We start from the raw sequence: 55,915 nt of genomic DNA, 5'->3' as shown, positions 1-55,915 counted from the left end.
CGCGCCTCCCGTCCGTCAGCCGGACCCGCCTAGAGCCAGCTCGGCAGCCAGTAGTGGGAACGGACGAAGTCCCACGGCATCTGCAGGCCGGTCCACATGGGGTACCAGTAGGCCGAGGCCAGCACGACGACGCCGAGGTACACGCCGATCCAGACGAGCGCCCGCGTGCGCCGGGGACGCGGGTCGTCGCGGGAGCCGGCCACGAGTCCGATCGCCGCCGCGAGCGCCATCACCATGTAGGGCTCGAAGGCGACCGTGTAGAACTGGAACACCGTCCGGTCCGTGTACATGAGCCAGGGCAGGTACCCGCCGGCGACGCCGATCAGGACGAAGCCGTACTCCCACCGCCGGCGCAGGATCCAGAGCACGAGCAGGGCCACGACCGCGATCACCGACGCGTACCAGACGAACGGGTTCGCGATGCCGGTGATCGCCTCGCCGCAGCGGTCCGCCCAGCAGCCGTCCTGGCCGGCGTCCGTGCCCTGGTAGTACATCGAGGTCGGGCGCTGCATGAGCAGCCAGAGCAGCGGGTTCGCCTGGTACGAGTGCGGGGTGTGCAGGCCGATGTTGAAGCCGTAGATCTCCGACTGGTAGTGCCACCAGTTCTGCAGGGAGTCCGGCACCCACGCGAGCACACCGGTCCACCGCTCGCCGCCGCTCGCGATCCAGTCGCGGTCCCACCCGCCCGACGTGCGGAACCACCCGGTCCACGACGCCAGGTAGGTCGCGGCGGCGATCGGCACCGTGAGGAGGAACGACACCGGTGCCTGCTGCAGGAACGCGCTCGACGACCAGAACGCCACGCCGGCCCGGCGGCGCATCAGCATGTCGCTGAGGACGGAGTACAGCGCGAAGAACGCCAGGAAGTACAGCCCGGACCACTTCGTCGCCGACGCGAGCCCGAGGGCGATCCCCATGGCGACCAACCACGGTCGCCAGACGAGCACCGGCCCCCAGAGCGTGTCCCGTCCGGCGGCGGCCCGGCGTCCGACCCAGGCGTCGAGCCGCCGCTGCGCCCACCGGCGGTCGAGCAGCAGCGCTCCCGCACCGAGCAGGACGAAGAACGTGACGATGCCGTCGAGCAGCGTCACCCGGGAGAGCACGATCGCCTGCCCGTCGACCGCGAGCAGGAAGCCCGCGAGCGTCCCCACCGCGGTCGACCGGAAGAGCGAGCGCGCGATCACCGCGGTCAGGAAGACGGTCGCGATGCCGAGCACGGCGACGGTGATGCGCCAGCCGAACGAGCTGTCGGCGCCGAAGAGCAGCATGCCGAGCCCGATGAGGTACTTGCCGAGCGGCGGGTGCGCGATGAACTCGGCCGCCCGCGAGTAGATGTCGGTCTCACCGTCGGCGAACCGCTGGTCGGTGGTCGGTGCCCCGTCGCCGGACGGGTTCGCCGGCCACGTGCCCTCGTAGCCGAGGTGCACGATCGACCAGCCGTCCTTGACGTAGTACGTCTCGTCGAACACCAGCGAGTGGGGGTGACCGAGGCCGGCCAACCGCAGCACGGCGGCGAGCAGCGTCACCGCGAGCGGGCCCGTCCACCGCCACACGGCCACGCGCCGGGACGTCGACAGGACCCGGCCCCACCAGTCGTCCAGGCGGGAGCCGACCGGCCCGTCGACGAGGGCGGCGCGGTCGTCGGTCAGCTCGCTGGTCATCGGCAGCATCCTACGGATCGCCCTGTGGCGGGACCTGCCACCACAATGGGGAGGTGATCGTCCTCGCAGCAACGCCCATCGGCAACCTCGGCGACGCGTCGCGCCGACTCGTCGAGACCCTGTCCAACGCGACCGTCGTGGCCGCCGAGGACACCCGCACCGCGATCCACCTCATGCGGGCGCTCGGCATCGAGAACCGCCCGCGGCTCATCGCCCTGCACGAGCACAACGAGCGGGCGAAGGCCTCCGAGGTCGTCGAGCTGGCCCGCGACGAGGACGTCGTCGTCCTCACCGACGCGGGCATGCCCGCGATCAGCGACCCGGGCTTCCCCCTCGTCGAGGCCGCCGCCGCCGCCGGCGTCACGGTCACCGCCCTCCCGGGCCCGTCCGCGGTGCTCATGGCGCTCGCCGTCTCCGGTCTGCCGACGGACCGCTTCAGCTTCGAGGGGTTCCCCACCCGCAAGGGCGGCGAGCGGCGCCGCCTCTTCGCGTCGCTCGCGGGGGAGCAGCGCACGATGGTGTTCTTCGAGTCGCCGCACCGGCTGGCGGACACCCTGTCCGACATGGCCGCGGGCTTCGGCGACGACCGCCGAGCGGTGGTCTGCCGGGAGCTCACGAAGCTGCACGAGGAGGTCCGTCGCGACACGCTCGCCGAGCTCGCCGCGTGGGCGGCGGACGGCGTCCGCGGCGAGATCTGCGTCGTCGTCGAGGGTTCGACCGGTGCGCTCGACGTGACGAGCATCGAGGACGGCGTCCGGCTGGTGCTCGAGCGGGTGGCTGCGGGGTCGCGCATGAAGGAGGCCGCTGCGGCGGTCGCCGACGCGACCGGCCTGTCGAAGCGCGACCTCTACGAGGGCGCGCTGGCGGCGCGCTGACGCCACCATCCGTCGGACGGGAGGCACGGGTCGCGTCATGCGCTCGCCGGCCGCCCGTAGGATGGTCCGCATGTCCGACGGGTCCTCGTTCAGCATCACCACGCCGATCTTCTACGTGAACGACGTGCCACACATCGGGCACGCCTACACCGAGGTCGCCGCGGACTTCACGGCGCGCTGGCACCGGCAGCGGGGCGACGACACGTGGCTCCTGACCGGCACCGACGAGCACGGCCAGAAGATCCTGCGCACCGCGAGCGCGAACGACGTCTCGCCGAAGGAGTGGGCGGACCGTCTCGTCACGGACGCCTGGAAGCCGCTGCTCGACACCGTCGACGTGGCGAACGACGACTTCATCCGCACGACCGACGAGCGCCACGAGCGCGGCGTCACGGCCTTCCTGCAGAAGCTGTACGACGACGGCTACATCTACGCCGGCGAGTTCGAGGGCTTCTACTGCGTGGGGTGCGAGGAGTACAAGCAGCCGAGCGACCTCGTGCCCGGCACGGGTGCGTACGAGGGGCAGCAGGTCTGCGCGATCCACTCGATCCCGGTCGAGGTGCTGGCCGAGCGCAACTACTTCTTCCGGATGAGCGACTTCGAGCAGCGCCTGCTCGACCTGTACGAGTCGAACCCGGAGTTCATCCAGCCCGAGAGCGTCCGCAACGAGATCGTCTCCTTCGTGAAGCAGGGCCTCCGCGACCTGTCGATCTCGCGCTCGAGCTTCGACTGGGGCATCCAGATCCCCTGGGACCACGACCACGTGCTCTACGTGTGGTTCGACGCGCTCCTCAACTACGTGACCGCCCTCGGCTACGGCTCCGACGACGACGAGGCGTTCCAGCGCCTCTGGCCGAGCGTCCACATCGTGGGCAAGGACATCGCCCGCTTCCACGCGGTCATCTGGCCCGCGATGCTCATGGCGGCCGACCTGCCGGTGCCGAAGCGTGTCTTCGGCCACGGGTGGCTGCTCGTCGGCGGCGAGAAGATGTCGAAGTCGAAGCTCACCGGCATCGCCCCGTCCGAGATCACCGACACGTTCGGGTCGGACGCGTTCCGCTACTACTTCCTCCGCGCGGTCACCTTCGGGCAGGACGGCAACTTCAGCTGGGAGGACATCTCCGCCCGGTACGCCGCCGACCTCGCGAACGGCTTCGGCAACCTGGCGTCGCGGCTCGTCGCGATGCTGCAGAAGTACTTCGACGGCGCCGTCCCGACGCGCGGGGCGCTCACCGCGTCGGACGAGGCGATCGACGCCCTCGCGGTGTCCGTGACCGATCGGGCGGACGCAGCGGTCGAGGCCTTCGCCCCGCACGAGGCGATCGCCGCCGTGTGGGAGCTCGTGGACGCCCTGAACGGCTACATCACCGAGCAGGAGCCGTGGGCCCTGGCGAAGGACGACGCACAGCGCGAGCGCCTCGGCACCGTGCTGACGACGGCACTGCGCGGCCTCGGGACCGTGAACGTCCTCGTGTCGCCGGTCATGCCGAAGGCCACCGAGAAGCTCTGGGCGTCGATCGGTGCCGGCGGGTCCGTCGCCGAGCAGCGCGTGGACCGGGCCTGGGAGTGGCAGGGTGCGGAGACGGTCGTGCCGCTCGGGTCCGGACTGTTCCCGCGCATCGAGCAGCAGCCTGAGCAGGGTGCAGCGTGACCGACGCGGCCGACGCAGCGCACGTGCGGGCGCGCGGTGACGGGTCGTCGGGTGGCTCGAAGCGCGACCTGAGCTACCCGCCGCTGCCGCAGGCGCTCGTCGTGCCCGTGTACGACAACCACACCCACATGGAGATCGCGGACGGCGTCGGCGAGGGCGGCGACGGTCCGCTCGACTACCGCGAGCACCTCGACCGGGCGTCGAGCGTCGGCGTGCGCGGCGTCGTGCAGGTCGGCACCGACCTGGCGACCTCGGAGTGGTCCGCGCAGATCGCCGCTCGTGAACCCCGCGTGCTGGCCGCCGTCGCGCTGCACCCGAACGAGGCCCCCGTCCTCGACGAGCAGGGCCTGCTCGACGAGCACCTCGCGGGCATCGAGCGACTCGCCGCGTTGCCCCGTGTCCGGGCGATCGGCGAGACCGGACTCGACTTCTTCCGCACCGGCGAGGACGGCCGTGCCGCCCAGGTCCGGTCGTTCGAGCAGCACATCCGCATCGCGAAGGAGCACGACCTCGCGCTGACGATCCACGACCGCGACGCGCACGACGCCGTGGTCGAGGTCCTCGACCGGGTCGGCGCACCCGAGCGGACCGTGTTCCACTGCTTCTCCGGCGGACCCGACCTGGCACGGCTCTGCGCCGAGCGCGGTTGGTACATGTCCTTCGCCGGCACCGTGACGTTCAAGAACGCCGAGCCCCTCCGCGAAGCCCTCCGGGTCGCCCCGCGCCACCTGGTCATGGTCGAGACGGACGCGCCGTTCCTCACGCCGACGCCGTACCGCGGCCGGCCGAACGCGCCCTACCTGATCCCGCTCACGCTCCGGTCGATGGCTGAGACGCTGGGCACGGACGCCTCGATGCTCGCCGCGCAGATCGCGTCGAACACCGAGCTCGTGTACGGCGCGTGGGACGCCGAGCCCGTCACGGTGGACGAGTAGCCGTGGGCGCACTGCTCGGCCCGGCGGAGATCCGGGACCTCGCGGCGAAGCTCGACGTCACCCCCACCAAGAAGCTCGGGCAGAACTTCGTGCACGACGGCAACACCGTCCGACGCATCGTGTCGGCCGGCCGGGTCACCCCGGGGTCGCGGGTGCTCGAGATCGGCCCGGGACTCGGCTCACTCACGCTCGGACTCACCGAGACGGGTGCCTCGGTGACCGCGGTCGAGATCGACGGCCGGCTCGCGGCGCAGCTGCCCGCGACCGTCGCGGCGATGCAGCCCGACGCTCGGCTGCAGGTGGTCCACCAGGACGCCCTCGCCGTGACCGCCGACGAGCTGCCCGAGGCGCCGACGCACGTCGTGGCGAACCTGCCGTACAACGTGTCGGTGCCGGTGCTGCTCCACCTGCTCGCGACCTTCCCGACCATCGAGCGCGTGCTCGTGATGGTGCAGGCCGAGGTCGGCTACCGCATCGCGGCCGGCCCGGGCAGCAAGGTCTACGGCGCCCCGAGCGTCAAGGCGGCGTGGTACGGGTCGTGGTCGACCGCCGGACAGATCAGCCGCCAGGTGTTCTGGCCGGTGCCGAACGTCGACAGCGTGCTCGTCGGGTTCGACCGGCACGAGCAGCCGGGCGACGAGGCGCTGCGGACCCAGGTCTTCGCGCTCGTCGACGGCGCGTTCCAGCAGCGGCGGAAGATGCTGCGCCAGAGCCTGTCGGGCGTGCTCGGCAGCAGTGCGCGTGCGACCGAGCTGCTCACCGCCGCCGGGATCGACCCGACGGCGCGGGGCGAGGCCCTGTCGCCGGACGACTTCGTGCGGCTCGGTCGGACGGTCCTCGCAGCCTGACGGCGCCGCGTGCCGCTGATGCGGTGCGGTGCGGCGCGGTGTGACGGGGCACTGGCGCGACCTGCCCCCGGACAACCGGGAGCACGTCGTGCCGTGCACTTCCGTGGCGCGACGTGCTCGCGGTTGGTCCCCACGCGCCTCCCGGCCCGCCGGCCCGGCGCCTCCGCCTGCCGGTCGGGCACCTCGGCCGGTCGCTACGACCCGTAGGCTCGCCACCGTGCGCGCACCTCGTTCCCGGACCGCTCTCGTCGTCACGATCGCGGCGGCCGCCGTCGGCGCCGCGATCGTCGTCCTCGCCGTCGTGGCCCTCGTCCACGACGTCCGAGACGACGCCGCGTGGGCGGCACTCGTCCTCGGCGCTGCCGTCGCGGCGTGGGGCCTGTGGTTCCACGCGCTGTCGGGCGGAGACGCGGACCGTCGTCCGCGGGTCGCCGTCACGGGCGTCGTCGCGACCGCCGGCATCCTGGGCGCGGGTGCGTACTGGGTGCTCAGGGGGCTGCTCGACCGGACCGTCGCGGAGGCCCTGGTCGTCACGGCGATCGTCCTCGGGCTCTGGGCGCTGAACCGGACGGTGGAGGCCGGGAACCGCCGACGGCGTGCTGCGGGAGACGAGGTCGAGTAGGTGACTGCGGGAGGCCGGGCGACCCTCGTCCCGCGAGGACGCGCGGGTCAGGTGTGGCTCAGTGCCCCCGGCCCGCCATCGCCTCGAGGATCTGCTGGTGCGTCCCGTCCCGCTCGGCCCACCGCAGCGGCTGCACGTTCTCCACGAGGATCTCCGGCGCGGCACCGGCCTCGAGCAACCCCACGACCTCGTCGGTGAAGGCGTCGAGCGGCATCCCGCCGAAGTCCGCACCGCCCATCAGGTCGGTCTGCACCGCCGGCGGCGCGAGCTCCAGCACCTCGACGGAGCTGCCCACGAGCTGCTGGCGGAGCGCCTGCGTGTACGAGTGCACGCCGGCCTTCGTCGCGCTGTAGGTGGGGGTGGCGGTGAGCGGGACGAACGCCAGCCCGGACGAGACGGTGATGAGCGTCGCCGCCGGTCGGCTCAGCATGTGGGGGAGGAAGGCGTCGATGAGCAGGATCGTGCCCACCAGGTTCGTCTGCACGGTCTCGAGCGCGTCCGAGACGTGGCCCGGATCGCGGAGGTCCTCGTTGCGCATGATCCCGGACATCGTGACCACGGTGTCGAGCTCCGGGTACCGGGCGATCACGTCGGTAGCGGCGGCTGCGATCGAGTCGGCGTCGGCGACGTCGATCGCGACGGTACCGAAGCCGTGCTCGGCAGCGAGCGCGTCGAGGCGGTCCTGGCGGCGCCCGCCGATGACGACGGTGCTGCCCGCTGCCTGCAGGCGCTGCGCGAGGGCGAGCCCGAGGCCCGAGGTCGCGCCGGAGATGAAGACGGTGCTGTTCGTGGTGTCCATGCCGTCGACGATGCTCCCCGGACACCGGTGTCGCCAGGACGCGGTCATCGGGGGACCGCCGATCCCTGGCTCCGACCGGTCCGGACGGGCACGATGGTCGGGTGGACCGCCCCGCCCTCGCCGACTTCCTCCGCCGCCGTCGCGAACTCCTGCGCCCGGAGGACGTCGGGCTCGGCAACGGCGCACGTCGCCGGACGCCGGGTCTGCGCCGTGAGGAGGTCGCCGCGCTCGCCGGCATGAGCGTCGACTACTACACGCGGCTCGAGCAGCAGCGCGGGCCGCAGCCGTCCGAGCAGATGGTCGCCGCGATCGCGCGGGCGCTCCGCTGCAGCCTCGACGAGCGGGACCACCTCTTCCACCTCGCCGGGCACACCGCGCCGGTCCGGATGCACCGCGCCGACCACGTCGACCCGGCGATCCTGCGGGTGCTCGACCGGCTCGAGGACACCCCGGCCATCGTCGTGAGCCACCTCGGTGAGACCCTCGTCGAGAACCGGCTCGCCCGAGCCCTGCTCGGCACGTCGGTCGACCTGCCGGGGAACGAGCGCTACCAGGCGTGGCGGTGGTTCGTGGCGGGGACGGAGCAGGCGAAGTACGCGCCCGAGCAGCACGAGCGGCTCGGACGGGTGGTCGTCGCCTCGCTCCGGGCCGCGGTCGGTCTCACCGGGCCGGGGGACCGTCGGGCGACCGCGCTCGTCGATGCGCTGCAGCAGCGGAGCCCCGCGTTCCGGGAGCTGTGGGAGCGCCACGAGGTGTCCACGCGGTGGTCCGACAACAAGACCATCGTGCAGCCCGAGCTCGGCCGCATCACCGTCGACTGCCAGGTGCTCCACACCGACGACCAGGCGCAGGCCCTCCTGCTCTTCACCGCGCCTCCCGGCAGCGAGGACGCGCAGAAGCTCGAGCTGCTCGGCGTCCTCGGCACGCAGCACTTCGGCGCCGAGTCACGGGCGCGCTGACCCGCACCCGGCCCGAGCGTCAGTCGACAGCAGCGCCCCGCGCCCGCAGCGCCTCCACGACGGCGTCCGGGTCGTTGCACCGGAACCGGAGCGATCGTGCCCCGCGGATCGTGACCTGCACCCCGGGACCACCGTCGAGCAACACCGCGGTGCCGCCGGGGACGAGCCGGATGCCCAGTCCGCCGGAGTTGCCGCCCGTCACGTGCACGACCTCGGCCGAGGTGATCCGTTCCGGGGCGATGCGCCGCCCGTACCACCACGGGCGGACCCGGACCTCGAGGACCTCGTCGACACGGACCGTCATCCGCATCAGCAGCGAGCCGATGCCGAGCGCGACCGTGACGGCGAGCGTGACCACCAGGACGCCGACGTCCGACGCCGTCGGCGGCTGGTCCTGCCACCCCGCCGGCACCGCGAGCACGACCGCCGCGATGCCGACGGCGGTCGCGATCACGGCCCACCCGACGACGGTCATCGTGCGGCCGGGCCGGAGGGTCTCCTCGTGCACGGGGTTAGACATGCGTTCCACCCTCGCACACCGCTCCGCGCAACCCCACGTCACACACCTGGCACCCCCAGGGTCACCGTGCCTAGGGTGGCCGGGTGACAACTCCGCGCGTGTACGTCATCCACGAGAACCCCGATTGGTTCCCGCCGTTCGCCGCTGCCTTCGAGGCGGAGGGCGTGCCGGTCGAGGAACTCCTGCTGACCGACGGCGGCGCCCTCGGCAGCATCGACCTGGCCTCCGAGCCGGCCCCGGGCGTCTACTGGTCGCGCATGTCCGCGAGCTCGCACACCCGCGGCAACGAGCACAGCAAGGAGTACGCCCGCGCGCTGCTCGGCTGGCTCGAGCGCTCCGGTGCGACGGTCGTCAACGGCAGCCACGTGCTCGAGCTCGAGGTGTCGAAGGTCGCTCAGCACGGGCTCCTCCGCGACGCCGGCTTCGACGTGCCCCGCACGACCGCGGTCTTCGGGTCGGCCGCCCTCAAGGGCGCCGCGCGGACCTTCACGGGAGGGCAGGACGTCCCGTTCATCACGAAGCACAACCAGGGCGGCAAGGGCCTCGGTGTCCGCCGCTTCGACACCCTCGCCGAGTTCGACGCCTACGTCGACAGCCCCGAGTTCGAGGCCCCGGTCGACGGGATCACGCTGCTCCAGGAGCTGCTGACCGCCCGCGAGCCGTTCATCACCCGCGCCGAGTTCGTCGGCGGCGAGTTCGTCTACGCGGTCCGCGTCGACACGAGCGCCGGCAGCTTCGAGCTCTGCCCCGCCGACGCGTGCGAGGTCCCGCAGGTCATCGCGGGCGCCGTCTGCGACGTGCCCGGTACCGATGCGACCAGCACCGCAGCGCCCGGCGCACCGGCCGCCTTCAGCGTCCGCGACGAGGTCACCGCCGAGCACCCGCTCGTGCAGCAGCTCCGCACGTTCCTCGCCGACCAGCGCATCCAGGTCGCCGGCGTCGAGTTCATGGAGACCACCGACGGCCGCACGGTCGTCTACGACGTGAACACGAACACGAACTACAACCCCGCCGTCGAGGCGGCTGCGCCGGTCTCCGGCCCGCGCGCGATCGCGCGCTTCACGGGCGCGCTCCTCGAGCAGGCCTACGCCGCGTCGGCGACCACGGTCTGAGACGACACCACCCACCGGCCGGGAGGCGCGGGGCGGGCCCGCCCCGCGCCTCCCGGCCGTCACGACACACCTGAGGAACCACTCGTGCGATTCGGATACTGGACCCCGCTCTTCGGCGGCTGGCTGCGCAACGTCGAGGACGAGGACATGCCCGTCACCTTCGACTACGTGAAGCGGCTGGCGCAGCGTGCCGAGCGGATCGGCTTCGACCTGACGCTCGTGCCGGAGCTCAACCTCAACGACATCAAGGGGACGGCCGCGCCGAGCCTCGAGGCGTGGGCGCTCGCGGCCGCGCTGGCCGCGACGACCGAGCGGCTCGAGATCATGGCCGCGATGCGTCCGGGCTACCACCTGCCGGCGGTGACGGCGAAGCAGGCCGCGACGATCGACGAGATCTCCTGTGGTCGGTTCACCTTCAACGTGGTGAGCGCGTGGTGGGCGGAGGAGGCCCGTCAGTACGGCGGCATCTTCTCCGAGCACGACGACCGCTACGCGCGGACCGAGGAGTTCGTCGCGATCCTCAAGGGCCTGTGGTCCGAGACGCCGTTCTCGTTCACGGGCGAGTACTACGACGTGCAGAACACGCACCTCGAGCCGAAGCCGCGCGTCACGCCGCGCATCTACGCTGGCGGCGAGAGCGAGGCGGGCAAGAGCTCGATCACCCGCTTCGCCGACGCGTACCTGACGCACGGCGGCACGGTCGACGAGCTCCGCACGAAGATCGACGAGATGAAGCGCCGTCGTGAGGACGCCGGCGCCGCCCCCTTCGAGGCCTTCGGCATGGCCGCGTACGTGATCGTCCGTGAGACGGAGGAGGAGGCGCAGGCCGAGCTGGCCCGCATCACCGACGTCCGGCACGGCAAGGCGTACGAGTCGTACCAGGACTTCATCTCGAAGTCGCAGCTCGAGCACGTGCCGTCGCTCGAGGACTACTCGGTGTCGAACCGCGGTCTGCGCCCCGGGTTCGTCGGCACGCCGCAGCAGGTCGCCGACCGCATCCGGGAGTTCGAGGACGCCGGGGTCGACACGCTCCTGCTGCAGTTCTCGCCGCAGGCCGAGGAGATGGAGCGTTTCGGCGAGCAGGTCATCCCGCTGGTCCGGCCGTCCGCCGGGGCCTCCGTCGGCGCGTCCGAGTCTGCCGAGCCGGTCGCCTGATGGCCGCCGAGGACGACTGGGCGTTCGAGACCCGGCAGATCCGCGCGGGCTACAAGGCCGATCCGGGCTTCGGCGCGAACGTGCCGCCGATCGCGCAGAGCGCGGCCTACGTCTACCCGTCCGGCGAGGACGCCGCGGCGCGGTTCATGCTCGACGCCCCGGGGCACACGTACACGCGCGTGAACAACCCGTCGGCGGCCGCGCTCGAGCGGCGCATCGCGGACCTCGAGGGGGGCGTCGGGGCGCTCGCGCTCGCGTCCGGGCAGGCGGCGACGTCGCTCGCCGTCCTCGGTGTCGCCCGTGCCGGTGACCACGTCGTGGCGTCGGCGTCGTTGTACGGCGCGACCTACACGCTCTTCGCGTCGACGCTGCGCGACCTCGGCATCACGTTCACGTTCGTGCAGGACCCGACCGACCTCGACGCGTGGCGCGCCGCGGTGCGTCCGGAGACGCGGGCCTTCTTCGGGGAGTCGATCCCGAACCCGCGCGGCGACGTGCTCGACTTCGCGGGGGTCGCCGGTGTGGCGCACGAGGCCGGCGTCCCGCTCATCGTCGACAACACCATCGCGACGCCGTACCTCGTCCGGCCGTTCGAGCACGGCGCGGACATCGTCGTGCACTCGGCGACGAAGTACCTCGCCGGGCACGGCAGCGCCATCGCGGGCGTCATCGTCGACAGCGGCAACTTCGACTGGGCCGCGCACCCGGAGAAGTACCCGCAGCTGACGAGCGTCGAGCACTCCGGGTTCGCCGGCACCGACTTCGCCGCGAAGTTCGGTCGGCGCGCGTTCATCCAGCGCACCCGCTCGAAGCTCTCCGCCGACCTCGGTCCCGCGATCGCGCCGTTCAACGCCTTCCTGGTGCTGCAGGGCATCCAGACCCTGTCGCTCCGCATGGACCGGCACGTGTCGAACGCCGCGACGGTGGCGACGTGGCTCGACGCCCACGAGCAGGTCCAGCACGTGCACTACGCGGGGCTGCCGTCCTCGCCGTGGCACCACCTGCAGCAGCGGTACGTGCCGAAGGGCCCGTCGGCGGTGCTCGCGTTCGACCTGGCCGGCGGCGTCGAGGCCGGTCGGCGCTTCGTCGCGGCGCTCGAGCTGTTCGACCACGTGTCGAACCTCGGCGACGTGCGGTCCCTCGTCGTGCACCCCGCGTCGACGACGCACGTGCAGATGACCCCGGAGGAGCGTGCCGCGGCCGGCGTCGGCGAGGGGCTCATCCGCCTGTCGATCGGCCTCGAGCACGTCGACGACATCCTCGCCGACCTCGCCCGGGGGTTCGCGGCCGCCGCACGGTCGGGCGCCTGACCCGGCGCGGACCCGTCGCGGGGAGGACCCGGCCGTGGGGAGGATAGGTTTGGAGCATGACCTCGCTGGCCGCACCGACCCGCGTGCGGGTGCGCGCTCCCGGCAAGATCAACGTGTACCTGTCGGTCGGCGCGCTGCAGGACGACGGCTACCACGACGTCGCCACCGCCTACCAGGCGGTGTCCCTGTACGAGGACGTCACCGCCGAGCCGGCCGACGACTTCTCGGTGCGCTTCACCGGGCCGATCGACACGAGCGCGGTGCCGACGGACGGCTCGAACCTCGCGATCCGGGCCGCCCGGCTGGTGGCCGAGGCCGCTGGGCACCGGGGTGGCGTCCGGCTCACGATCGACAAGCAGGTGCCCGTCGCCGGCGGCATGGGCGGGGGATCCGCCGACGCCGCCGCGACCCTGCTCGCCTGCGACACGCTCTGGGGCACGGCGCTCGGCCGCGACGAACTCCTGCGGCTGGCCGCCCGTCTCGGCGCCGACGTGCCGTTCGCCTTCGCCGGCGGGACCGCGGTCGGCACCGGGCGGGGCGACGAGCTCAGCCCGGCCCTGGCGAAGGGGGAGTTCCACTGGGTCCTCGCCCTGAGCGACTCCGGGCTCTCGACCCCGGCGGTCTACCGAGCTCTCGACGAGCACCGGGAGCGGTACCGTGCGGACATCCGGCCCGCGCCGACGACCCCGGTGGTCGAGGCGAACGTGCTGCAGGCCCTGCGCGCCGGTGACCCCGACCTGCTCGCGGACTGCCTGCACAACGACCTGCAGGCACCGGCGATGCGGCTGCAGCCAGCCCTGGCGACCACGCTCGAGGTCGGTGAGAAGGCCGGGGCCCTCGCCGGGCTCGTCTCCGGCAGCGGTCCGACGGTGGCGTTCCTGGTCGCCGACCGCGACGCCGCCCTGGAGCTCCAGGTCGAGCTCAGCGCGGCCGGGCTCGTGGCACTCCGGGCGACCGGCCCGGTGCACGGCGCGCGCGTCGTGCACTGACCGGCCGGGCCGTCAACGGTCCGGCCGTGGCGCGGTCAGCCGCGGACGTACTCCGTGATGACGACGCGGCCGGTCTTCCAGTGCTGCTCCGCGTGGAACCCGTTCTCGGCGAGGACGGAGGCGGTCTCGGGCTGGATGTTGCGCGCCTTGGGCGTCCCGCCGACGAACCACACCGTGTCGATGTCGCCGAGGCGGGCGGGGATCGTGGTCGCGAGGTCGCCGTTCTGGTTCCACAGCACGCCGGACTCGGCACCGTCCTTCCGGACCCCGAGGTCGGTCAGCCCGGTGAACGCCCAGGGGTAGGACACCCGGATGATCTCGGCGGTCGTGCCGGGGTGCCCGTAGACGCTGCCGAAGACGACACCGCCGTTCGCACCCGGGGTCGCGCTCCGCTCGGCCTCGATGATCGACGCGGCGTTCGCCCACGTCGAGTCCTGCTTCGAGCGGGGGGTCTTCACGTCGATCGCGCTCGGCACGCTGATGACGAGGAACACGGCCAGTGCCGCCGCCAAGACCGCCCGCGGCCGCACGAGCGTGATCGCGAGGGCGATGAGGAGCGCGACGAACGGCAGGCTGAGCGACGCGTACTTCGGCGAGTACAGGTGCTCGCCGAGCGCGGTGGCACCGACGAGCGCGGCGGTCGGCAGCAGGGCGAGGGGCAGGGCGACGCGGACGGCCTGGGCGCGCAGGACCGCGCGCACCGAGGGCGAGCGACGGTGGGCGGCCGCCAGGCCCACGACGGACCCGGTGACGAGCAGTGCCCACGCGACGGCGGCGTAGGAGTCGATGCCGCCGAACCACGACGTGGCGAACACCTGGGGGAAGGTCCGCTCGCTGATGCCGGTGATCCACCCGACCTGCTTCGACTGGGAGACGACGACGAGCACGAGCGGGGAGACCACCACGGCTGCGGCGCCGGCGGCGACCACCCAGCGGACGAGCACGGCGCGCGGGAGGACAGGCGCCCGCCCCTCGCCCCGGGCCCGCTGCGCCAGGAGCGTCCAGCCGAGGGTCACCGCGTGCGCGACGACCGCCAGCGAGAGGTACACGTTGAAGGTGACGGAGAGCGCGGCGATCAGCCCGTAGGCGACCCACCAGCGTCGGCCGGAGCCCGTCCGGGTCCGCCGGACGGCCGTGATCCCGACGAGGGTCAGGCAGACGGCCAGCGTGGTGATCGTGGCGTAGGGACGGCCCTCGGACCCGGCCCACTGCACGCGGGGCAACGCCAGGAACACGAGCCCGGCGGTGATCCCGAGCCGACGACCGCCGAGGCGCCGACCGAGGGCGACGACCAGTCCGGCCGCGACGCCGATCGCCAGGGCGCTCGGGAAGCGGAGGGTGAAGGGCGTGTACCCCACGAGCCAGAACCAGGCGTGGATCAGCGCGTAGTACAGACCGTGCACCGCGTCGACGGTGTGGAGCTCGGCCCACAGCTGAGGCCAGCTCCGCTGCGCGCTCGTGACCGTGGCGGCCTCGTCGTACCAGAGCGAGGGGACCCAGGCGAAGAGGGCACCCGTGACCACGCCGAGCGCGCCGATCGTGAGCTCCGGCGTCCGCACGGCGGCGATCCGGGCCGCGGCGGACGCGGACCGGAGGCGGGTGCGGACCGGCGTCGCGCCGGCCGAGGCGGGGACACGGATCGTCCCGGTCTGGGGTGCAGTCACGCCCGCGACGGTACCGCCCGGGGCTGGGCGGGTGCCCCGTGCCGAGCGGGTCCTCCGTGAGAGTTCGCGATGCCGTAGGGTCACGGACACCATGACGACACTCCGCATCCGCGACGCCGCTCGGTACCTCGGCGTCAGCGACGACACCGTCCGGCGACTGGTGGAGGCCGGCACCCTGCCTCGCGCCGAGGACCCCGCCGGCCGGACCGTGGTCGAGGGACGGGACCTGGCAGCGTACGTCCGCGGGCGCGACAGCGGGCTCGACGACCCCTCCGGCGTCCGCAGCTCGGCGCGGAACCGCTTCGTCGGCATCGTCACCGACCTGGTCGTCGAGGGGGTCGTCGCCCAGGTCGAGCTGCAGGCCGGTCCGAACCGGGTGGTGTCGCTCATGACGGCCGAGGCGGTCCGGGACCTCGGGCTCGAGGTCGGCTCGGTCGCGGTGGCGTCGGTCAAGGCCACCATGGTGACGGTCGAGGTCCCCGATTCGCCCGAGCGCGCGAAGTGACCGCCGACGCTCCCGACCAGGCGTCGCTCGACGCCCGTCGCCGCACGACCTCCCGCACGGCCGCGCTCGACGGTGCCGGGCAGCGCGCCCTCGACGCCCTCGCCGCGGCACGGGTGCTCGTCGTCGGCGCCGGCGGACTCGGGGCGCCCGTGCTGACCTACCTGGCCGGCGCGGGACTCGGTCGCGTCACGATCGTCGACCACGACGTCGTCGACACCTCCAACCTCGCGCGGCAGACCCTCTTCTCGGCCGCCGACGTCGGTCGGCAGAAGGCCGTCTGCGCCGCCGAGCGGGTCCGCGGCGTCGACCCGGTCGTCGAGGTCGTCGCGCTGGCCGAACGCTTCCGGCCCGAGCACGTCGCCGGGCACGACGTCGTGGTCGACGCGGCGGACAGCGTCGAGGTCACCCGCGCCGTGTCGGACGCCTGCGCCGCCGCGGGGGTGCCGTTCGTGTGGGGGACGGCGCTCGGCTACGACGGGCAGGTCTCGGTCTTCCACGACGTGGCCGCGGAGCCGGTGGACTTCCACGACCTGCACCCCGAGGCGCTGCCCGACGAGGGCTCCTGCGCCGCGGACGGTGTGCTGCCCGCGCTCTGCGGGGCGGTCGGATCGGTGATGGCGGCCCAGGTGACCGCGCTCGTCGCCGGCCTGGGCGAGCCGCTGCTCGGCCGGGTGCTCACGGTGGACGCGCGCCGGTGGCGGTGGACCGAGAGTCCGCTGCGGCGCGGACCGGGATCGGTGCGTCCCGCGCTGCCGACCCTCGCCGAACCGCCCCGGATCGCCCCGGCGGAGCTCGCGCGGCGGATGCGGGAGGACGGCGACCGCGTGGTCCTCGTCGACGTCCGCACCGACGAGGAACGCGCAACCGGTGTCGTGCCGGGGTCCCGCACCCCGGACGCGCTCGACGCGGGGGACGGCAGCGCCGAGCTCGTCGTCGTCTGCGCGTCGGGTGTCCGCGCCACCGCATGGGCCCGGACCGCCGCTGCCGCACGCCCGAGCGGGGCCGCCCCGGTCGTCGTGCTCGACGGGGGGATCAGCGCCTGGCGGCGTGAGGGGCTCCCGACGGAGCAGTGACCGCAGGTGCGGCTACGATGAGCACGTGAAGCCGCTGCTGCGTTCCGCAACCCTCGCCCTCGTCGTGACCGTGGGTCTGACGCTCGCCGCCTGCTCGGCCGGATCGCCCTCCGGAGGAACGGCCGCGACCGGCAACGGTTCGCCGAGCAGCAGCGCGTCGCCGAACAGCAGCGCGTCCGGTGCCGCGCCGACCGGCACGATCACCGTGTTCGCGGCGGCGTCGCTCCAGCGCACCTTCACGGAGCTCGGGAAGCAGTACGAGCAGGACCACGCGGGCACGACGGTCCGGTTCTCGTTCGCGGGCTCGAGCGACCTCGTCTCCCAGATCACGAACGGCGCACCCGCCGACGTGTTCGCGTCCGCGGACGAGGCGAACATGGCGAAGCTCTCGACGACGGACCTCGCCAGCGGGTGGCCGCGGGACTTCGCCACGAACACGCTCGAGATCGCGGTCGCACCGGGCAACCCGGAACACATCCGCGGGCTGCGGGACCTGACCGCGAGCGGCGTGCAGGTCGTGACGTGCGCGGCCCCCGTGCCGTGCGGTGCGGCCACGGCGGAGGTCGAGCAGGCCGCCGGTGTCGAACTCCGCCCGGTGAGCGAGGAGCAGTCCGTGACCGACGTGCTCGGCAAGGTCGAGTCGGGCGAGGCGGACGCCGGCCTGGTGTACGTCACCGACGTCGAGGGGGCCGGCGGCGGGGTCGACGGCGTCCCATTCGCCGAGTCCGCGAAGGCCGTGAACACGTACCCGATCGGCGTCCTGAAGGAGTCGACGAACCCGGAGCTCGCGGCGTCCTTCGCCGCCTACGTCCGCTCCGACGCCGGACGGAAGGTCCTCGCCGACGCGGGGTTCGGCGCCCCCTGACGATGCCCGCCCCGCTCACGCCACGGCGCACCCCGACCCGGGGCACCTCGACCCGGCGCACCCCGACCCCGCGCACCCCGGTGCCGTGGTGGCTGCCCGTGCCGGCCGTGGTCGGCGGCCTGTTCGTCGTCGTGCCCGTGCTCGCCATGGTCGGCCGCGTCGACTGGTCGTCCTTCGTCGCGCTCGTGACCGCGCCCGCCTCGACCACCGCGCTCGGGCTGAGCCTCGGCACCGCCGCCGCCGCGACGGGGGTGTCGTTCGTCCTCGGCTACCCGCTCGCCGTGCTCTTCGCCCGGTCGACCTCCCGCTGGGTGGGCGTGCTCCGTGCCCTCGTCCTGCTGCCGCTCGTGCTCCCGCCGGTCGTCGGGGGACTCGCGCTCCTGGCGGCCTTCGGACGGCTCGGCGTGCTCGGGGCGTTCCTCGACGAGCACGGCCTGCGCATCGCGTTCACGACCACGGCGGTCGTGATGGCGCAGGTGTTCGTCTCGATGCCCTTCCTGGTGTCGTCGATCGAGGGGTCGCTCCGCACCGGCGGGGGACGTGCCGAACGGGTCGCCGCGACGCTCGGCGCCGGTCCGACGCGGACCTTCCTCACCGTGACGACACCGCGCGTGCTCCCCGGGATCACGTCGGGCCTGGTGCTCTGCGGCGCACGGGCACTCGGCGAGTTCGGTGCCACGCTCACCTTCGCCGGCAGCCTGGAGGGCGTCACGCGCACGCTCCCGCTCGAGGTGTACCTGCAGCGCGAGGTCGACCCGGACACGGCGGTCGCGCTCGCCCTCGTGCTGGTCGTGGTCGCCCTGGTCGTCATCGGCACGACCACGCTGCGGAACCGGCCGGTGATCGCGTGAGCGAGGGCACGGGCCTCGTCGCCCACGTCGTCGTGCCGTCGCGGGGCGTCGACGTCCGCCTGACGATCGGCCCGGCAGAGTGCGTCGCCCTGGTCGGCCCGAACGGGGCCGGCAAGTCGACGGTGGTGGAGGCCCTCGCGGGGCTCCTCGGCACCCGCGACGGCAGCGTCGTGCTCGCCGGCCGCGACCTCACCACCGTGCCCACGCACCGCCGCCGGGTCGGCCTGGTCGCGCAGCGCCCCGACCTGTTCGCGCACCGGTCGGTCGCCGGCAACGTCGCCTTCGGTCCGCGGGCGACGGGTGCGAGCGGCCGGGAGGCGCGACTCCGGTCCGCCGCGGCCCTCGCCGCCGTCGGCGCGTCCGGTCTGGCCGACCGGTCGCCGGACACGCTGTCCGGCGGTCAGGCCCAGCGCGTCGCCGTCGCCCGGGCGCTCGCCACCGACCCGGCGCTCCTGCTCCTCGACGAACCGACCACGGCGCTCGACGTCGACGCCCGCGCCGAGGTCCGCGACGCTCTCCGCACCGCGCGGTCCGGCCGACCGACGCTCCTGGTCACGCACGACCCCCTCGAGGCCGTCGCGCTCGCCGACCGCATCGTCGTGCTGCAGGACGGCGTCGTCGTCGAGGAGGGCCCCACCGACACCGTCCTCCGACGACCGCGCACGCCGTTCTCGGCGTCCTTCTCGGGTCTGGTGCTCGTCCCGGGGACCGCCACCGCGACCGGGATCGCGCCCGACGGCGGGGGCGAGCTGCCGTCCGCGGCGCACACCGTGCCTCCCGGCCGGGCAGCCGTCGCCGCACTCCACCCGACGGCCGCCGTGATCAGCCGTGACGGTGCCGGGCTGGCGCGCGTCGTGACCGCGGTCGAGCCGCGGGACGGCCTCGTCCGGGTGCGCGCCGGCGACCTCGTGGTGGACGTGACCGTCGCGACCGCTGCCGGCGTGGGACTCGCGCCCGGCCTGCCGGTGCGCATCGCGGTCGACGCGGACGAGGTCAGCGTCTACGAGCCCGCCGGTGCGACGACCTAGCCCCCGGCGAAGGGCGGCATGACGTCGACGGTCGCGACGCCCGCCAGCGGCGTCGAGCGGTCACGGGTGGTCACGCCGTCCACCAGGTAGGAGCACCGCTCCTGCAGGGCCGTCCACCGGTCGGTGTCCGTGGCCGCCACGCGCCGCAGGGCGTCGTCGAGGGTCGCCGCGTCGACCGTGACCTCGTCCTGTCCGACGGCCGCACGGGCCGCCGCGAAGAACCGCATCGTCGTCACCGTCATCCTCCGATCGCGCTCATGCCGCGGGCGGGGTGCACGATGCCGTCCGCGTCGTCGCCGTGGTCGCGGGGCTTCGCCCACATCGCCCGCCGCCAGGTCTCGAGCAGGACGTCGTCGTCCGCGCCGGCGCGCAGGGGTCCGAGCAGGTCGACCTCGTCGTCCGAGAACAGGCAGGAGCGCACGTGCCCCTCCGCCGTCAGGCGCGTGCGGGTGCAGTCGGCGCAGAACGACTCGGTGATGCTCGCGATGATGCCGACGGTGCCGAGCAGCGTGCCGTCGAGGGTGCTGACGCGGTAGCGCTCGGCCGGGGCGCCGTCCCGCGGTGCCTCGTCCGGCTCGAGCCGGAAGCGCTCGCCGAGCACGGCGCGCGTCTCCTCGGCCGTGACCATGGTGGCGCCGTCCCAGGCGTGGCCGGGGTCGAGCGGCATCTGCTCGATGAAGCGGAGCTCGTGGCCGCGCTCGAGGCACCAGGCGAGCAGGTCGACCGCCAGGTGGTCGTTGATCCCGCGGAGCAGGACGGCGTTCACCTTCACCCCGAGGCCCGCGTCCGCCGCCGCGGCGATGCCCTCGAGCACGCGGTCGAGGAACGGGCGCCGGGTGACCTCGGCGAAGACGTCCGGGTCGACGGTGTCGAGCGAGACGTTCACGCGGCGGAGACCGGCGTCCGCCAGGGCCTGCGCCCGGTTCGCCAGGCCGATCGCGTTCGTGGTGATCGACAGCTCGACGTCGTGCGCGGAGCAGCGGCGGACGATGTCGACCAGGTCGGCGCGCAGGAGGGGCTCGCCGCCGGTGAAGCGGACCTTCCGGACGCCGAGCGTGTCCGCGGCGAGGCCGACCAGCCGCTCGATCTCGGCCGCGGTCATGAGCGCGTCCGAGGGGATCACCGGGAGGCCCTCGGCCGGCATGCAGTAGGTGCAGCGGAGGTTGCAGCGCTCGGTGAGCGACACCCGCAGGTCGACGGCGCGACGGGCGAACCGGTCGACCAGCCCGGGGTCGTCCCCGGGTCGGGGAGGCAGGGCCGGCGACTCGCTGCGCACCCGGCGCAGCAGGCCGGTCGAGGGCAGGATCCGCGCCGTCATCCCGGTGATGCTACCCCGCGTCGACGCGGTCGCGGCTGCGGGGGTCCGCGGACCGCCACCCGCGGGGGTCGAGTCGCCGTCCCCACCGGAGCCAGTCGTCACGGCGGGTGCGGACGAGCGTGACCACGAGGATGACGAGCACCGCGGCCAGGAGCCACCAGCGGAAGGCGGGCGCCGACGGCCACACCCCGCGCAGGGCGATCGCGAGGTTCAGGGCCATCCACTCCCAGCGGCCCGAGAGCACGACGAACGGGATGAGGAGCAGCGCGTACCAGGGGTAGCGCGGGGTGACGGCGAGGAACGTCACGCCGATCATCAACACCTCGGCGGACCAGGGACGGGCCGGGTCGGCCAGGCGCCAGGACACCACGGCGGCGAGGAGCACGATCAGCCCGACGACGACGGTCGCCGCGTCGCCCGGGACGACGGACGACACGAGGGCGAACCGGGAGCCGTCCTCGTAGCCCTCCTCGGACAGGTACCCGGGCAGGTACCCGAGCACCTTCGGGCCGGTGGTGATCACGTAGGGGACGTAGAGCAGGGCGAAGACACCGATGCCGACCGGGACCGCCCACCAGTGCCTCCACCGGTTCAGGAGCGGCGGGTACACGATCGCGGGGATGAGCTTCGTCGCGGTCGCCGCACCGAGGGCGATCCCGCCCCACGCCGGCCGGCCGAAGGCGACGAGCACGACACCCGCGGTGGCGAGTGCGGCACCGACGACGTCGACGTGCGAGTTCGTGACCGCCTCGGAGGCGACCAGGGGAGACCACGCCCAGAGCGCGGCCCACCAGGTGGGACGGCCGATGCGGCGGAGCACCATCACCAGGCCGACGGTGACGCCGAGCGACACGAGGAGCCCGGCGACCTGGAACGGCATGTACTGGGCGGTCGCGGGCACGAACGCCCGCACCCCGGCGAACCACAGCTGCGCCATCGGCGGGTAGATGGTGACGACGTCGGGCCGGTTGATCGCCACGCAGTGCCCGTCGGCGCCGTCGCCGAGGCCGCGCATCCGCGGTTCGAGGGGCTTGCACGTGCCGTCGATCTTGTCCGGGAAGAGCCAGTCCGGGCGCAGGTCGGCGAGCGCGTTCGACTGCGGTGTGTATGCGTACGGTGATGTACCGGCGTGCTGTACGATCCCGTCCCAGGCGTACCGGGCAGAGTCGGTGCTGGTGTTCGGCGGACCGACGAGCGCCGCGATCCCGACCACGACCGCACCGCCCAGGACGATCCGGGTCGTCCACCCACGGGGCACGAAGCGCAGCGCGACGACCGCCCCGGCGAAGACCGCCCAAGCGATCAGCGTCCAGGCAACGAATGGTGCACGATGACCGGCACGGAGGAACCCCAGATGCGTGATGCCGAAGGCGATGACGCCCGCCAGCGCCACCACGCCGACGACGGACAGGACGGTCGACACGACCGCGGTCGTCGGGACGGAGGCGGCGCGCGGTCGTCTGCTCATGGTTCCCCGAGGCTACCGATCGTGCGACGGGTCCTGCTGGACGCACGGGCGACCATGGCGTCCCCGAACCGGAACGCCCGGTCGGCCGTCGTCTGGGGTCGGCTGCTCGGCATCGCGTTCGTCGTCTGCTTCGGCACCGGCGTCTACAGCCACCTCCTGCAGGACCCGCTGCCCGGGATGCGCTTCCCGACGCGTCCGGCGCAGCTGTACCAGTTCACACAGGGCCTGCACATCACCGCGGGCATCGCGATCATCCCGCTGCTGCTCGCGAAGCTGAACGTCGTCATGCCCGCGCTGGCGCAGGTCCCGCCCGTGCGCGGGGTGCTCCACCTGCTCGAGCGGCTGTCGATCTCCGTGCTCGTGTCGGCGTCGATCGTGCAGGTCGGCACCGGGCTGCTCAACACGTACCAGTGGTACCCGTTCCCGTTCCCGTTCCGGCAGACCCACAACGCGATGGCCTACGTCATCATCGGGTCGCTCGTCGTGCACATCGCGTCGAAGCTGCCCGTGATCACGCGCTACTGGCGGGCGCGGGACGCCTACGACGCCGAGGGGCGGTTCGTCGCGGACCCGACGGTGGGCAGCGAGCTGCTGCCGGACGGCCGGGAGGCCCGCCCCGCGGTGGGCGAGCGCGCCGCGGCCGCGCAGACGGCCGGCTCGTACCCCCGCGGCCTGACCGGCCGCCTGCTCCGGTGGGTGGACGGCCCGGCTGCGCCGGCTGCGCCGGCGGGCGCTCCCGAGACTCGGGCTGACGGACAGTTTCGCGGTCCCGAGACCGCGAATCCGTCCGCGGAGCCGAGGCTCGCGGACGGTACCAGCGGGGCGGGGGCGGGGCGTGCCTCCCGGCCGGAGCAGGCGGAGCCCGCGACCAGCGGATTGCGCCAGCGGATCGCCCGACGCGGCTTCGTGGCGGCCGTCACCGCCGCGACCGTCGGGGTCGTCGCCCTGACCGCGGGGCAGTCGAACCGGCTGCTCGAACCGCTCAACGTCTTCGGGGCGCGCCAGCGGCACATCGGTCCCCAGACCCTCCCGGTGAACCGGACCGCGCGCGCCGCCGGGGTCCTCGCGACCGCCACGGCCGCCGACTGGACGCTCACGGTCGTCGGGAAGGACGTCACGCGGACGTTCTCCCGCGCCGAGCTCGTCGCCCTCGGGACCGCGACCGCCGACCTGCCGATCTCGTGCGTCGAGGGATGGAGCCAGACGGCCTCGTGGCGGGGCGTCCGGATGCGCGACCTGCTCGCCTCGGTGCAGGCGGAGCCGGAGACACCGGTGCGGATCACGAGCCTCGAGCAGAGCGGTGGCTACCGCGTGACCGAGATGGGCGCGGAGTACGTCGCCGACCCGACGACGCTCCTGGCCCTCGAGGTGAACGGGCAGACGCTCGACCTGGACCACGGGTTCCCCGCCCGGGTGATCGCACCCGGTCGGCCCGGCGTGCTGCAGACCAAGTGGATCGGGAAGATCGAGGTGATCCGATGAGGGCCACGAGGATCGTGCTCGTCGTGCTGGGCGTGCTCGTCATGGCGTTCGGTGCGTACGTGCTCGTCACGACCGTCCGTCCGAACCGCATCGGGGGGCTGGCGACGTGGCTGCTCGCCGCGGTCGTGCTGCACGACGCGGTGCTCTCGCCGTTCGTCGTCGCCGTCGGGCTCCTGCTGCGCCGGACGGGGCGGCGGCTCGGCGTGGGTGTCCTGGTCGTCGTGCAGGCCACCGTGGTGCTCGGGAGCGTGCTCGCGCTCGTCGTCCTGCCCGAGATCGCCGCCAAGCACCACGGGCAGAAGAACCCCACCGTGCTGCCGTTCGACTACACGACGCGACTGCTCGTGGTCGAGGGGGTGCTGCTCGCCGCGGTGGTCGTCGCCCTCGTCATCGGTGTGGTCCGCGCCCGGCGGTCCCCACGACCACTGGTTGCAGCGACAACCAATGGGTAGCATGAGCGCATGACCGACGAGACGCCGTGGCTCACCCGCGACCAGCTGCGGGCGTGGATGAAGCTCGTCGCCGTCATGGAGCTCCTGCCCGCGGCGCTCGACCAGCAGCTGCAGCGCGACGCCGACCTGACGCACTTCGACTACATGGTGGTCGCCATGCTGTCCGAGACGGACGGCCGGACCCTGCGGATGTCGGCGCTCGCCGCCGCCACGAACGCGTCGCTGCCGCGGCTGTCGCACGTGGTGTCGCGCCTCGAGAAGCGCGGGCTCGTCACGCGCTGCCCGTCCGTCGACGACCGCCGCGCAACCGACGTCCGACTGACGGACGCCGGGTACGACGCCATCGTCGCCGCGGCACCGGACCACGTCCGGACCGCACGCCGCTTCGTCATCGACGCGCTCGACGACGGCCAGGTCGGCCAGCTCGACGGCATCACCCGCGCGCTGCTCGAGCGACTCGACCCCGAGGGGCGCTTCGCCGCGCTCACCTACCCGCGGGAGGAGGACGACCCGGCGCTGTGCGAGGCGCGGCTGACGGGTGCGGAGGCCGGGTCCGTCGGTGCCGGGTCGGCGGGCGGCGCCGCGGCGGGCCCGACGGGGGTGCTGTTCCGCGAGGTGACCGCCGACGACACCGCGCTGCTGCGGCACGCGACACTCGCCGCGATGAACTGGCAGGCGCCGACCTTCACCGACGCCGAGCTCGACCGTCCGGACTTCGCCCACTACTTCGCCGACTTCGACCCGTCGCGCGACCACGGCGTCGTCGCGGTGGACGGCGACGGACCGGTCGGGGTCGCCTGGGTGCGCTTCCTGCCCGCCGACGACCCGGGCTACGGCTTCGTGTCCGAGGACATCCCGGAGCTGACGCTCGCCGTCGAACCGCGCGGGCGGGGTCGCGGGATCGGCACGGCGCTGCTGACCCGTCTGCTCGCCGCGGGGCGGACGGCGGGGTGGCCCGGCGCGAGCCTCAGCGTCGAGGACGGCAACACCGGCGCGCGCATCCTCTACGAGCGCGTCGGCTTCCGGACCGTCGGGCGGAACGGTGACTCGGACACCATGCTCGTGCGCTTCCGAACCGCACCGGGTGGAGCGCTGGTACACCAGTAGGCTCGGCGCATGACCGACCGTGCCACGCCGTCCGACACGTACTCCTACCTCGGACCCGCCGGCACCTTCACCGAGGCGGCGCTCAAGCTCGTCGAGGCGGCGGCCGGCAAGCCGTGGCGCAGCGTCAACAACGTCGGCGAGGCGCTCGACGACGTCGTGAGCGGCCGCTCGGTCGGTGCGGTGATCGCGATCGAGAACAGCGTCGACGGCGGGGTCAGCGCGACCCAGGACGCCCTCGCCCGGATCCCCGGCGTGCGGATCGTGGGCGAGTACCTCGTGCCGGTCGACTTCGTGCTGGTCGCCCGGCACGGCACCGCGCTCGCCGACGTCCGGACCGTGAACGCCCACCCCGTGGCGTACGCGCAGACGCACCGGTGGCTCGAGCGGAACCTCCGCGGGCACGGGCACATCCCGGCATCGTCGAACGTCGCGGCCGCGACCGCGCTCCTCGACGAGCACCCCGTCGCCGATGCCGCGGTGGCACCGCCGGGCATCACCGACCACCACGACCTGGCGGTGCTCGCGTCGTCGATCGGGGACAACGCCTCGGCCGTGACCCGCTTCGTGCTCGTGTCCCGCACGCTCGCGATCCCGGAGCGCACGGGCGCGGACAAGACGAGCGTCATCGTCGAGCTGCCGAGCGAACACCCGGGCGCCCTGGTCGACATGCTCGAGCAGTTCGCGACCCGGGGCATCAACATGGGACTGCTGTCGTCGCGCCCGATCGGTGACGAGCTCGGTCGCTACCGGTTCGTCATCGACCTCGACGGGCACGTGCGGGACGAGCGGGTGGCCGACGCGCTGCTGGGCCTCCGGCGCTTCAGCCCGCGCGTGACGTTCCTCGGCTCGTACCCTCGGGCCGACGGCTTCCGGCCCGAGGTCTCCGCGCGCTACTCGGACGAGGCGTTCGTCGAGGCGCGCGACTGGCTCCGCGCCATCGTGTCCGGCGAGCCCGACCCGGCCTGACGGTGGCCGGTCGCTGGCCGCAGCTGCCACGGGACGCAAGGAAGGCGGTGCCTCGCAGCGGGATGACGCTGCGAGGAACCGCCTTCGTTGCGTGTAGCGAGGAAGGGACGGCTCAGCTGTGCTCGGCCTCGACCCGGCGCGTCGCCCGCGTCTGGTCGTCGGGACCGGCGACGCGCACGGTCAGACCGCCGGCGTCGATCCGCGCCCGGAACGCGACGACCTCGCCCACGGGGTCGCCGTCGATCTCGAACTCGTCCGGCCGCTCCAGGCGTGCGACGAACTCCTGGCCGCGGATGTAGCGCAGCGGGCGTTCCTCGCGGGCGGCGGTGGTGATGCGCTTGCCGACCGCGGTCTGGCCCATCTTCGAGCGGCGGAACGAGCGCAGGATCGCGTTCTCCCAGAGCATGCGAGCGGCGATGCGGACCCAGCCGAAGAAGCCGCGCGGCCGCATCACGACGATGTCGAACACGCCGTCGTCGATCTCGGCGTCGGGCAGCAGGGTCGCACCGGCCTGCAGCATGCCGCAGTTGCCGACGATCAGGGAGTGCGCGCGGACGGACTGGTTGCTCTCACCGTCGAGCTTGTACTTGAACTCGAACGCGTCGGCGTCGCGGAGGGACCGGACCAGCGAGTCGACGTAGGCGAGCCAGCCGACCTTCTTCTTGAGCTCCGGCTTGGTGTTCGCCAGCATGCGGGCGTCGAGCCCGAGGCCGGCCATCACGAGGAAGCCGTGCTGCTCGCGGTCCCCGCCCGCACGCTCGATCTCGAGCTCACCGAAGTCGATCGCCCGGTCCTCGCCGCGGAAGATCGTCCGGACGCTCGCGCCCAGGTCGTCGATCGGCGCGGGGATGTTGCGCGCGAGCAGGTTGCCCGTGCCGCTCGGCAGCAGGGCGAGCTTGGCGCCGGAGCCGTGCACGACCTCGGCGACCGCGCGGACGGTGCCGTCGCCACCGGCCGCGGCGACGACGTCGGCCCCGGCCTCGAGCGCGGCCTCGGCCATCCCGCCGCCCGGGTCCTCCTCCGAGGTCTCGAACCAGAGCGTCTCGGCCCAGCCGGCCTCCTGCTCGTGCTTCGCGACGGTGCTCTTCAGGGTCTCCAGGTGCACCTTGACCGGGTTGTAGACGACGGCGGCCGTCCGTTGCTCGGTCGGGAGGGCGTCCTGGTCCGCGGGCGCGGTCTCCGATGGGGTCGACATGCCGCCGACGTTACCGATGTGCGCCTGCGAAGGGACGCCCCTCAGCGCCGGTCGTGCAGCGTCACCGGGTAACCGTCCGGGTCGGCGAACGTGAACGTGCGGCCGAAGGGCCCGTCGAACGGCTCGGTGACGATCGTGTGGCCGTCCGCCACGAGTGCGTCGTGGACCGCCTGGACGTCGGTCGCGTGGAACCAGAGCGCGACGCCGAGCGCCGGCTGCCCGGCGGTCAGGTCGGTCCCCGGCACGAGGTCGCGGAGCGCGAACGCGATCGGCTCGGTCTGGAAGACGACGGCGTGCGGCGGGCCGGCGAGGGAGCGGACGAGTCCGAGGTACCGCTCGTAGAACGTCTGCGAGGCGTCGAGGTCGCGGACCTGCAGCGAGGTGAAGTCGATCCCGGTGGCGGGCATGGTGTGCTCCTTCGTTCGGTGTCAGATGCCTGACATGAGCAGTATGTGTCAGACTCCTGACATGCGTCAAGAGCGGATCGACCTCGACAGCTCGGTCGGCTACGTCCTGAAGGAGGCAGCGAGCGCCCTGCGGCTCGCGATGGAGGACGCCCTCCGTCCGCTCGGCATGACGATCACGCACTACTCGTGCCTGGAACTCCTCGCGCAGCGTCCCGGTCTGTCCAACTCCGAGCTGGCCCGGGGCACCTTCGTGACCCGGCAGTCGATGAACACGCTCCTGCAGCAGCTCGAACGTGACGGCATCGTCAGCCGTCCGGCCACCCCGACCTCGGGCCGGGTCCTGCCGACGACCCTCACCGACGCCGGCCGACGGCAGCGCGAGCAGGCGAGCGCCGCCGTGCGCGAGGTCGAGCTGCGGATGACCCGGGACCTCGACGAGGCGGGACGCGCAGCGGCCTTCCGTCTGCTCCGCGGGATGGTCGCCGCCCTGCGCGACCAGCCGTCGACGGACGCCACCGACTGACGGACGGGAGGCCCGTGGCGGGACCGCCACGGGCCTCCCGTCCGGTGGTCACACGGTCCCTCTAGGATGATCCGGTGATCGATCTCCAGCTCCTGCGCGACCACCCGGACGTCATCAAGGCCTCGCAGGAGGCGCGCGGCGCCTCCGTGTCCGTCGTCGACGACGCGGTCGCCGCGGACACCGCTCGGCGCGGCGCGATCACCGCGTTCGAGGCCCTCCGTGCAGAGCAGAACGCCTTCGGCAAGACCGTCGCGAAGGCCCCGAAGGACGAGAAGGCCGCCCTCGTGCAGCAGGCGCAGGCCCTCGCCGCGAAGGTGAAGGACGCCCAGGCCGAGGTCACCTCGGCGGAGGAGGCGTTCGACCGTGTCGTCCGCTCGATCCCGAACGTGGTGCTGCCCGACGTGCCGAAGGGCGGCGAGGACGACTTCGTCACGCTCCGCACGGTCGGCACGAAGCCCGAGTTCGACTTCGAGCCGAAGGACCACGCGGACCTCGGCGAGCACCTCGGCATCATCGACATCCCGCGCGGCGTGAAGGTCTCCGGGTCGCGCTTCTACTTCCTGCGGGGTCTCGGCGCGCGGCTCGAGGTCGCGCTCATGAACCTCGGCCTCGACCGTGCGATCGAGCACGGGTTCGAGCCGCTCATCACCCCGACGCTCGTGCGTCCGGAGACGATGGCGGGCACCGGGTTCCTCGGCGAGCACGCGGCCGAGGTCTACCGGCTCGAGGCCGACGACCTGTACCTCACCGGCACGAGCGAGGTCGCCCTCGCCGGGTTCCACGCCGACGAGATCCTGTCGTTCCCGGAGTCGGGCGAGGGCATCCGCTACGCCGGCTGGTCGACCTGCTACCGGCGCGAGGCCGGTTCGGCGGGCAAGGACAACCGCGGCATCCTCCGCGTGCACCAGTTCAACAAGCTCGAGATGTTCGCGTACGTGCTCCCCGAGCAGGCCGAGGCGGAGCACCAGCGCCTCGTCGCGATGCAGGAGTCGATGATGCAGGACCTCGGCCTGCACTACCGCGTGATCGACGTCGCGGGCGGTGACCTCGGCACGAGTGCCGCGCGGAAGTACGACATCGAGGCGTGGGTCCCGACGCAGGGCACCTTCCGCGAGCTCACGTCGACCTCGAACTGCACGACGTTCCAGGCCCGCCGTCTCGACACCCGGTACCGGACGGAGACCGGCAAGACGGCGCCGGTCGCCACCCTGAACGGCACGCTCGCCACCACCCGCTGGATCGTCGCGATCCTCGAGACCCACCAGCAGGCCGACGGGTCGGTGGTGGTGCCGGAGGTGCTCCGTCCGTACCTGGGCGGCGTCGAGGTGATCGAGCCCCGATGAGCGCGCACGAGCGGTTCGTCGACGGGTCGGCGCAGGGCGGGTCGTCGGCGACCGGGACTGCTGCGACCGGGACTGCTGCGACCGGCACTGCTGCGACCGGCACTGCTGCGTCCGGCGCTGCTGCGGCCGACACGGCTGCTGCGCCTACGCGCACCAAGCGCTGGCTCGTCGCGCTCGACGTCGACGGCACGACCATGCGCGAGGACGGCGTCATCACCGACACCGTGATCGCCGCGGTGCAGGAGGCCGAGGCCGCCGGGCACGAGGTCATGCTCTCCACCGGCCGCAGCGAGTCGATGACGATCCCGCTCCTGGAGCGGCTCGGCATCCGCTCGAAGTACGTCGTCTGCGCGAACGGCGCGCTCACGCTGGCCCGCCGCGAGGACGGGTCGTACGAGCGCGTCCACGTCGAGCGCTTCGACCCGAGCGACGTCCTGCAGGTCATCCACGGTGCCCTGGCGAACGCTGCCTTCGGCGTCGAGGACGAGACCGGGCACTTCCTGCTCTCCGGGAACTTCCCCGACGACACCATGACCGTCGCCGGCGAGCACGTGGAGTTCGAGCAGCTGCTCGGCACCGAGGCCACCCGCGTGGTCGTCATCTCGCCCGGCCACGACACCGAGGACTTCCTGCAGGTCGTCGAGCGCATGGGCCTGTCGAAGGTGTCGTACTCGGTCGGTTGGACCTCGTGGCTCGACATCGCTCCCGAGGGCGTGACGAAGGCCACCGCGATGGAGCGCGTCCGCGAGTGGCTCGACATCCCGCGGTCCCGCGTGCTCGCGGCCGGAGACGGGCGCAACGACATCGACATGCTGCGCTGGGCGTCGACCTCCGGCCGCGGTGTCGTGATGGGGCAGGCACCGGACGACGTGGTCGAGGCCGGCAACGAGCTCACCGGCGGGGTCACCGACGACGGCCTGGCGGCCGCCCTCGACGCGCTCCCGCGCTGACGGCCGGGAGGCCCGGTAGACTTCCCGGGACGCGGTCACGTCTCGCCACGTGGTCGCGTCACGGAGGGTTGTCCGAGTGGCCGATGGAGCCTGTCTTGAAAACAGGTGGGCAGCGATGTCTCGTGGGTTCGAATCCCACACCCTCCGCACGATGAGCGCCGGGACCCGCATCCGCCTGGTCGAGCTCGCGGACGCCGCCGAGCTCGCCGTGGTCGTCAGCGCGAGCGCCGACCACCTGCGGCCGTGGGAGCCCACGCGACCGGAGTCCTACTTCACCGAGGCCGGTCAGCGCGCGACGATCGGATCGCTGCTCGCGGCCGCACAGAACGGCGGGAGCGTGCCGTTCGTGATCGTCGGCGACGACGACGAGCTGCTCGGCCGGATCACCCTGAGCGGCGTGACCCGCGGTGCCCTGCAGTCCTGCGCGCTCGGCTACTGGGTGCGTGCGGACCGGGTGCGCCAGGGGCACGCGACGCGGGCGGTCGGTCTCGCCGTGCGGCACGCGTTCCGGGAGCTCGGGCTGCACCGGGTGCAGGCGGAGACCCTGCCGGAGAACGCGGCCTCGCAGCGGGCGCTCGCGCACAACGGGTTCGAGCGGTACGGCTTCGCGCCGCGGTACATCCGCATCGCGGGGGAGTGGCGCGACCACGTCATGTTCCAGGTGCTCGTGCCGGACGCCTGACGCGGGGGCTGGGGCGGCGCTGCCCGCTGCCCGCTGCCCGCTGCACAACGGGGGGCACATCGCGCCGTGCAATGACGTGGTGCGAAGTGCTTCCCGTTGTGCGGGACCGCGTCGAACCGCGATCCCGACGTCGAACCAGGGCGGGGTGCTGGTTCGGTGTCGGATCCGTGGTTCGACGGCGTCCGGCACGCCCGACGCCAGCGGGCAGTGCTCAGGGGCGGGCGCCGAGCGCGGCGAGCTCCGCCCGGGTCCGGGCACCGTGCTTCCGGAGCAGGTTCGCCACGTGGTACTTCACCGTGTTCGGGCTGATCCCCAGCCCCTCGGCGATCTCCCGGTTCCCGACACCGGTCACGACCAGCCGCAGGACGTCGCGCTCCCGCTCGGTGAGCCCGGTGTCCTCGGGCACGTCGACCGCCCCGGGTGCCGGGTCGAGGGGGAGCGAGATGTCGAGCGTCGAGCCCCACCCGGGCGTGGACTCCACGTGCATGGTCCCGTCGAGGGCGACGACCCGCTCGGCGATCGGGCGCACGGCGTCGTCGTGGGTGTCGAGGGTGCCGCCGCCGTCGTCGCGCAGCTGCATGAGCAGGTTCCGTCCGTCGCAGTCCCACTGGATCCGGACGCGTCGGGCATCCCCGTCGTCGACCAGGGCGAGCACGGCGGTCCGGACGATGGCACGGGCGCTGTGGGCGACGTCACCGGGGAGTGCGCGGCCCGTCACCGGAGGCTCCACGAACTGCACGTCGAGGTCGCCGAAGCGGACGAGCGGGCGCAGGTCGGCCCGCAGCCGCGAGAACGCGCCGGCGACCGGTTCGAGCAGGGTGCTCCGCTGGCGGTCGGTGACCGTCCGCAGTTCGACCAGCGCCGCGGACGCGATCTCGACGGCCTCGGCGCGTGCGGCGGCGTCGGACAGGCGGGTCGAGCGGAGCGCGGCGAGGACCGACTCGAGCGTCAGTGCGTGCCGGTCGGCCTGTTCCGCGACGGTCCGGGCGTGCTCGGACGCTGCGATCCGGCTGCCCGGTGCGTGTTCGTCGGTTCCCACGGGGCACGAACCTACCCGTCCCACCCGGACGGACGGTCCCGTCCGATCGGGTGGGGGGACCGCCTGGCCGGGCAGCGGCGCACCCAGGCGAGGGCGAGCACGATCGTCGTCATGGCCAACACCACCGTCGGAGACGCCCTCGACCTGATCGGCGGCGAGCTCCAGGACCTGATCTCGACGGTCCGCGCAGCCGACCAGGCCCCCGCCGAGCGCGCACTCGACCTGCTCGCCGACGCCGACCGGGTGTTCGTCCACGGCGCCGGGCGCTCCGGACTCGCGCTGCGGATGACCGCGATGCGCCTCATGCACCTCGGCCTCGACGTGCACGTCGTCGGCGAGGTCACGACCCCGGCGATCCGGCAGGGCGACCTGCTCCTCGTCGCGAGCGGTTCGGGCACCACCGGCGGCATCGTGCAGGCAGCACGCACCGCGGCCGACGTCGGCGCACGGGTGCTCGCCGTGAGCACGACGGACGAGTCCCCGCTGTCCGAGGTCGCCGACACCACGCTCGTCCTGCCCGCCGCCACGAAGACGGACCGCTCCGGCACCGCCTCGGCGCAGTACGCGGGCGGTCTCTTCGAGCAGGGCGTCGCGCTGCTCGGGGACGCCCTGTTCCACGCCCTCTGGCAGCGCAGTGGGCACTCGGCCGACGACCTGTGGCCCCGCCACGCCAACCTCGAATGACCCACCACCGGAAGGACACCACCATGCAGCTCCAGTTCGCCATGGACACCCTGACCACCGAGGCCGCCCTCGACCTCGCCGGCAAGGCCGCGCCGTACGTCGACGTGATCGAGCTCGGCACCCCGCTCATCAAGAGCGCCGGCCTCTCCGCGATCACCGCGATCAAGGAGGCGCACCCGGACAAGGTCGTCTTCGCCGACCTCAAGACGATGGACGCCGGCGAGCTCGAGGCCGACATCGCCTTCAAGGCCGGCGCCGACCTCGTCACCGTGCTCGGTGTCGCGGGTGACTCGACCATCGCCGGCGCCGTCAAGGCCGCCAAGGCGCACGGCAAGGGCATCGTCGTCGACCTGATCGGCGTGCCGGACAAGGCCGCCCGTGCGAAGGAGGTCGTCGCGCTCGGCGCCGAGTTCGTCGAGATGCACGCCGGTCTCGACGAGCAGGCCGAGGAGGGCTTCACCTTCGAGACGCTCCTCCGCGACGGCGAGGCCTCGGGCGTCCCGTTCTCGGTCGCCGGTGGCATCACCACCGACACCATCGGGTCGGTGAAGGCCTCCGGCGCCCGCATCGCGGTCGCCGGCAGCGCGATCTACAGCGCCGACGACGTGGCCGCCGCCGCGTCCGCGCTCCGCGACGCGATCTCGGAGTCGGCCTCGGCCTGATCTGCGGAACCGACCGACGGACGGGAGGCGCGGTGCCAGCGGGCACCGCGCCTCCCGTCCGTCACGTGGTCACCGTGTCCGGCGGCCGGACGTGGTGACCACGGCGTCCACCAGCAGGAACCCGAGCAGGGTGACGCCCACCACCGGCAGGAGCAGGGCGAGCCCGACGGCGACGACGACCACGGCGGTGGTGCCCCACCACGGCGCGCGCGCCAGCGCACCCGACGCCGGAGCGCGACCCACGCGCGCCCCCGGGGATCGACGCTGCCACCACATGGCGTAGCCGAAGACGACCATCGCCGCGATCCCCAGCGCGGCGAGCAGCAGCACGACCTGGTTCGCCAGGCCGAACAACGCCCCCATGTGCGTGTTGATGCCGAGCTTGGCGGCCTTGGCCATGAGCGGGTAGTCGGCCCACGTGACCTGCGACACCACGGTCATCGTGCCCGGGTCGACGGCGACGGCGTCCATCGCGACGGGCCAGCTCAGCTTGATCTCCTCGACGGTCCACGCCGTGTCGGCCGTCGCCGGCGGGCGGACGCGGACCTCGGCCGCGCGGACGCCGGAGTCACGCGCGACCGCGAGCACCTCGTCGAACTGCTCGGGGGTCGTCGTCGGTGCACCCATCGCCGTCGAGCCGCCACCGTGGTGCCCCGCGTGTTCGCCACCCGAGGTCGACGACGAGCCGTCGAGCGCGGTGTCGACGGTGGGCGCCTGCCAGCTGAGCGACGAGCGGAGCGCGGTCACGGTGTCGCCCGCGAAGTGCGACCAGGTGATGCCCGTCGCCGACAGGAACACCGCGCCGAGGAGCACCCACGCACCGGTGGCCGCGTGCCACGAGAAGGTCCTCCGGTACCCGGTCACCCGGTTGTCCGGCAGGACGAGGTCGCGCTTCCGCCGAGCACGACGGAAGCGGAACGCCCAGAGCGTGATGCCCGCGAGCGAGACGATGCCGAGCCACGACGCCGCCGTCTCGCTGTAGAGCCGGCCGACGTCCCCGAGGAACAGGCTGCGGTGGAACGTGCTGATCCACGTCCGGAACGGCAGCGACCCCGAGGTGCCGTACACCGGTAGGTCGCCGCGGACCTCAGCGTCGCCCGGGTCGACGAAGACCGCACGGGTCTGCGACTCGAGCAGCCCGTCCTCGTGGAACAACACGCGGGTGGTCGCACCCGGCCCGGGAGCGGGACGGACCTCGACGACGGCGTCACCCGGGTGCCGGTCGTCCACCCAGCGCTGCGCCGCCTCGACCTGGTCGGCGAGCGGGCGTGCTGCCGCCGTGGACGGCGCCGTGAGCTCGTGCTGGTACGCGACCCGCTCGATCGACGGTGCCACGGCGTAGACGGCACCGGACAGCGCGGCGACCAGGACGAAGGGCCCGACGAACACCCCGGCGAGGAAGTGCAGGCGGAGGAGGAGCTGGGCGAACCAGCCCCGTGACGGCGGCGGAGCGGTGCTGGGCATCGGGGCGCGGGTCCTGTCGGGGTCGAGCGCGACACCGTGCCGCACGGTCGATCACTCTACAAGACGTAGAGGGCATCGGGGTCCGTCCCTGAGCGGCGCGTCCGTCCACTACCCGCATCCCGGTGCGGTGTGCGGACGATGCCTTTGACCGTGTCGGGGGCAGGACACAGACTGACGCCGATGACCAACCTCACCTCACTCGTGTACATGTCCGTCGCCGTCGACGACCTGACCGACGACCAGCTGGTCGCCATGCTCCGCGAAGCCCGCCTGCGCAACGACGCGCTCGGGGTCTCCGGGCTCCTCCTCGCCAAGGGCGGCCGCTTCATGCAGGTGCTCGAGGGCCCGGCCTGGAGCGTCGAGGACCGCTACGCCGCCATCGAGCGCGACCCGAGGCACCGCGACGTGAAGTCGCTGTCCCGCGAGACGATCGACGCCCGACGCTTCGACGGCTGGTCGATGGCGTTCGGCAACCCCTCCGACGCCGACGTCCGCGACGAGCCCGGGTTCAACACGTTCCTCTCCGAGCGCTCCGGGCTGCCGGCCGAGCTCGCCGGGTCGCCCGCCGACTGGCTGCTCCGCTGGTTCCGCGGTCGCGACCTGCAGGACGTGCCGGAGGAGCAGATGAGCCTGGCGCGGCACGCCGCGTAGACGCCGACACGGTCGGTCGGGAGGGTCGGTGCCGTCGGGTACCGACCCTCCTGTCCGTCACACTGGTCCCGTGGAACGACGCGAGCAGATCCTGGTGGCCGCGGCCGAGGAGTTCGACCGGGTCGGCTACGCCGCCACGGCGGTCGCCGCCGTGGCCCGTCGTGCGGGCGTGGCGCCGGCGAGCCTGCACTTCCACTTCCCGACCAAGCTCGCCCTCGCGCTCGGCGTGATCGACGAGCAGAACGCCCGCACGTTCGCCGTCGTGAGCCACACCGACGCCTCGCCGCTGGCCGCCCTCATCGGTGCGTCGAAGGGCATCGCGGACCTGCTGCGCACCGATCCGATCGTGCGCGCGGGCATCCGGCTCTCCCTGGAGCGCGGCGAGTTCGCCGGCGCCACGTCGTCGTTCTACGAGCAGTGGATCGGCGGGATCGTCGATGTGTTCCGGCTGGCGCTCGGGTCCGGGGAACTCCGCACCGACCTCACGGCGGAGGAGCTCGGCGGGTCGGTCGTGCCGTACTTCACGGGCGTGCAGCTCGTCGCCGAGGTGCGGAGCGGCCGCGTCGACCTCGACCCCGCGGTCGCCGTCATGTGGCGCGTCGTCGTGCACGCGACCGCGGCGCCCGCGCACCGGGAGCGGCTGCTTCGGGTGGTGGCCGAGACCTTCGGCACGGCACACTGAGCCGCGGCGGCCCTTGCGGGTGTCAGCAGTCTGCCGGAACCTCAGCAGTCTGCCGGAACCTCAGCGGTCGAGGAGCTCCCGGTCGCGGAACCACTTGAGCAGCCACGCGGCGCTCGTGCCGTCGAACTCCGGCGCGAAGTCCATCGTGCCGGACAGGAACGGGCTGAAGCCCTCCTCGGTCGCCACGTCGGTGTCGTCGAGCGAGCGGTAGGCCATCGACCAGCCGTCGAACCGGCGACGCTCGATGTCCTCGCGGATCAGGGACTTGACCTCGTTGTGCCGGTCGTCCCGCGCGATGGCGGCGAACCGGTCGTCGACGCTCCAGGCCGGGCCCTCGAGGAGCTGCATGAACCGCCCGCCCTTCGCCACGAGCAGTCCGGAGACGCCGAGTGCCTCGTTGCGCAGGCGTGACTCGCGGAGCAGCTCGGCGAGCGCGGCGTCATCGAAGGGCGCGACGGATCGGCTCATGTAGACGATGGAGACGAGCACCGGACCATCCTGGTGCATCGGTCGGTGGACCCCGACCACTGTCCGATCTGCGCTCTCCGCACGCCGGCGCCGACGCCCGTAGGATCGTCCGCATGGCGACCGTCCTCCTCCTCCGGCACGGGCGCACCACGGCGAACGCGACCGGTGTGCTCGCCGGCCGGACCGCCGGGGTCGCCCTCGACCGCGTCGGCCGCGACCAGGCCGACCGTGCCGCCGACCGCATCGCGCCGATCCCGCTCGCCGCGCTCGTCACGAGCCCCCTCGAGCGGTGCCGGCAGACCGCCCGCGCCGTGCTCGCCCGACAGCAGGGCGACCCCGAGGTCCGCGTCGAGCGAGCCATCACCGAGGCGGACTACGGGCAGTGGCAGGGGCGCAAGCTCGCCGACCTGGCGGAGGAGCCGCTCTGGCGGACCGTGCAGGCCAACCCGAGCGCCGTCGTCTTCCCCGGCGGCGAGTCCATGCAGACCATGCAGTCCCGCGCGGTGGCGGCGATCCGCCGCATCGACGCCGAGGTCGAGGCAGCCCACGGACCGTCGGCGGTCTGGGTGGCGGTGAGCCACGGCGACATCGTGAAGTCCGTCCTCGCCGACGCACTCGGCATGCACCTCGACCTGTTCCAGCGCATCGCCGTCGGCCCGGCCTCGGTGTCCGTGGTGCGCTACGGCGAGCACCGGCCCGAGGTGGTCGCGACGAACACCGACTCCGGCGACCTGTCCTGGCTCGCCGCGGCTCCGGCGCCGTCCGGCGACGCCGCCGTCGGCGGGGGAGCGGGGCACGACGAGCCGGGGACCGCCCGACCCTGAACGGGCGTCGGCGGCCCCTCCTACAATCGGGTCATGCCCACCATCGTGCACGGCTTCGACTGGCCGGAACGTCTCGTCGTCGGGACGGTCGGCCGCCCGGGCGAGCGCGCCTTCTACCTGCAGGCACGTGACGGCCGCCGCGTCACCAGCGTCGCCCTCGAGAAGGAGCAGTCCGCGGTGCTCGCGGACAAGGTCGCCGAGCTCCTCGACGAGGTCGCGACCGTCGACGACAACCGTTTCAGCGTCCCCACCTCGGCACCCACCGAGCTCCGCGACGCCCTGCCCCTCGACCAGCCGGTGGAACCGGAGTTCCGCGCCGGTGCCCTGAGCCTCGGGTTCGACCCGGCCACCGCACAGGTGGTCATCGAGGCGTACCCCATCGAGGAGGAACTCGAGATCGTCACCGAGACCGACGAGGACGGCGACGAGGTCGAGTCCGTCGTCGAGATCCCCGAGCCGGCCGAGGTGTTCCAGGTCAAGATCCCCGTCGGCAGCGCGCGGGCCTTCGTCGAGCGCACGCGTGAGGTCGTCGCCGCCGGTCGTCGCCCCGACGACGCATGAGCGACGGCTCGCTGACGATCCGGGCGCGGATCCGCGAGGCCTCGAACGCCACCTTCCTGGCGGACCTCGACGGCGAGTCCGTCGTCTACAAGCCGGTCGAGGGCGAGCGGCCGCTGTGGGACTTCCCGGACGGCACGCTCGCCGGACGCGAGGTCGCGGCGCACCTGGTCTCCGAGGCGTTCGGGTGGGGCGTGGTCCCGCCGACGTGGCTCGGCGACGGGCCGTTCGGTCCGGGCATGGTCCAGCGCTGGCAGGACGTCGACCCCGACCAGGACGCCGTCGACCTCGTGCCGACGGACGACGCGGACGCCGAGGGCACGCCCTGGCTCCCCGTGCTCGAGGCGATCGACGAGCACGACCGTCCGGTGACGCTCGTGCACGAGGACACGACGGCGCTCCGGCGCATGGCGGTGTTCGACGTCGTGGTGAACAACGCGGACCGCAAGGGCGGGCACGTGCTCGCGATGCCGGACGGGCACCGGTACGGCGTCGACCACGGGCTGACCTTCCACGTCGAGCACAAGCTCCGCACGGTGCTCTGGGGATGGATCGGCGAACCGCTCGACCCGGACGAGCTCGAGGGGCTCGACCGCGTCGCCGAGGCGCTCCGGGGTGACCTCGGCAACGCGCTCGCGGAGCACCTCACCCCGGCGGAGATCGACAACACGCGGGCGCGCTGCGCGGCCCTGCGGGCGGTCGGGATGTTCCCGCCGCCACCGGGGAACGGCCCGGCCGTCCCCTGGCCGCTCTTCTGACCGCAGACGGGAGGCGCGGTGCCGGCTGGCACCTGGGCCCACGCCGGCCGATTCCCGGCAGACGCGCCAGCGGCTGCCGGGCCGTGCCCGGTGGGGAGCCTCCCGTGCGTCAGTGGGTCGCGCTCAGCCCGCCCAGTCGTCACCGAACAACGACGCACCGCCACGCCGCGCACCGAGGTACGAACCGACGACGGCGACCCCGAGGTCGTCGTTCTCGGGCGCGACCACCGAGCCGTCGACCCGTCGGGCCATCGCGTCGATGAACCGCGCCAGCCCCGGGTCGTCCCCGAGCCGGAAGAACGTCGTCTGGGCACCGAGGCGACCGGCGTTCTCGAGCTCGCGCACCGTCACCGCGATCGTCACCGGGTCGGGCGGGTAGCCGAACCACACCTGGCCGTTCGGCTCGAGGTGCGACGTCGGCTCGCCGTCGGTGACGATGAGCAGCACGGGCTGCGCTGTCGGGTGCTTCCGGAAGTGCCGGTTCGCCAGGAGCAGGGCGTGGTGGAGGTTCGTGCCCTTGTCCCACATCGCGTCGAGTCCGACGAGTCGTTCGACGTCCATCACCTCGGCCTCGCGACCGAACGAGATGAGCTGCAGGTCGTCGCCGCGGAAGCGGGTGCTGACGAGGGTGTGCAGCGCGAGGGCGGTGCGCTTCATCGGGACCCAGCGGTCCTCCATCGCCATCGAGAACGAGGTGTCGACGAGGAGCGCCACGCACGCCTGCGTCCGCGCCTCGGTCTCCTGCACCTCGACGTCGTCGATCGTCAGCCGGACGCCGGACCCGGTCCGGCCGTCGGCGGCGGTGCGCACGAGGGCGTTGGTGATCGAACGGGGGAGGTCCCACGGCTCGGTGTCGCCGAACGCCCACGGACGGGTCGCGCCGGACGGCTCGCCCGACGCTCCGGCGCGGCGGAGGTCACGGGCACCCTGCCGACCGGACATCCGTTCGGCGACGTCCTTGAGCAGGCTCTTCCCGAGCTGCCGCATGGCCTTCGGTGTGAGCCGCAACTGCCCGTCGGCGCCGCGCTTGACCGCGCCCGAGTTCCGCAGGGCCTGCTCGAGGCGCCGCAGGGTCCGGGCGTCGACGGTGGCCTCGTCCCCGAGCTGACGCTGCAGGGCGTCGAGGTCGAGGTCGGCCAGGTCGGACCCGGGTCCGGACTGCGCGAGCTGCTCGGCGAGGGCGTCGAGGTCGGCGATGTCCTGGAACACACCGGTGCCGTCGCCGAGCCCGAGGCCCTGCTCGCCGTCCATCCGCTCCGAGCCGCCCCAGTCCTCGCCGGGCCGGAGGGCACGGAGGTTGTCGTCGAGCTGGCCGAGCTGCCCCATCAGGTCCGGGGAGCCGAAGGCCTGCTGCGCGAGGGCGTCGAGCTCGTCCCGCTGCTCCTGCGACATCGAGTTCCGCATCCGCTGCGCTGCGGCCGCCCGAGCGGCGAGGTCGTCGAGCAGTTCCTCGACGTTCTGCGGGTCGGACGGGAAGTGCTGCCCGTGCTGCGCCATGAACGCGTCGAACTGCTCCTGCGTGTCCGTGCCGCGGCGGTGGTCCTCGAGCAACTGGTTGAGGTCCCGCATCATGTCCGCGACGGCGGCGCGGTCGTCGTCCGTGGCGTTCTCGAGCGCCTGCTTCATGCCGGCGAAGCGCTGGTCGAGGACCTCGCGGCCGAGCAGGTCCTTGATCTCCTCGTACTTCTGTCGGGCGGTGGGACTCGTCCAGTCGTAGCCGCCGAGTTCCTGCACGGCACCCGCGGGCGACGGCGGCAGGCTGTCGAGCTGCAGCTGGGCCAGCGCGCGGTCACCGTCGTCCATGTCGACGTTCCGGGCGAGTTCCCCGCGCTCGGCGCGCAGGGCCTCGTCGAGCAGCTGCTGCACCTGCTGCAGGGTGCCGTCGAGGTTGTTCCGGCTCGTGAGTTCGCGTCGGCGTTCGGCCACACGGCGCATCAGGTCGTCGAGGCCCCGCTGCGTCTCCCCGCCACGGCGCAGGAACTCGCGGAGGGCGCGCTCGGGCGAGGTCCCGCCCATGACGTCCTCGCCGATGGCGTCGAGCGCCTCGGACAGGTCGACCGGGGGAGCGAGCGGGTCCGGCCCGCCCTCGTACCTGCCGTAGCGGGCGTCGCGGCTCAGGCGGCGGTTCTGCCGACTAGCCATAGACGGCCTCGCCGCCCCCCGACTCCTTGCTGATCCGGCGGGCCAGGAAGAGCCCCTCGAGCGCGAGCTCGATCGCTCCGGCCCGTTCGCCGTCGTCGTCCGCATCGAGGCGCTCGCACACCTGGTCGTAGACGTCGGACTCGCCGATCGACGGCAGGCCCTCGAGGAAGGCCCGCGCGCTGACCTGCTCGCCGGTGGTCACCATCGTGCCGCCGTCGAGCGCCTCGACGAGCACCCCGAAGTCGATGCCGCGGAACCGCGAGCGGACGGTCTCGGCGGTGGCGGTGCGGAGCAGGTGCTCGAGGACCTCGTCGGCACGGTCCTCTTCACCGTTCTCGAACTCGATCTTGCCGCCGAGCACGTCGACCGCGGTCTCGAGGTCGATCGGCCGCGCGACCGCGTGCTCCTCGCCCTGACGCGCCGCGCGGTGGACGGCGGCGGCCGAGATGGTCTCGGCCCCCGCGATCGCGAAGCGTGCGCTGACGCCGCTGCGCTGGTCGACGGCGCTCGACTGCCGGAGCGCACGGGTGAAGCGGGCGAGGATCTCGACCAGGGCGTCGGGGACGTCGGCGGAGAGGTGCGCCTCCTGCCGGATGACGGCGATCTCGTCGGCGAGCTCGATCGGGTAGTGGGTGCGGATCTCGGCGCCGAAGCGGTCCTTGAGCGGCGTGATGATGCGGCCGCGGTTCGTGTAGTCCTCCGGGTTCGCGCTCGCGACGACGAGCACGTCGAGCGGCAGGCGCAGCACGTAGCCGCGGATCTGCACGTCGCGTTCCTCCATCACGTTGAGCATCGCGACCTGGATGCGCTCGGCGAGGTCCGGGAGCTCGTTGATCGCGACGATCCCGCGGTGGCCGCGCGGGATGAGTCCGAAGTGGATGGTCTCCGGGTCGCCCAGGCTGCGCCCCTCGGCCACCTTCATGGGGTCGACGTCGCCGATCAGGTCGGCGACGCTCGTGTCGGGCGTCGCGAGCTTCTCGACGTACCGCTCGTCGCGGTGCCGCCACTCGACCGGCAGCGCGTCGCCGAGCTCCTCGGCACGGCGGATGCTCGCGGTGGTGATCGGCTCGAGCGGGTGCTCGCCGAGCTCGGAGTCGGCGATCACCGGGGTCCACTCGTCGAGCAGGCCCTGCAGGGTGCGGAGCAGGCGCGTCTTGCCCTGTCCGCGTTCACCGAGCAGCACGACGTCGTGCCCGGCGATGAGGGCACGTTCGAGCTGCGGGATGACGGTGGTCTCGAAGCCGTGCAGGCCGGGCCAGGGGTCGCGGCCCTCGCGGAGGGCCTGGAGGAGGTTGTCGCGGATCTCGGCGCGGACCGACTTCTGGACGTACCCAGCAGCGCGGAGCTCGCCGACCGTTCTGATGGTTGGTCGGGTCACGCGGTGCAGGCTACGCCCGCGCACCGACTAACGGACGGGAGGGGCGGGGGGGGCCCCCGCCACGCGCCTCCCGTCCGCCGCGACCTGCGTCAGCCGAACAGGCGACGGCTCGCGATCTCGGCGCCCTCGGTGAGCGCGCGCAGCTTCGCCCACGCGACGTCCGACGCCACGAACTCGTAGCTCGCGAAGGTCGCCAGGCCACAGTCGGTACCCGCGACGACGCGGGTCGGGTCGCCCACCGCCTCGGCGGCTTCGACGATGCGGTTCGCGACGAGCTGCGGGTGCTCGAGGTAGTTCGTCGTCACGTCGATCACCCCGGGCACGAGCACGGCGTCCTCGGGGAGCGGCAGGTCGCGGAAGGCGGGGAACTCGTGCGCATGCCGCGGGTTGCCGAACGGGACGCTGAAGGACCCGACCTCCGCGCGGTACAGGTGCGGCAGCAGCACGTCGACCGGCACGTCGTCCTGGTGCGGGCCCTGCCAGTTGCCGTAGCAGACGTGCAGGCGCGTCCGTTCCTTCGGGATGTTCCGCAACGCGTGGTTGAGCGCGTCGACGTGCAGGTCCACGGCGGCCAGGAACTCGTCGAGGGGTGCGTCGCCGAAGTGGATCACGCGCTCCATCGCGAGGTCGGGGGCGTCGAGCTGCAGGACGTGGCCGCGGGCGACGATCTCCTCGTACTCGACGCGGAGCTGCTCGGCGAGCGCGAAGACGTACTCACGGTGGTCGCGGTAGTGCGGGTTCTGCTCGTCGAGCAGCAGGGTCGTCGCGACGATGCCCGGGGTCGCGGCGGAGAGGAAGGTGCCCGCCGGGGTCCGGCCCGCGGCGGCGTTCCGGGCGAGCTCGCGCTCGAAGCCGTCGAGGTCCTCGCGGATGCCGGCGCGCTCCTGGTCGTACTCGAGCAGTCCCTGCGCGACCGGGGTGTCCCAGACGCGTGCGAACTCGGCGCCCTCGTCGATCTGACGCGCCTGGAACGCGGCGTACTCGGGGAACTTCACGGAGTCGAGCGTCGGCTTCCGGTGGCCCGTCCCGCCGAAGCCGGACAGGCGCTCACGGATGTAGGTCGAGAAGCCGACGCGGGGCACCTCGCCGTCGTTCACCACGTCGATGCCGGCGTCGAGCTGTGCGTCGACGGTCCGGGCGAGCACGGCGGCGGTCTCCTCGCGGAGTGCATCGGCGTCGTACGGCTTCCCCTGGTCGCGGGCGACCAGGAGCGCGGTGAGCTCGGGCGTCCGGGGGAGCGACCCGGTGTGGGTGGTCAGGATGCGGTCGGTCGAGTTCTGGAGCGGCACCCCGCCACGGTACCGACGGGAGGCGCGTGGTCGCGCAGTCGTGACGTCTCGCGTCCGCCGTTACAGCAGGTTCCTGAACCTGTGAGACCGTAAAGCTGCGCCGCCACTGGGAACCTGCCTGGAATCCCCGGAGTACGGTCCGCTCTCGTGAGCAGCACGACGAACGGGGCGATCAAGAGCCTGGTGCCCGCCAGGATGGACCGGATGCCGTGGACGAGGTTCCACTGGAGCGTGGTCGTGGGGTTGGGGGTGTCCTGGATCCTCGACGGCCTCGAGATCCAGATCGTCTCGAACGCCGGCTTCCAGGCGGACCTCGGGCTCTCGACCCAGCAGGTGACGTACCTCGGCACGATCTACCTGTTCGGTCAGGTCATCGGGGCGCTCGTGTTCGGGCGGCTGTCCGACCGCCTCGGTCGACGCAAGCTGTTCATCCTCACGCTCGCGATCTACCTGATCGGCTCGGGCATCGCCGGCTTCGCGCAGGACTTCTGGTTCCTGGCGGCCTTCCGCTTCGTCGCCGGGCTCGGCATCGGCGGTGAGTACGCGGCGATCAACTCCGCGATCGACGAGCTGATCCCCTCGAAGTACCGCGGTCACGTCGACATCGCCATCAACGGCACCTACTGGGGCGGTGCCGCGCTCGGCGCCTTCGCGAACATCTACCTGCTCGACACCTCGATCTTCGCGGAGAACATCGGGTGGCGGATCGGGTTCTTCCTCGGCCCGGTGCTCGGCATCGCGATCATCTTCCTCCGACGCCACATCCCGGAGAGTCCCCGGTGGCTCATGACGCACGGCCGCGAGGACGAGGCCGAGCGGACCGTCTCCCAGATCGAGGAGTCGGTCGAGAAGTCCACCGGGCACCGGCTGCCCGACGTCGACGACTCTAAGGCCATGACCGTCACGCCGCTCGACAAGGTCGGCTTCCTGACCATCGCGCGCGTGCTGCTCAAGCAGTACCCGACCCGGACGCTGGTCGGCGCCACGATGATGATCACGCAGGCGTTCCTCTACAACGCGATCTTCTTCACGTACGCGCTCGTCCTCACCAACTTCTTCGGGTTGAAGACCTCGGAGACGTCGATCTACTTCTTCCCCTTCGCGATCGGCAACCTGCTCGGGCCGATCATCCTCGGGCGGTTCTTCGACACGTGGGGTCGCCGGCAGATGATCTTCCTGACCTACCTCGTGTCGGGGCTGGTGCTGGCGACGTCGGCGTTCCTGTTCCGGGCCGACGCGATCAGCGCCACCGTCGAGGTCGTGTTCTGGTGCGTCTCGTTCTTCTTCGCCTCAGCGGGGGCGTCGAGTGCCTACCTCACCGTCAGCGAGATCTTCCCGCTCGAGCTCCGGTCGCAGGCCATCTCGTACTTCTTCGCGCTCGCGCAGATCTTCGGTGCCGTCGCCCCGACCATCTACGGCGCGTTCATCGGGGACGGTTCGTCGCGGGAGCCGCTGTTCTGGGGGTACCTGCTCGGATCCGGGGTGATGATCGTCGGCGGCGTCATCGCGCTGATCTTCGGCGTGGACGCGGCTCGCAAGGGGCTCGAGGACATCACGCAACCGCTGTCCGTGCTCACCGAGGCCAGCAAGAAGTAACACTTCGTACACGAAATGTTCTGGGCCGACACCCTCCGCTTGGGAGGGTGTCGGCATGGCACTCCTCCACACTCCGACACCGACCGGAGCGGTCCACCGGTCGCCCGTCCACGGACCGCTCGGTGGCACCGATGCGTGAGCCTGGCTGGATGGATCGCGCATCGTCCCCGGTCACGGGCCGGGTCCCCGACCCGCAGGGCATCCGACGCAGCCTGCTGCGCGATGCCGTCTTCCTCAAGCTGCTCGAGAACGTCCTGCGCGGTGTCTACCGCCGGGGGCAGCGGTTGCGCCTCGACGACATCGCCGAGGACATGCAGGTGTCGCGGACGCCGGTGCGCGAAGCGCTCGTGCCGCTCGAGGCCCTCCGGCTCGTGAGCGTGCAGCGGTACGTCGGTGTCGTGGTGGCGCCGTGGTCGGTCGGGCAGATGGTGGAGCGGCTGCGGGTGGCGCGGGCCATGATCGCGGACCCCGCCGTCGGTGGTCCGGGTGTCGAGGAGCCCTTCGACGCACAGCGGCTGCGGTCGTGCCTGACCGAGGCGGGCGCACTCGTCGAGCTCGGTGCCTGGTACCTGCGGCGCCGAGGGGCGGTGGTGAGCTCGGACTGGCTCGTCGCGCAGCGTCCGGTGCTCGACGCGTTCTTCACGGACGACGTCGCGGTGGCCAACGGCATCGATGCGGTCGTGGGGCGCCGGGCGCGGGTGCAGCAGGTCGAGCGTGCCGCGGCCGCTGCCGAGCTCGGGCAGCTCGACTCCTGTGCCGCGGAACTCGTGGGGCTCGCCGACGACCTCATCGCGCTACCCGACCGGTTCCGTTCGGCCGCCTGAGTACGCGGTGCCTTGAACACCCAGAGCGGGGGCGCGAACCGGGTCCGCGCCCCCTGGTCGTCCCCGCACGAGCGCATCGCGATCGGGCGCGCCGGGCTCGGCAGGAGGGGGACGACGTCTGGTGCTGTGTCGCGACTGCGGGGGAGGACCCCCGGAATGTGATCGCCGCGTCCCGACGATGCTAGGCGTCGGGGTACGGCTCGACAACCCCTGGATGTCCCCACTTCAGGGGACCGAGCTGCGCGAGGGAGCCCGAGTCCGAACTCGGCGTCGGGCTGAGGTCGAGCGGAGGCCGGTCCTCCTGTATGGTGGGACCTGCGTTCGAGAGAGCGCATGGAGACGTCGCATAGTTCGGCCGAGTGCACCACCCTGCTAAGGTGGAGTCCCCTTTGAGGGGACCGAGGGTTCAAATCCCTCCGTCTCCGCACTGAATGAGACCCCCGCCCCGTGCGGGGGTCTCGTCGTTGTGCCGGGCCCGTCTCCGCCGGCTCGTCTCCGCCGGCTCGTCGTCCCGTGTTCGTGGTCCCGGTCCCGTCGCACCGGTCGGCTACCGTTGCCGGGTGCTCCGCCGATCCGTCCTCACCGCCGCCGTCGTCGTGCTGGCGAGTGTGTCGCTCACCGGGTGTGCCGCCGCGACCGGGTCGTCCCGTCCCGTGGTCGAGGCGTACGCCGAGCCCGGGGACGGACTCGCCGCCCGGGTGACCGCCGCGACCGAGCACGCCGCGACGATCGGCATCGACGGTGTCACCCTGACGGACGACGGTGCCGCACTGCACCCGCTGCCCGGGGGCACCGACGAGCTGACCCGTGCTGCGGCCGCTGGCGGTGCCGGCACCGAACTGCTCGTCAGCAACTACTCCGAGTCGCTCGGCGACTTCTCCCCGGAGACCGGGACGGCGCTGCTCGGCGACCCGGACGCCCGCGAGCACGTCGCCCGCGAGCTCGCCGCCGTCGCCGCGGCGCACCACTTCGACGGCGTGCAGGTCGACCTCGAGTCCCTGCGCGCGCAGGACCGCGCCGGACTCGTCGCCTTCACCGCCGCAGTCGAGGCAGCCGTGCACGACGGGCTCGGGGACGACGCCGAGGTCTCGATGGCCGTGATGGCCTCCACGTCGGCGTCCGGCTTCCGGGACACCGGCTACGACCTCGGCGCCCTCGCGGAGCACGTCGACCGGTTCGTCCTCATGACGTACGACGAGCACGGGCCGTGGAGTGAGCCGGGCACGGTCGGCGCGTTGCCCTGGGCCGAGCGGGTCGTCCGTGCAGCCGAGCACGAGGGACTCCCGGCCGACCGCATCGACCTGGGGATCGCCGGCTACGGGTACGTGTGGGGCGCCGACGAGGGCTCCGACGACGCGGGCCAGGTGTCGCCCGCCCGAGCACGCGACCTCGCCGGCGACGCTGCGCGGTGGTCGGAGCGGACGGGGGAGTGGTCCGCGACGCTCGCCGACGGCCGCGAGCTGCACTGGTCGGATGCCCGGTCGTACCGGGAGCGGGTGGCGCTGGCGCGGGACCTCGGGCTGCACGGGGTCGCCTACTGGTCCCTCGGCACGCAGGCGCTGCCCGCCTGACGGCAGCACGGTGCCGGGTCGACTCAGGCCCGCGGCGGCGCCGTCGTCGAGCGCACCACGAGCGACGGCTGCACGAGGGTCCGCGTCGGTGCGGGCCCGGCCGTCGGACCGCCGATCAGCGACACCAGTCGCTCGACCGCGAGCCGCCCGACCTCGTCGTTGTGCGGGTCGACGGTCGTGAGCCGGACCAGGGGTGACGACGCCAGCGGGGTCTCGTCGTTCCCGATCACCGACACGTCCTCGGGGACCCGGAGGCCGGCGTCCCGCACCGCGGCGATCGCGCCCATCGCCATGACGTCGTTCGCGGCGAAGACCGCGGTCGTCCCGGAGTGCGCCGCGAGCGCGCGCCGCGTCCCCTCGTACCCGGTGGACTCGGCGGTCGGACCGTCGCCGACCACGAGCGGGACGGCCCCCGCGGCGACCATCCGCTCGACGGCGGCCGCGCGCCGGGCGGCAGCCGGGCCTCCCGACCCGGTCACGTGGACGATGCGCCGGTGCCCGAGCGACAGCAGGTGCTCGGTCGCCAGTCGGCCGCCCGCGGCCTCGTCGGAGGCGACCACGTCGAGACCCGGCGGGACCGTCGCCCGCTCGCCCGCGACGACCACCGGGGTGTCCGGCGGGACGACGGTGTCGGCGGATCCCTCGGCGGCCAGGACGACACCGTCGACGCGGAGTGCGAGCAGGTCGTCGAGCGGCGAGGTGCCGAGGTGCGCGTTCGCCTGCGTGTCCGCCACGGTGAGCCGGAGCCCGTGCGGGGCGAGTGCGGTCCGGACGCCGTCGAGCATTGGGACGAACCACGGGTTCCGGAAGTCGTCGACCACGACGCCGATCGTGCGGGTCCGCGTGCCCGCCAGGATCGCGGCGGCGCGGTTCGGCCGGTAGCCGAGCTCCTCGACGGCGGCGAGCACGGCGGTGCGGCGTGCGGCGGAGACACCGGGGTCGTCGCGCAGCACCATCGACACGAGCGACTTCGAGACCCCGGCGCGGGCGGCGACGTCGATGATCGTCGGCGGGCGGTGGGACACGGGCGACTCCGATCGGACGTCGGGAGCCAGGTGCTTGACAGGACATGGCGGGAGACATGTACAGTCTACTGCGTTCTGGAACGTTCCAGAACTGCACCTCACGTCTCGAAGGAGAGCACGCATGGTCGACAGCATCGGCGTCGCCGTCATCGGCGCCGGCATGGCGGGGAAGGCGCACGCGGCAGCGTGGCGCAACGCACCGTCCCTCTTCGCACCCACCCTGCCGCCCGTGCGGCTCGTGTCGGTGTGCGACGCGTACGAGCCCGTCGCCGAGGAGTCCGCGCGACGCTTCGGCTACGAGCGGCACGACACCGACTGGCGGGCGGTCGCCGCTGCGGACGACGTCGACGTCGTCAGTGTCGTCGTCGCCAACCACCTGCACCGCGAGGTCGTCGAGGGGCTGCTCGACGCGGGCAAGCACGTGCTGTGCGAGAAGCCCCTGTCCGACTCGCTCGAGGACGCCCGCGCGATGGCCGAGGCCGCCCGACGTGCCGCCGGTCGCGGGCTCGTCGCCCGCACCGGGTTCACCTACCGCCGTGCACCGGGGCTCGCCGCGATCGCCGAGCTCGTCGGTGACGGCACCCTCGGCCGGGTGCTGCACGTCTCCGGCCGGTACTGGACCGACTACGGCGCCTCACCGGACGTCCCGACCTCCTGGCGCTTCACCGGTGCCCCCGGGACGGGCGCGCTCGCGGACGTCGGCTCGCACCTGACGTACGTCGCGGAGTTCCTCGCCGGTCCGGTGGTCAGCGTGAGCGGCGGGACCTTCACCACCGCCGTCACCGAGCGGCCGGTCGCCGCGGGGTTCGCCCTGCGCGGGCAGGACGTCCCGCTGACCGGCGAACGGGTCGCGGTGGAGAACGACGACTACGCCACGTTCTCGGCGCGCTTCGGTGACGGTTCCGTCGTCGGGTCGCTCGAGGTCTCGCGGGTCGCGACCAGCCACCCGAACGGTCTCGTGGTCGAGGTGTTCTGCGAGCACGGCGCCGCGCGCTGGGACCAGGAGCGCCCGTCGGAGATCGGCCTCGCGCTGCAGGCCGACGGATCGCGGACGGGCGGGTACCGCCAGGTCGTGCTCGGCCCGGACCACCCCTACGTCGCCGGTGGCATGGCGATGGACGCCCCGGGCGTCGGCTGGGGCCAGAACCAGATGTTCGAGTACCAGGCGCGCGCGTTCCTCGACGAGGTCGCCGGTGTCGCGGACCCGCTGCCCCGCAACGCGACCTTCGACGACGGCGTCCACAACATGGAGGTCCTCGACGCGGTGGCACGCTCCGCCGCCGACGGCGGCACGGCCGTCACCGTCCCCACCAGCACCGTCCCCACGAGCACCCAGGAGCAGGACGCATGAAGCTCGGACTGTACGACGCGATCCTCCACGACCGTCCGCTCGCCGACGCCCTCGCCGTGGTCGCGGCGAACGGCCTCACCGGCATCGAGCTGAACACCGGCGGGTTCCTGCCGCCCGTGCACGTGCCCGACGTCGACGCGATCCTCGAGGACGACGAGGCCCGCGACGCGTTCCTCGCGCAGTTCGCGGGGACCGGCGTCTCGATCGCCGGGCTCAACTGCAACGGCAACCCGCTGCACCCGGACCCCGCGATCGGGCCGGCGCACGCCGAGGACGTCCGGCGCAGCATCCGACTCGCCGCACGTCTCGGCCAGACCCGCGTCGTCACCATGTCGGGCCTGCCCGCCGGTGAGCCGGGTGGCACGCGGCCGAACTGGATCGTGAACGCGTGGAACTCCGCGGCCCTCGACGTCCTCGAGCACCAGTGGGACGTGGCCGTGCCGTTCTGGCAGGAGATCGACGCGCTCGCCCGGGAGCACGGGGTGCGGGTCGCGCTCGAGCTGCACCCGCAGAACCTCGTCTTCAACGTCGCGACGATCCGCGAGCTCGTCGACCGCGGTGGGCTGACCAACATCGGCGTGGAACTCGACGCGTCGCACCTCTTCTGGCAGCAGATGGACCCGGTCGCGGTGGTCCGAGAGCTCGGGCCGCTGGTCGTCCACGCCGCGGCGAAGGACGTGCGGGTGAACCCGTCGGTGGCGCTCAACGGCGTGCTCGACAACTCCTTCCGCCGGCTCTCGCCGGACGAGCCGCGCACGAACCTCGGCGGCGACGAGTGGGCGAACGCCTGGCCGTCACCGTCGGCGTGGGACTTCGTCGCGCTCGGCAAGGGGCACCCGACCGAGTACTGGACGGCGTTCCTGCAGGCACTCCACGAGGTCGACCCGGAGATGCTCGTCAACATCGAGCACGAGGACACCGAGCTCGGGCGCGAGGAGGGCGTCGCGGTCGCCGCGGCGGTGCTGCTCGCCGCCGAGGCGGCGCGCGTCGCGGCGGACGGTGCGACGCCGGTCGGCGACCCAGCGTCCTGACGTGACGGTCCCCGGACGGGAGGCGCGGCGCGGGCCCGCACCGCGCCTCCCGTCCGTCGTCGGGGCGCGATCCGGGCGCGTGGCGAGGCCCGCAGTGTGCCTTCCGGATGACGGGTGACGCATCCCCCGGTCCCTGTCACCGCGCCGTTGTAGCATGCACGACACCTGTCCCGAGACGAGGAGGCCTGCGTGCAGGACCCCACCGACCAGCCCTTCCCGATCGAGCACGTCCGAGCGGTCGGCGACGACGTCGTGGCGGCCGTGTCCACCGTGGTGGACGGCAAGGTCGACGCGATCCGCACCGCCTTCACGGTCATGCTCGCCGAGGGCCACCTGCTCGTCGAGGACGTTCCCGGCGTCGGCAAGACCGTGCTCGCGAAGGCGCTCGGTGCCTCGGTCGGCGGCTCGGTCAACCGCATCCAGTTCACGTCCGACATGCTGCCGTCCGACGTGACCGGCGTGAACATCTACGACCAGTCCTCCGGGACCTTCCGGTTCTCGCCCGGACCGGTGTTCGCCAACGTCGTCATCGGCGACGAGATCAACCGCACCAGCCCGAAGACCCAGTCGGCCCTGCTCGAGGCGATGGCCGAGTCGCAGGTCACCGTCGACGGCGTGACCCGGCCGCTCGAGGCGCCGTTCATGATCGTGGCGACGCAGAACCCGATCGACATGGAGGGCACCTACCCGCTGCCCGAGGCGCAGCGCGACCGCTTCATGGCGCGCATCACCATGGGCTACCCGAGCGCCGACGCCGAGCGCCAGATGCTCGCCGACCGTGGTGTCCGCGACCCGCTGTCGGCGCTGCGGCCGATCGTCGACGTGCAGACCCTGCGCGCGATCGTGCAGAGCGTCCGGGGCGTCCACGTCGCACCCGACGTCGAGGCGTACATCGTCGCGATCGTCCGCGCCACCCGCTCCCACCCCGACCTCACGCTCGGCGCGAGCCCGCGTGCGACGCTCCACCTCGCGCAGGCCGCCCGCGCGCACGCCGCACTGCTCGGCCGCCCGTTCGTCACCCCCGACGACGTCGCCCGCCTCGCACCGGTGATCCTCGCCCACCGCCTCGTCCCGGTCGCCCGCGGCCTCGGCGGCGGGACGGAGGACACCGCGCGCGACGTGGTGGTCCGGATCGTCTCCGACACCGCCGTGCCGTTCGCCGCGGCTGCCGTCCGGTCCTGATGTCCGACGGCGGAGGGCCCTCGACGCTCGCGCTGCGGACCGGCGCGGTGCGGTCGTGGGCGGTCCGGTACGGCCGACGCGCCGCCGGGCTGCTGCGGCGGACCCCCTTCCCGCGACCGACCGCCCGCGGCTGGACCGTGCTCGGCTCGGGGATCGCGCTGGTCGGCGGCGGGCTCGTCGCCACGACCAGCATCGCCGTCTCCGCCGGGCTGCTCCTGCTCGTCCTCCTGCTGCTCGGCGTCGTCATGGCGCTCGTGGTGGCCGCCCCGCTCCGCGCCACCCGAGCCACCGCACGCGCCGTCGTGCAGGTCGGCGAGGTGTACCGCGAGCGGATCACGCTGCGCGGCACCTCGTTGCCGATCGGCCCGCGGACGACGCTGCTCGTCCGCGAACAGCTCGAGGACGCCTTCGCGAGCGTGTCCGACGCCGAGACGTACGCGCTCGTCGGACCCCACGAGCCCCCGGCGGTCCTCGACGTCGAGGCGCTCGCCATGCACCGCGGCCGGACCCTCGTCGGCCCGGTGACGATCCGCGTCGAGGACCCATTCGGCCTGCTGCGCATCGACCGTCCCGTCGTCCCCGCGGAGGAGGTCGTCGTCGTCCCGGCGTCCACGACCCTCACCGCCATCGACACGGGGGCGCTCGCCGGCGCCGTGTCCGCGGACGAGGGCCGCGTCGGGCAGGGCGGCTCCGCCGACGACAGCGAGCTCCGTCCCTACCGGCAGGGCGACCCGATCCGTCGCGTGCACTGGGCCCAGAGCGCCCGACGGGGCGAACTCCACGTCCGGCAGACCACGCAGGCACAACCCCCGGAGGCCGTCATCGCGATCGACGTCCGGCGGGAGTCGTACCAGGCGCTCGGGCGCGACGACCTCGCCGAGCTGTCCGACCTCGGCGGCGACGCCGCGTTCGAGCACGCCGTCGTCGTGGCGGCGAGCGTGGCACGGGCGCTGAGCGCGCGGACCTCGCGCGTGGTGCTCGTCAGCGACGACGCGACGGGTGCCTCCCGGCACACCGGTGACGCCGGCAGCCTGACCGACGTGCTCGTCGGACTCGCCGACGTCCGCGTGCGCTCCGACGCCCGACCCGTGACCGAGGTCCTGCCCGAGGTGCGGGGACGCGACGTGCACGGCATGACCGCCGTCGTCACCGGCCGCTGCACCGCCGAGCAGGCCGCCGAGCTCGTCACCGCGACGAGCGGGTCGAGCCGCGGCATCCTCGCGACCATCGTGCCGCCGGACCCGGTGGTGCGCGGCATCCTCGACCGGGCCGGGTGGCGCACGCTCGTCGTGCCCGTCGCCGGGGCGCAGAACCCGGGGAGCACGCGGTGAGCGCCTCGACGACCGAGCGGGTCCGTGCCGGCTCCCGGCCGCCGGCGGACGACCGCCCCACCGAGCGGTCGGACGTCCCGAGCCCGTGGGTCGTGGCCCTCGCGCCGCTGCCCGTGCTCATCGCCGCCCTGTCCATGCGGCCGCTCGTGCAGGGCACCCTCTGGTGGGTCTCCGGCGTGGTCTTCACCGCCGTGCTCGTCGGGGTCGTGCTCGCGGTCCGCCGCCGGGCGCCCGGCGTCCGCTTCATCGCCCTCGTCACCACCCTCGTGCTCGGGTCCTGCGTCGCGGCGGTCGTGAACGACGTGCACCCGCTCGGCTGGCTCGACCGCGGGGGCGCGCTCGGCGAGGCACTCGCGGCGATCCGGCTCAACCCGGCACCGCTGCTCCAGACCGACGCCGTCCGACTCGTCGTCACCGTCGCGATCGGCTGGGTGGCCGGGGTGTCGCTCTTCCTCGCCGCCGTGGCGCCGACCGTGGCACTGGCCGCGGTGCCCGCCCTGGTGGTGCTCATCGTGCCCGGTGTCGTCACCGGTCAGCCGGCCCCGGTCGTCCTCGTGGTCCTGGTCGGAGCCGCGTTCCTCGGACTCCTCTGGCTGTCGGTGCGACCGGTCCAACGGGCGTTCCCCGCGACGGTGGTCGGCGCGGTCGGGCTCGTCGTCGCCGTCGGGCTGCCCGCCCTCGTGCCGCTCAACGCGAGCTGGCTGTCGGGCGTCACCGGATCCCTGCAGTCACCGATCCAGCCCGGACGTCCGGGCACCCTGCTCGAGCTCGGGCGGGACCTGCGGCAGCCGAACGAGCTCGAGGTGCTGCGGTACCGCACGGCCGACGGGCAGCCGGAGTACCTCAAGCTCGCCGACCTCGACGAGTTCGGCACCGGCGACTGGGTCCCGACCGTGACGGACGCGAGCACGTCGGACACAGCCGACCAGCAGCAGTGGGCCGTCGGGGTGAACCCGCGCCTCGCGAGCCGGGGCGACCTGACCGTCCGGGTCACCGGCCTGTCGAGCAACTACCTGCCGGTGCCCGCGGGTGCCGTGTCCGTCGAGTCGCAGTCCACGAACCTGGACCTGACCCGGTGGCGGTGGATGGGGGACTCGAACACGATCCGGTCGACCGGCCCCACGACCCAGCGGGGGTCGACCTACCAGGTGTTCGGGGCGTCGACCTCCTCCGGTGAGTACCTGGACGCGATCGCCGCGTCCGGCATCCTCGGACGCGCGGGCAGCCGCGGGTTCACGCAGCCGAGTGCGGCGCAGCTCCGGACCGACCTGTCCCTGCCGCAGGACCTGCCGCGGGACATCAGGACGACCGCCGAGCGGGTGGCGGGGAGCGCGCAGGGCGACTACGGCAAGGCGCGGGCACTCGAGCAGTGGTTCCGTAGCGACCTCTTCACCTACTCGGAGACCGCCCCGGTGGAGCAGGGCTACGACGGCGACAGCATGGACGTCATCGACACGTTCCTGCGCGTCCGCGAGGGCTACTGCGTGCACTTCGCCTCGTCGATGGCGGTCATGGCGCGCTCGCTCGGCATCCCCTCGCGCATCGCCGTCGGCTACCGGGCGAGCAGCGAGCAGACCGAGGACGGCGAGTACACGGTGTCGAACCGGCAGCTGCACTCGTGGCCGGAGCTGTACATCCGCGGCGCGGGGTGGGTGTCCTTCGAGCCGACGCCGGACTCCGACGCAGCCGCGCAGGCCGGTACCGAGTCCTCGGCGACCCCGGCACCCGCGCCCTCGGAGACCCCGCTCCCCGCTCCCGGTGAGACCGAGACCGACCAGGCGACGGCCACCCCGACGCCCTCGGCGTCCGCCGCCCCCGGTGCCGCGGCCGCGTCCGACCGTCCGGGCTCCGGGCCCGCGGGCGTCCTCGTCGGGCTCGTGCTCCTGCTCGCGGTGCTCGTCGCTCCGGGGCTGGTCCGCGCCCTGCGTCGTCGGCAGCGGCTGGCGGCGATCCGGGCGGGCCGGTCGCCGGCCGTGCAGGCCTGGCGGGTCGGGAGAGCACACGACTGAACTCCCGTCACTCCGGGGCACCTCGCATTCGGTGTTCTCCTTGGTAACAAAAAGATCTAAAAAAATAGACCAGCTATGATG

Annotated in this window: 54 protein-coding genes and 2 tRNA genes; 40 read left to right on the top strand and 16 right to left on the bottom strand. The window is 73.0% G+C overall.

The features are described 5' to 3' along the window. Window positions 1–29: 29 nt before the first annotated feature. The gene (locus H7A69_RS10735; protein ID WP_182047007.1) at window positions 30–1,661 is read right to left on the bottom strand and encodes a dolichyl-phosphate-mannose--protein mannosyltransferase; all 1,632 of its coding nucleotides are present in this window, start codon (window positions 1,659–1,661) and stop codon (window positions 30–32) included. 53 nt (window positions 1,662–1,714) lie between these two features. Here H7A69_RS10735 and rsmI point away from each other — a divergent pair, with 53 nt between their 5' ends. From rsmI to H7A69_RS10710, 5 genes are all read left to right on the top strand, one after another. Continuing rightward, entirely contained in the window at window positions 1,715–2,536 is an 822-nt protein-coding gene (gene rsmI, locus H7A69_RS10730; protein ID WP_182047006.1) for a 16S rRNA (cytidine(1402)-2'-O)-methyltransferase, read from the top strand. A 70-nt stretch (window positions 2,537–2,606) separates the two neighbouring features. After that, the gene (metG, locus tag H7A69_RS10725) at window positions 2,607–4,187 is read left to right on the top strand and encodes a methionine--tRNA ligase (protein ID WP_182047005.1); all 1,581 of its coding nucleotides are present in this window, start codon (window positions 2,607–2,609) and stop codon (window positions 4,185–4,187) included. Further along, window positions 4,184–5,122 (top strand): TatD family hydrolase, encoded by a 939-nt coding sequence (locus H7A69_RS10720; RefSeq protein WP_259346178.1) that lies wholly within the window; start codon window positions 4,184–4,186, stop codon window positions 5,120–5,122. Before metG ends, H7A69_RS10720 begins: the two co-directional genes overlap by 4 nt. A gap of 2 nt (window positions 5,123–5,124) precedes the next feature. Continuing rightward, window positions 5,125–5,970, top strand: coding sequence for a 16S rRNA (adenine(1518)-N(6)/adenine(1519)-N(6))-dimethyltransferase RsmA (rsmA, locus tag H7A69_RS10715; RefSeq protein ID WP_182047004.1), 846 nt, complete (start codon window positions 5,125–5,127; stop codon window positions 5,968–5,970). Between the two features lie 217 nt (window positions 5,971–6,187). Further along, the gene (locus tag H7A69_RS10710; RefSeq protein WP_182047003.1) at window positions 6,188–6,592 is read left to right on the top strand and encodes a hypothetical protein; all 405 of its coding nucleotides are present in this window, start codon (window positions 6,188–6,190) and stop codon (window positions 6,590–6,592) included. Window positions 6,593–6,650: 58 nt separating this feature from the next. Here the strand turns inward: H7A69_RS10710 and H7A69_RS10705 are convergent, their stop codons facing one another. After that, window positions 6,651–7,391: an SDR family oxidoreductase gene (locus tag H7A69_RS10705; RefSeq protein ID WP_182047002.1), complete on the bottom strand. Its 741-nt coding sequence runs from the start codon at window positions 7,389–7,391 to the stop codon at window positions 6,651–6,653. A 101-nt stretch (window positions 7,392–7,492) separates the two neighbouring features. Here H7A69_RS10705 and H7A69_RS10700 point away from each other — a divergent pair, with 101 nt between their 5' ends. Beyond that, window positions 7,493–8,350: a helix-turn-helix transcriptional regulator gene (locus H7A69_RS10700; RefSeq protein WP_182047001.1), complete on the top strand. Its 858-nt coding sequence runs from the start codon at window positions 7,493–7,495 to the stop codon at window positions 8,348–8,350. Between the two features lie 19 nt (window positions 8,351–8,369). Here the strand turns inward: H7A69_RS10700 and H7A69_RS10695 are convergent, their stop codons facing one another. Next, window positions 8,370–8,870 (bottom strand): hypothetical protein, encoded by a 501-nt coding sequence (locus H7A69_RS10695; RefSeq protein ID WP_182047000.1) that lies wholly within the window; start codon window positions 8,868–8,870, stop codon window positions 8,370–8,372. Between the two features lie 83 nt (window positions 8,871–8,953). Between H7A69_RS10695 and H7A69_RS10690 the strand changes: the two genes are divergently transcribed. The 4 genes from H7A69_RS10690 (at window position 8,954) to H7A69_RS10675 (ending at window position 13,436) form a co-directional block, all read left to right on the top strand. Then, on the top strand, window positions 8,954–9,982 hold the full coding sequence (locus H7A69_RS10690; RefSeq protein WP_182046999.1) for a RimK family alpha-L-glutamate ligase: 1,029 nt from the start codon (window positions 8,954–8,956) through the stop codon (window positions 9,980–9,982). An 84-nt stretch (window positions 9,983–10,066) separates the two neighbouring features. Continuing rightward, the gene (locus H7A69_RS10685; protein ID WP_069713445.1) at window positions 10,067–11,137 is read left to right on the top strand and encodes an LLM class flavin-dependent oxidoreductase; all 1,071 of its coding nucleotides are present in this window, start codon (window positions 10,067–10,069) and stop codon (window positions 11,135–11,137) included. After that, window positions 11,137–12,447 carry an O-acetylhomoserine aminocarboxypropyltransferase/cysteine synthase family protein gene (locus tag H7A69_RS10680; protein ID WP_182046998.1) on the top strand — a complete coding sequence of 437 codons (1,311 nt, stop codon included), beginning with the start codon at window positions 11,137–11,139 and terminating at the stop codon, window positions 12,445–12,447. Before H7A69_RS10685 ends, H7A69_RS10680 begins: the two co-directional genes overlap by 1 nt. Before the next feature lie 56 nt (window positions 12,448–12,503). Then, window positions 12,504–13,436: a 4-(cytidine 5'-diphospho)-2-C-methyl-D-erythritol kinase gene (locus H7A69_RS10675; protein WP_182046997.1), complete on the top strand. Its 933-nt coding sequence runs from the start codon at window positions 12,504–12,506 to the stop codon at window positions 13,434–13,436. Between the two features lie 35 nt (window positions 13,437–13,471). Here H7A69_RS10675 and H7A69_RS10670 read toward each other — a convergent pair whose 3' ends face one another. Continuing rightward, on the bottom strand, window positions 13,472–15,100 hold the full coding sequence (locus H7A69_RS10670; protein ID WP_182046996.1) for a glycosyltransferase family 39 protein: 1,629 nt from the start codon (window positions 15,098–15,100) through the stop codon (window positions 13,472–13,474). Between the two features lie 91 nt (window positions 15,101–15,191). On the opposite strand from H7A69_RS10670, the gene H7A69_RS10665 reads away from it, so the two are divergent. The 5 genes from H7A69_RS10665 to H7A69_RS10645 are packed head-to-tail and all read left to right on the top strand — an operon-like array spanning window position 15,192 to window position 19,422. Then, complete coding sequence (locus H7A69_RS10665; RefSeq protein WP_182046995.1) at window positions 15,192–15,605, top strand: molybdopterin-binding protein; 414 nt, start codon at window positions 15,192–15,194, stop codon at window positions 15,603–15,605. Beyond that, window positions 15,602–16,678, top strand: a complete 1,077-nt coding sequence (locus H7A69_RS10660; RefSeq protein WP_182046994.1) for a ThiF family adenylyltransferase — start codon at window positions 15,602–15,604, stop codon at window positions 16,676–16,678. Before H7A69_RS10665 ends, H7A69_RS10660 begins: the two co-directional genes overlap by 4 nt. A 25-nt stretch (window positions 16,679–16,703) precedes the next feature. Beyond that, window positions 16,704–17,543 carry a molybdate ABC transporter substrate-binding protein gene (gene modA, locus H7A69_RS10655; protein ID WP_182046993.1) on the top strand — a complete coding sequence of 280 codons (840 nt, stop codon included), beginning with the start codon at window positions 16,704–16,706 and terminating at the stop codon, window positions 17,541–17,543. 2 nt (window positions 17,544–17,545) lie between these two features. Continuing rightward, window positions 17,546–18,394, top strand: coding sequence for an ABC transporter permease (locus H7A69_RS10650; RefSeq protein WP_182046992.1), 849 nt, complete (start codon window positions 17,546–17,548; stop codon window positions 18,392–18,394). Next, the gene (locus H7A69_RS10645; RefSeq protein ID WP_182046991.1) at window positions 18,391–19,422 is read left to right on the top strand and encodes an ABC transporter ATP-binding protein; all 1,032 of its coding nucleotides are present in this window, start codon (window positions 18,391–18,393) and stop codon (window positions 19,420–19,422) included. The genes H7A69_RS10650 and H7A69_RS10645 overlap by 4 nt, the downstream gene beginning before the upstream one ends. Here H7A69_RS10645 and H7A69_RS10640 read toward each other — a convergent pair. Genes H7A69_RS10640 through H7A69_RS10630 form a run of 3 tightly spaced genes read right to left on the bottom strand, consistent with a single transcriptional unit; the run spans window position 19,419 to window position 22,208 of the window. After that, window positions 19,419–19,649, bottom strand: coding sequence for a MoaD/ThiS family protein (locus H7A69_RS10640; protein ID WP_220456226.1), 231 nt, complete (start codon window positions 19,647–19,649; stop codon window positions 19,419–19,421). The two genes, H7A69_RS10645 and H7A69_RS10640, sit on opposite strands and share 4 nt — an antisense overlap. A gap of 11 nt (window positions 19,650–19,660) precedes the next feature. Continuing rightward, a complete protein-coding gene (moaA, locus tag H7A69_RS10635) occupies window positions 19,661–20,740 on the bottom strand; it encodes a GTP 3',8-cyclase MoaA (RefSeq protein ID WP_182046989.1) in 1,080 nt (359 codons plus the stop codon). A 10-nt stretch (window positions 20,741–20,750) separates the two neighbouring features. Beyond that, entirely contained in the window at window positions 20,751–22,208 is a 1,458-nt protein-coding gene (locus H7A69_RS10630; protein ID WP_182046988.1) for a glycosyltransferase family 87 protein, read from the bottom strand. A 21-nt stretch (window positions 22,209–22,229) separates the two neighbouring features. On the opposite strand from H7A69_RS10630, the gene H7A69_RS10625 reads away from it, so the two are divergent. From H7A69_RS10625 to pheA, 4 genes are read left to right on the top strand one after another with little or no spacing between them, the layout of a single operon-like run. Further along, complete coding sequence (locus H7A69_RS10625; RefSeq protein WP_259346177.1) at window positions 22,230–23,690, top strand: molybdopterin-dependent oxidoreductase; 1,461 nt, start codon at window positions 22,230–22,232, stop codon at window positions 23,688–23,690. Beyond that, on the top strand, window positions 23,687–24,142 hold the full coding sequence (locus H7A69_RS10620; RefSeq protein WP_182046987.1) for a hypothetical protein: 456 nt from the start codon (window positions 23,687–23,689) through the stop codon (window positions 24,140–24,142). Before H7A69_RS10625 ends, H7A69_RS10620 begins: the two co-directional genes overlap by 4 nt. 9 nt (window positions 24,143–24,151) lie before the next feature. After that, entirely contained in the window at window positions 24,152–25,249 is a 1,098-nt protein-coding gene (locus H7A69_RS17635; RefSeq protein ID WP_310648885.1) for a bifunctional helix-turn-helix transcriptional regulator/GNAT family N-acetyltransferase, read from the top strand. A gap of 9 nt (window positions 25,250–25,258) precedes the next feature. Continuing rightward, window positions 25,259–26,215, top strand: a complete 957-nt coding sequence (gene pheA / locus H7A69_RS10610; protein ID WP_069713436.1) for a prephenate dehydratase — start codon at window positions 25,259–25,261, stop codon at window positions 26,213–26,215. 112 nt (window positions 26,216–26,327) lie between these two features. On the opposite strand, the gene H7A69_RS10605 is transcribed toward pheA, so the two are convergent. Both H7A69_RS10605 and H7A69_RS10600 read right to left on the bottom strand, forming a co-directional pair. Then, window positions 26,328–27,410, bottom strand: coding sequence for a diacylglycerol/lipid kinase family protein (locus H7A69_RS10605; RefSeq protein ID WP_182046986.1), 1,083 nt, complete (start codon window positions 27,408–27,410; stop codon window positions 26,328–26,330). A 41-nt stretch (window positions 27,411–27,451) separates the two neighbouring features. Further along, complete coding sequence (locus H7A69_RS10600) at window positions 27,452–27,817, bottom strand: VOC family protein (protein WP_182046985.1); 366 nt, start codon at window positions 27,815–27,817, stop codon at window positions 27,452–27,454. 61 nt (window positions 27,818–27,878) lie between these two features. Between H7A69_RS10600 and H7A69_RS10595 the strand changes: the two genes are divergently transcribed. From H7A69_RS10595 to H7A69_RS10575, 5 genes are all read left to right on the top strand, one after another. Then, on the top strand, window positions 27,879–28,340 hold the full coding sequence (locus H7A69_RS10595; RefSeq protein ID WP_182046984.1) for a MarR family winged helix-turn-helix transcriptional regulator: 462 nt from the start codon (window positions 27,879–27,881) through the stop codon (window positions 28,338–28,340). Between the two features lie 74 nt (window positions 28,341–28,414). Next, the gene (gene serS, locus H7A69_RS10590) at window positions 28,415–29,683 is read left to right on the top strand and encodes a serine--tRNA ligase (RefSeq protein ID WP_182046983.1); all 1,269 of its coding nucleotides are present in this window, start codon (window positions 28,415–28,417) and stop codon (window positions 29,681–29,683) included. Further along, a complete protein-coding gene (locus H7A69_RS10585) occupies window positions 29,680–30,633 on the top strand; it encodes an HAD family hydrolase (protein ID WP_182046982.1) in 954 nt (317 codons plus the stop codon). The genes serS and H7A69_RS10585 overlap by 4 nt, the downstream gene beginning before the upstream one ends. A gap of 62 nt (window positions 30,634–30,695) precedes the next feature. Beyond that, a tRNA-Ser gene (locus H7A69_RS10580) sits at window positions 30,696–30,780 on the top strand. Between the two features lie 4 nt (window positions 30,781–30,784). Beyond that, window positions 30,785–31,315, top strand: coding sequence for a GNAT family N-acetyltransferase (locus tag H7A69_RS10575; RefSeq protein ID WP_182046981.1), 531 nt, complete (start codon window positions 30,785–30,787; stop codon window positions 31,313–31,315). A 211-nt stretch (window positions 31,316–31,526) separates the two neighbouring features. On the opposite strand, the gene H7A69_RS10570 is transcribed toward H7A69_RS10575, so the two are convergent. Continuing rightward, on the bottom strand, window positions 31,527–32,354 hold the full coding sequence (locus tag H7A69_RS10570; protein WP_182046980.1) for a helix-turn-helix transcriptional regulator: 828 nt from the start codon (window positions 32,352–32,354) through the stop codon (window positions 31,527–31,529). A gap of 111 nt (window positions 32,355–32,465) precedes the next feature. Between H7A69_RS10570 and hxlB the strand changes: the two genes are divergently transcribed. After that, window positions 32,466–33,038 carry a 6-phospho-3-hexuloisomerase gene (gene hxlB, locus H7A69_RS10565; protein ID WP_182046979.1) on the top strand — a complete coding sequence of 191 codons (573 nt, stop codon included), beginning with the start codon at window positions 32,466–32,468 and terminating at the stop codon, window positions 33,036–33,038. Window positions 33,039–33,061: 23 nt separating this feature from the next. Then, window positions 33,062–33,700 (top strand): 3-hexulose-6-phosphate synthase, encoded by a 639-nt coding sequence (gene hxlA, locus H7A69_RS10560; protein WP_182046978.1) that lies wholly within the window; start codon window positions 33,062–33,064, stop codon window positions 33,698–33,700. 69 nt (window positions 33,701–33,769) lie between these two features. On the opposite strand, the gene H7A69_RS10555 is transcribed toward hxlA, so the two are convergent. Continuing rightward, window positions 33,770–35,164, bottom strand: a complete 1,395-nt coding sequence (locus tag H7A69_RS10555; RefSeq protein ID WP_182046977.1) for a PepSY-associated TM helix domain-containing protein — start codon at window positions 35,162–35,164, stop codon at window positions 33,770–33,772. 180 nt (window positions 35,165–35,344) lie between these two features. Between H7A69_RS10555 and H7A69_RS10550 the strand changes: the two genes are divergently transcribed. Both H7A69_RS10550 and H7A69_RS10545 read left to right on the top strand, forming a co-directional pair. Then, the gene (locus H7A69_RS10550; protein WP_069713612.1) at window positions 35,345–35,815 is read left to right on the top strand and encodes a BLUF domain-containing protein; all 471 of its coding nucleotides are present in this window, start codon (window positions 35,345–35,347) and stop codon (window positions 35,813–35,815) included. A 70-nt stretch (window positions 35,816–35,885) separates the two neighbouring features. Further along, window positions 35,886–36,497: a TetR family transcriptional regulator gene (locus H7A69_RS10545; protein ID WP_182046976.1), complete on the top strand. Its 612-nt coding sequence runs from the start codon at window positions 35,886–35,888 to the stop codon at window positions 36,495–36,497. Between the two features lie 60 nt (window positions 36,498–36,557). Here H7A69_RS10545 and H7A69_RS10540 read toward each other — a convergent pair whose 3' ends face one another. Further along, window positions 36,558–36,986 (bottom strand): BLUF domain-containing protein, encoded by a 429-nt coding sequence (locus H7A69_RS10540; protein WP_182046975.1) that lies wholly within the window; start codon window positions 36,984–36,986, stop codon window positions 36,558–36,560. A gap of 92 nt (window positions 36,987–37,078) precedes the next feature. On the opposite strand from H7A69_RS10540, the gene H7A69_RS10535 reads away from it, so the two are divergent. The 3 genes from H7A69_RS10535 to H7A69_RS10525 are packed head-to-tail and all read left to right on the top strand — an operon-like array spanning window position 37,079 to window position 39,105. Beyond that, window positions 37,079–37,789 carry an MSMEG_4193 family putative phosphomutase gene (locus tag H7A69_RS10535; protein ID WP_182046974.1) on the top strand — a complete coding sequence of 237 codons (711 nt, stop codon included), beginning with the start codon at window positions 37,079–37,081 and terminating at the stop codon, window positions 37,787–37,789. 33 nt (window positions 37,790–37,822) lie between these two features. After that, window positions 37,823–38,350 carry a DUF3090 domain-containing protein gene (locus tag H7A69_RS10530; RefSeq protein ID WP_069713617.1) on the top strand — a complete coding sequence of 176 codons (528 nt, stop codon included), beginning with the start codon at window positions 37,823–37,825 and terminating at the stop codon, window positions 38,348–38,350. Beyond that, the gene (locus tag H7A69_RS10525) at window positions 38,347–39,105 is read left to right on the top strand and encodes an SCO1664 family protein (RefSeq protein WP_182046973.1); all 759 of its coding nucleotides are present in this window, start codon (window positions 38,347–38,349) and stop codon (window positions 39,103–39,105) included. Before H7A69_RS10530 ends, H7A69_RS10525 begins: the two co-directional genes overlap by 4 nt. Before the next feature lie 123 nt (window positions 39,106–39,228). Here H7A69_RS10525 and H7A69_RS10520 read toward each other — a convergent pair whose 3' ends face one another. The 3 genes from H7A69_RS10520 to H7A69_RS10510 all read right to left on the bottom strand — a co-directional run bounded on the left by H7A69_RS10520 (window position 39,229) and on the right by H7A69_RS10510 (window position 43,914). Next, window positions 39,229–41,247, bottom strand: coding sequence for a vWA domain-containing protein (locus tag H7A69_RS10520; RefSeq protein WP_182046972.1), 2,019 nt, complete (start codon window positions 41,245–41,247; stop codon window positions 39,229–39,231). Further along, a complete protein-coding gene (locus H7A69_RS10515; protein WP_182046971.1) occupies window positions 41,240–42,625 on the bottom strand; it encodes an AAA family ATPase in 1,386 nt (461 codons plus the stop codon). Before H7A69_RS10515 ends, H7A69_RS10520 begins: the two co-directional genes overlap by 8 nt. A gap of 89 nt (window positions 42,626–42,714) precedes the next feature. Continuing rightward, window positions 42,715–43,914 carry a cobalamin-independent methionine synthase II family protein gene (locus H7A69_RS10510; RefSeq protein ID WP_182046970.1) on the bottom strand — a complete coding sequence of 400 codons (1,200 nt, stop codon included), beginning with the start codon at window positions 43,912–43,914 and terminating at the stop codon, window positions 42,715–42,717. Between the two features lie 147 nt (window positions 43,915–44,061). Here H7A69_RS10510 and H7A69_RS10505 point away from each other — a divergent pair, with 147 nt between their 5' ends. The 4 genes from H7A69_RS10505 (at window position 44,062) to H7A69_RS10490 (ending at window position 47,905) form a co-directional block, all read left to right on the top strand. Then, window positions 44,062–45,510, top strand: coding sequence for an MFS transporter (locus tag H7A69_RS10505; protein ID WP_310648884.1), 1,449 nt, complete (start codon window positions 44,062–44,064; stop codon window positions 45,508–45,510). 149 nt (window positions 45,511–45,659) lie between these two features. Further along, window positions 45,660–46,334: a GntR family transcriptional regulator gene (locus tag H7A69_RS10500; protein WP_182046969.1), complete on the top strand. Its 675-nt coding sequence runs from the start codon at window positions 45,660–45,662 to the stop codon at window positions 46,332–46,334. Window positions 46,335–46,669: 335 nt separating this feature from the next. Continuing rightward, a tRNA-Ser gene (locus H7A69_RS10495) sits at window positions 46,670–46,759 on the top strand. A 135-nt stretch (window positions 46,760–46,894) separates the two neighbouring features. Beyond that, complete coding sequence (locus H7A69_RS10490; RefSeq protein WP_182046968.1) at window positions 46,895–47,905, top strand: glycosyl hydrolase family 18 protein; 1,011 nt, start codon at window positions 46,895–46,897, stop codon at window positions 47,903–47,905. 23 nt (window positions 47,906–47,928) lie between these two features. Here H7A69_RS10490 and H7A69_RS10485 read toward each other — a convergent pair whose 3' ends face one another. Continuing rightward, entirely contained in the window at window positions 47,929–48,930 is a 1,002-nt protein-coding gene (locus H7A69_RS10485) for a LacI family DNA-binding transcriptional regulator (protein ID WP_182046967.1), read from the bottom strand. 121 nt (window positions 48,931–49,051) lie between these two features. Between H7A69_RS10485 and H7A69_RS10480 the strand changes: the two genes are divergently transcribed. The 5 genes from H7A69_RS10480 to H7A69_RS10460 all read left to right on the top strand — a co-directional run bounded on the left by H7A69_RS10480 (window position 49,052) and on the right by H7A69_RS10460 (window position 55,834). Continuing rightward, window positions 49,052–50,281: a Gfo/Idh/MocA family protein gene (locus H7A69_RS10480; RefSeq protein WP_182046966.1), complete on the top strand. Its 1,230-nt coding sequence runs from the start codon at window positions 49,052–49,054 to the stop codon at window positions 50,279–50,281. Further along, window positions 50,278–51,312 (top strand): sugar phosphate isomerase/epimerase family protein, encoded by a 1,035-nt coding sequence (locus tag H7A69_RS10475; RefSeq protein ID WP_182046965.1) that lies wholly within the window; start codon window positions 50,278–50,280, stop codon window positions 51,310–51,312. The genes H7A69_RS10480 and H7A69_RS10475 overlap by 4 nt, the downstream gene beginning before the upstream one ends. A gap of 189 nt (window positions 51,313–51,501) precedes the next feature. Then, window positions 51,502–52,494: an AAA family ATPase gene (locus H7A69_RS10470; RefSeq protein ID WP_182046964.1), complete on the top strand. Its 993-nt coding sequence runs from the start codon at window positions 51,502–51,504 to the stop codon at window positions 52,492–52,494. Beyond that, window positions 52,494–53,825 carry a DUF58 domain-containing protein gene (locus H7A69_RS10465; protein ID WP_182046963.1) on the top strand — a complete coding sequence of 444 codons (1,332 nt, stop codon included), beginning with the start codon at window positions 52,494–52,496 and terminating at the stop codon, window positions 53,823–53,825. Before H7A69_RS10470 ends, H7A69_RS10465 begins: the two co-directional genes overlap by 1 nt. Next, the gene (locus tag H7A69_RS10460) at window positions 53,822–55,834 is read left to right on the top strand and encodes a transglutaminaseTgpA domain-containing protein (protein ID WP_182046962.1); all 2,013 of its coding nucleotides are present in this window, start codon (window positions 53,822–53,824) and stop codon (window positions 55,832–55,834) included. The genes H7A69_RS10465 and H7A69_RS10460 overlap by 4 nt, the downstream gene beginning before the upstream one ends. Window positions 55,835–55,915: the final 81 nt, after the last annotated feature.

This window comes from Curtobacterium sp. ME26 (genome assembly GCF_903970945.1).
In the GTDB taxonomy this organism is placed as follows: domain Bacteria; phylum Actinomycetota; class Actinomycetes; order Actinomycetales; family Microbacteriaceae; genus Curtobacterium; species Curtobacterium citri.
This window is presented reverse-complemented; position numbering and strand designations above follow the sequence as displayed.

Excerpts from the sequence above, each read along its gene's own strand:
- hxlA (WP_182046978.1), top strand. The coding sequence starts at position 33,062 with ATGCAGCTCCAGTTCGCCATGGACACCCTGACCACCGAGGCCGCCCTC.
- H7A69_RS10500 (WP_182046969.1), top strand. The coding sequence starts at position 45,660 with ATGGATCGCGCATCGTCCCCGGTCACGGGCCGGGTCCCCGACCCGCAG.
- H7A69_RS10675 (WP_182046997.1), top strand. The coding sequence starts at position 12,504 with ATGACCTCGCTGGCCGCACCGACCCGCGTGCGGGTGCGCGCTCCCGGC.
- H7A69_RS10680 (WP_182046998.1), top strand. The coding sequence starts at position 11,137 with ATGGCCGCCGAGGACGACTGGGCGTTCGAGACCCGGCAGATCCGCGCG.
- H7A69_RS10475 (WP_182046965.1), top strand. The coding sequence starts at position 50,278 with ATGAAGCTCGGACTGTACGACGCGATCCTCCACGACCGTCCGCTCGCC.
- H7A69_RS10600 (WP_182046985.1), bottom strand. The coding sequence starts at position 27,817 with ATGCCCGCCACCGGGATCGACTTCACCTCGCTGCAGGTCCGCGACCTC.
- H7A69_RS10550 (WP_069713612.1), top strand. The coding sequence starts at position 35,345 with ATGACCAACCTCACCTCACTCGTGTACATGTCCGTCGCCGTCGACGAC.
- pheA (WP_069713436.1), top strand. The coding sequence starts at position 25,259 with ATGACCGACCGTGCCACGCCGTCCGACACGTACTCCTACCTCGGACCC.
- H7A69_RS17635 (WP_310648885.1), top strand. The coding sequence starts at position 24,152 with ATGACCGACGAGACGCCGTGGCTCACCCGCGACCAGCTGCGGGCGTGG.
- H7A69_RS10640 (WP_220456226.1), bottom strand. The coding sequence starts at position 19,649 with ATGCGGTTCTTCGCGGCGGCCCGTGCGGCCGTCGGACAGGACGAGGTC.
- H7A69_RS10530 (WP_069713617.1), top strand. The coding sequence starts at position 37,823 with ATGCCCACCATCGTGCACGGCTTCGACTGGCCGGAACGTCTCGTCGTC.
- H7A69_RS10535 (WP_182046974.1), top strand. The coding sequence starts at position 37,079 with ATGGCGACCGTCCTCCTCCTCCGGCACGGGCGCACCACGGCGAACGCG.
- H7A69_RS10705 (WP_182047002.1), bottom strand. The coding sequence starts at position 7,391 with ATGGACACCACGAACAGCACCGTCTTCATCTCCGGCGCGACCTCGGGC.
- metG (WP_182047005.1), top strand. The coding sequence starts at position 2,607 with ATGTCCGACGGGTCCTCGTTCAGCATCACCACGCCGATCTTCTACGTG.
- H7A69_RS10735 (WP_182047007.1), bottom strand. The coding sequence starts at position 1,661 with ATGACCAGCGAGCTGACCGACGACCGCGCCGCCCTCGTCGACGGGCCG.
- H7A69_RS10585 (WP_182046982.1), top strand. The coding sequence starts at position 29,680 with ATGAGCGCGCACGAGCGGTTCGTCGACGGGTCGGCGCAGGGCGGGTCG.
- hxlB (WP_182046979.1), top strand. The coding sequence starts at position 32,466 with ATGGCCAACACCACCGTCGGAGACGCCCTCGACCTGATCGGCGGCGAG.
- H7A69_RS10555 (WP_182046977.1), bottom strand. The coding sequence starts at position 35,164 with ATGCCCAGCACCGCTCCGCCGCCGTCACGGGGCTGGTTCGCCCAGCTC.
- H7A69_RS10630 (WP_182046988.1), bottom strand. The coding sequence starts at position 22,208 with ATGAGCAGACGACCGCGCGCCGCCTCCGTCCCGACGACCGCGGTCGTG.
- H7A69_RS10605 (WP_182046986.1), bottom strand. The coding sequence starts at position 27,410 with ATGTCGACCCCATCGGAGACCGCGCCCGCGGACCAGGACGCCCTCCCG.
- H7A69_RS10665 (WP_182046995.1), top strand. The coding sequence starts at position 15,192 with ATGACGACACTCCGCATCCGCGACGCCGCTCGGTACCTCGGCGTCAGC.
- H7A69_RS10595 (WP_182046984.1), top strand. The coding sequence starts at position 27,879 with ATGCGTCAAGAGCGGATCGACCTCGACAGCTCGGTCGGCTACGTCCTG.
- H7A69_RS10620 (WP_182046987.1), top strand. The coding sequence starts at position 23,687 with ATGAGGGCCACGAGGATCGTGCTCGTCGTGCTGGGCGTGCTCGTCATG.
- H7A69_RS10465 (WP_182046963.1), top strand. The coding sequence starts at position 52,494 with ATGTCCGACGGCGGAGGGCCCTCGACGCTCGCGCTGCGGACCGGCGCG.
- H7A69_RS10480 (WP_182046966.1), top strand. The coding sequence starts at position 49,052 with ATGGTCGACAGCATCGGCGTCGCCGTCATCGGCGCCGGCATGGCGGGG.
- H7A69_RS10650 (WP_182046992.1), top strand. The coding sequence starts at position 17,546 with ATGCCCGCCCCGCTCACGCCACGGCGCACCCCGACCCGGGGCACCTCG.
- H7A69_RS10525 (WP_182046973.1), top strand. The coding sequence starts at position 38,347 with ATGAGCGACGGCTCGCTGACGATCCGGGCGCGGATCCGCGAGGCCTCG.
- H7A69_RS10575 (WP_182046981.1), top strand. The coding sequence starts at position 30,785 with ATGAGCGCCGGGACCCGCATCCGCCTGGTCGAGCTCGCGGACGCCGCC.
- H7A69_RS10520 (WP_182046972.1), bottom strand. The coding sequence starts at position 41,247 with ATGGCTAGTCGGCAGAACCGCCGCCTGAGCCGCGACGCCCGCTACGGC.
- moaA (WP_182046989.1), bottom strand. The coding sequence starts at position 20,740 with ATGACGGCGCGGATCCTGCCCTCGACCGGCCTGCTGCGCCGGGTGCGC.
- H7A69_RS10695 (WP_182047000.1), bottom strand. The coding sequence starts at position 8,870 with ATGTCTAACCCCGTGCACGAGGAGACCCTCCGGCCCGGCCGCACGATG.